Source organism: Microbacterium sp. NPDC008134, from assembly GCF_042957055.1.
Classification (GTDB): domain Bacteria; phylum Actinomycetota; class Actinomycetes; order Actinomycetales; family Microbacteriaceae; genus Microbacterium.
The window spans coordinates 224,676-277,847 of sequence record NZ_JBIBHO010000003.1 but is presented as its reverse complement, the minus strand read 5'-3'; the positions used below and the strand labels follow the sequence as shown (position 1 = coordinate 277,847).

General features: G+C 70.1%; 61 protein-coding genes (2 of these 61 running past the window's edge). 34 read left to right on the top strand and 27 right to left on the bottom strand.

What is annotated here, in order from left to right; all coding sequences use genetic code 11:
• Nucleotides 1–1,362, bottom strand: the 5' portion of a protein-coding gene (locus ACFY9N_RS14880) for an ATP-binding protein (RefSeq protein WP_391479589.1). The gene continues 306 nt to the left of window position 1, outside the view; the window shows 1,362 of its 1,668 coding nt (coding positions 1–1,362); the start codon lies at nt 1,360–1,362; its stop codon lies beyond the left edge, outside the window.
• Between the two features lie 266 nt (nt 1,363–1,628).
• Here ACFY9N_RS14880 and ACFY9N_RS14875 point away from each other — a divergent pair, with 266 nt between their 5' ends.
• Complete coding sequence (locus ACFY9N_RS14875) at nt 1,629–3,053, top strand: CitMHS family transporter (protein ID WP_391479687.1); 1,425 nt, start codon at nt 1,629–1,631, stop codon at nt 3,051–3,053.
• 113 nt (nt 3,054–3,166) lie between these two features.
• Entirely contained in the window at nt 3,167–4,513 is a 1,347-nt protein-coding gene (locus tag ACFY9N_RS14870) for a serine/threonine-protein kinase (RefSeq protein WP_391479588.1), read from the top strand.
• Between the two features lie 2 nt (nt 4,514–4,515).
• Here the strand turns inward: ACFY9N_RS14870 and ACFY9N_RS14865 are convergent, their stop codons facing one another.
• The 3 genes from ACFY9N_RS14865 to ACFY9N_RS14855 all read right to left on the bottom strand — a co-directional run bounded on the left by ACFY9N_RS14865 (nt 4,516) and on the right by ACFY9N_RS14855 (nt 6,228).
• Nucleotides 4,516–5,109: a DUF998 domain-containing protein gene (locus ACFY9N_RS14865; RefSeq protein ID WP_391479587.1), complete on the bottom strand. Its 594-nt coding sequence runs from the start codon at nt 5,107–5,109 to the stop codon at nt 4,516–4,518.
• Nucleotides 5,106–5,531: a DUF5684 domain-containing protein gene (locus ACFY9N_RS14860; protein WP_391479586.1), complete on the bottom strand. Its 426-nt coding sequence runs from the start codon at nt 5,529–5,531 to the stop codon at nt 5,106–5,108. The genes ACFY9N_RS14865 and ACFY9N_RS14860 overlap by 4 nt, the downstream gene beginning before the upstream one ends.
• Nucleotides 5,532–5,613: 82 nt before the next feature.
• Nucleotides 5,614–6,228 carry a TetR/AcrR family transcriptional regulator gene (locus ACFY9N_RS14855; protein WP_391479585.1) on the bottom strand — a complete coding sequence of 205 codons (615 nt, stop codon included), beginning with the start codon at nt 6,226–6,228 and terminating at the stop codon, nt 5,614–5,616.
• A gap of 87 nt (nt 6,229–6,315) precedes the next feature.
• On the opposite strand from ACFY9N_RS14855, the gene ACFY9N_RS14850 reads away from it, so the two are divergent.
• Entirely contained in the window at nt 6,316–6,753 is a 438-nt protein-coding gene (locus ACFY9N_RS14850) for a DUF6069 family protein (RefSeq protein ID WP_391479584.1), read from the top strand.
• Nucleotides 6,754–6,763: 10 nt separating this feature from the next.
• Here the strand turns inward: ACFY9N_RS14850 and ACFY9N_RS14845 are convergent, their stop codons facing one another.
• Nucleotides 6,764–7,354 carry a TetR/AcrR family transcriptional regulator gene (locus ACFY9N_RS14845; RefSeq protein WP_391479583.1) on the bottom strand — a complete coding sequence of 197 codons (591 nt, stop codon included), beginning with the start codon at nt 7,352–7,354 and terminating at the stop codon, nt 6,764–6,766.
• 33 nt (nt 7,355–7,387) lie between these two features.
• Here ACFY9N_RS14845 and ACFY9N_RS14840 point away from each other — a divergent pair, with 33 nt between their 5' ends.
• On the top strand, nt 7,388–8,311 hold the full coding sequence (locus ACFY9N_RS14840; RefSeq protein WP_391479582.1) for a DMT family transporter: 924 nt from the start codon (nt 7,388–7,390) through the stop codon (nt 8,309–8,311).
• A 9-nt stretch (nt 8,312–8,320) separates the two neighbouring features.
• Nucleotides 8,321–8,794: a hypothetical protein gene (locus tag ACFY9N_RS14835; protein WP_391479581.1), complete on the top strand. Its 474-nt coding sequence runs from the start codon at nt 8,321–8,323 to the stop codon at nt 8,792–8,794.
• A gap of 3 nt (nt 8,795–8,797) precedes the next feature.
• Here ACFY9N_RS14835 and ACFY9N_RS14830 read toward each other — a convergent pair whose 3' ends face one another.
• The 5 genes from ACFY9N_RS14830 to ACFY9N_RS14810 all read right to left on the bottom strand — a co-directional run bounded on the left by ACFY9N_RS14830 (nt 8,798) and on the right by ACFY9N_RS14810 (nt 13,428).
• A complete protein-coding gene (locus ACFY9N_RS14830) occupies nt 8,798–9,310 on the bottom strand; it encodes a metallophosphoesterase family protein (protein WP_391479580.1) in 513 nt (170 codons plus the stop codon).
• A gap of 3 nt (nt 9,311–9,313) precedes the next feature.
• Nucleotides 9,314–9,640 carry a sugar ABC transporter ATPase gene (locus tag ACFY9N_RS14825; protein WP_391479579.1) on the bottom strand — a complete coding sequence of 109 codons (327 nt, stop codon included), beginning with the start codon at nt 9,638–9,640 and terminating at the stop codon, nt 9,314–9,316.
• A 275-nt stretch (nt 9,641–9,915) separates the two neighbouring features.
• The gene (locus ACFY9N_RS14820; protein WP_391479578.1) at nt 9,916–10,812 is read right to left on the bottom strand and encodes an SDR family oxidoreductase; all 897 of its coding nucleotides are present in this window, start codon (nt 10,810–10,812) and stop codon (nt 9,916–9,918) included.
• Nucleotides 10,813–10,848: 36 nt separating this feature from the next.
• Nucleotides 10,849–12,657, bottom strand: coding sequence for a glycoside hydrolase family 15 protein (locus ACFY9N_RS14815; protein WP_391479577.1), 1,809 nt, complete (start codon nt 12,655–12,657; stop codon nt 10,849–10,851).
• 417 nt (nt 12,658–13,074) lie between these two features.
• Entirely contained in the window at nt 13,075–13,428 is a 354-nt protein-coding gene (locus ACFY9N_RS14810; RefSeq protein WP_391479576.1) for a hypothetical protein, read from the bottom strand.
• 95 nt (nt 13,429–13,523) lie between these two features.
• On the opposite strand from ACFY9N_RS14810, the gene ACFY9N_RS14805 reads away from it, so the two are divergent.
• Nucleotides 13,524–14,255, top strand: coding sequence for a FadR/GntR family transcriptional regulator (locus ACFY9N_RS14805; RefSeq protein WP_391479575.1), 732 nt, complete (start codon nt 13,524–13,526; stop codon nt 14,253–14,255).
• A gap of 1 nt (nt 14,256) precedes the next feature.
• On the top strand, nt 14,257–14,406 hold the full coding sequence (locus ACFY9N_RS14800; RefSeq protein ID WP_391479574.1) for a hypothetical protein: 150 nt from the start codon (nt 14,257–14,259) through the stop codon (nt 14,404–14,406).
• Between the two features lie 112 nt (nt 14,407–14,518).
• Here the strand turns inward: ACFY9N_RS14800 and ACFY9N_RS14795 are convergent, their stop codons facing one another.
• Nucleotides 14,519–15,079, bottom strand: coding sequence for a hypothetical protein (locus ACFY9N_RS14795; protein ID WP_391479573.1), 561 nt, complete (start codon nt 15,077–15,079; stop codon nt 14,519–14,521).
• A gap of 269 nt (nt 15,080–15,348) precedes the next feature.
• Here ACFY9N_RS14795 and ACFY9N_RS14790 point away from each other — a divergent pair, with 269 nt between their 5' ends.
• The 10 genes from ACFY9N_RS14790 (at nt 15,349) to ACFY9N_RS14745 (ending at nt 25,897) form a co-directional block, all read left to right on the top strand.
• On the top strand, nt 15,349–17,085 hold the full coding sequence (locus ACFY9N_RS14790) for a dihydroxyacetone kinase family protein (protein ID WP_391479572.1): 1,737 nt from the start codon (nt 15,349–15,351) through the stop codon (nt 17,083–17,085).
• A gap of 11 nt (nt 17,086–17,096) precedes the next feature.
• Nucleotides 17,097–17,567, top strand: coding sequence for a ribose-5-phosphate isomerase (locus tag ACFY9N_RS14785; protein WP_391479571.1), 471 nt, complete (start codon nt 17,097–17,099; stop codon nt 17,565–17,567).
• Nucleotides 17,567–18,415, top strand: coding sequence for a triose-phosphate isomerase family protein (locus tag ACFY9N_RS14780; protein ID WP_391479570.1), 849 nt, complete (start codon nt 17,567–17,569; stop codon nt 18,413–18,415). Before ACFY9N_RS14785 ends, ACFY9N_RS14780 begins: the two co-directional genes overlap by 1 nt.
• Complete coding sequence (locus tag ACFY9N_RS14775; RefSeq protein ID WP_391479569.1) at nt 18,412–19,206, top strand: sugar phosphate isomerase/epimerase family protein; 795 nt, start codon at nt 18,412–18,414, stop codon at nt 19,204–19,206. The genes ACFY9N_RS14780 and ACFY9N_RS14775 overlap by 4 nt, the downstream gene beginning before the upstream one ends.
• Nucleotides 19,203–20,057, top strand: coding sequence for a phosphogluconate dehydrogenase C-terminal domain-containing protein (locus tag ACFY9N_RS14770; RefSeq protein WP_391479568.1), 855 nt, complete (start codon nt 19,203–19,205; stop codon nt 20,055–20,057). Before ACFY9N_RS14775 ends, ACFY9N_RS14770 begins: the two co-directional genes overlap by 4 nt.
• A gap of 347 nt (nt 20,058–20,404) precedes the next feature.
• On the top strand, nt 20,405–20,782 hold the full coding sequence (locus ACFY9N_RS14765; protein WP_391479567.1) for a DUF427 domain-containing protein: 378 nt from the start codon (nt 20,405–20,407) through the stop codon (nt 20,780–20,782).
• Nucleotides 20,783–20,811: 29 nt separating this feature from the next.
• Nucleotides 20,812–22,380 carry an ABC transporter substrate-binding protein gene (locus ACFY9N_RS14760; protein WP_391479566.1) on the top strand — a complete coding sequence of 523 codons (1,569 nt, stop codon included), beginning with the start codon at nt 20,812–20,814 and terminating at the stop codon, nt 22,378–22,380.
• A gap of 3 nt (nt 22,381–22,383) precedes the next feature.
• Complete coding sequence (locus ACFY9N_RS14755; RefSeq protein WP_391479565.1) at nt 22,384–23,427, top strand: ABC transporter permease; 1,044 nt, start codon at nt 22,384–22,386, stop codon at nt 23,425–23,427.
• 2 nt (nt 23,428–23,429) lie between these two features.
• Entirely contained in the window at nt 23,430–24,338 is a 909-nt protein-coding gene (locus ACFY9N_RS14750) for an ABC transporter permease (protein ID WP_391479564.1), read from the top strand.
• Nucleotides 24,335–25,897: an ATP-binding cassette domain-containing protein gene (locus ACFY9N_RS14745; RefSeq protein ID WP_391479563.1), complete on the top strand. Its 1,563-nt coding sequence runs from the start codon at nt 24,335–24,337 to the stop codon at nt 25,895–25,897. Before ACFY9N_RS14750 ends, ACFY9N_RS14745 begins: the two co-directional genes overlap by 4 nt.
• Before the next feature lie 291 nt (nt 25,898–26,188).
• Here the strand turns inward: ACFY9N_RS14745 and ACFY9N_RS14740 are convergent, their stop codons facing one another.
• The gene (locus tag ACFY9N_RS14740; RefSeq protein WP_391479562.1) at nt 26,189–27,421 is read right to left on the bottom strand and encodes a catalase; all 1,233 of its coding nucleotides are present in this window, start codon (nt 27,419–27,421) and stop codon (nt 26,189–26,191) included.
• Between the two features lie 4 nt (nt 27,422–27,425).
• A complete protein-coding gene (locus tag ACFY9N_RS14735; protein ID WP_391479561.1) occupies nt 27,426–27,926 on the bottom strand; it encodes a DUF427 domain-containing protein in 501 nt (166 codons plus the stop codon).
• A 181-nt stretch (nt 27,927–28,107) separates the two neighbouring features.
• On the opposite strand from ACFY9N_RS14735, the gene ACFY9N_RS14730 reads away from it, so the two are divergent.
• The 4 genes from ACFY9N_RS14730 (at nt 28,108) to ACFY9N_RS14715 (ending at nt 32,550) form a co-directional block, all read left to right on the top strand.
• Nucleotides 28,108–29,142, top strand: coding sequence for an LLM class flavin-dependent oxidoreductase (locus ACFY9N_RS14730; protein WP_391479560.1), 1,035 nt, complete (start codon nt 28,108–28,110; stop codon nt 29,140–29,142).
• On the top strand, nt 29,139–30,464 hold the full coding sequence (locus ACFY9N_RS14725; protein ID WP_391479559.1) for an LLM class flavin-dependent oxidoreductase: 1,326 nt from the start codon (nt 29,139–29,141) through the stop codon (nt 30,462–30,464). Before ACFY9N_RS14730 ends, ACFY9N_RS14725 begins: the two co-directional genes overlap by 4 nt.
• A complete protein-coding gene (locus tag ACFY9N_RS14720) occupies nt 30,461–31,792 on the top strand; it encodes an NtaA/DmoA family FMN-dependent monooxygenase (protein ID WP_391479558.1) in 1,332 nt (443 codons plus the stop codon). Before ACFY9N_RS14725 ends, ACFY9N_RS14720 begins: the two co-directional genes overlap by 4 nt.
• A 197-nt stretch (nt 31,793–31,989) precedes the next feature.
• Nucleotides 31,990–32,550, top strand: coding sequence for a dihydrofolate reductase family protein (locus ACFY9N_RS14715; protein ID WP_391479557.1), 561 nt, complete (start codon nt 31,990–31,992; stop codon nt 32,548–32,550).
• A gap of 82 nt (nt 32,551–32,632) precedes the next feature.
• On the opposite strand, the gene ACFY9N_RS14710 is transcribed toward ACFY9N_RS14715, so the two are convergent.
• From ACFY9N_RS14710 to ACFY9N_RS14695, 4 genes are all read right to left on the bottom strand, one after another.
• The gene (locus tag ACFY9N_RS14710) at nt 32,633–32,854 is read right to left on the bottom strand and encodes an RNA-binding S4 domain-containing protein (RefSeq protein WP_391479556.1); all 222 of its coding nucleotides are present in this window, start codon (nt 32,852–32,854) and stop codon (nt 32,633–32,635) included.
• Nucleotides 32,855–32,946: 92 nt separating this feature from the next.
• The gene (locus ACFY9N_RS14705; RefSeq protein WP_391479555.1) at nt 32,947–33,771 is read right to left on the bottom strand and encodes a PepSY domain-containing protein; all 825 of its coding nucleotides are present in this window, start codon (nt 33,769–33,771) and stop codon (nt 32,947–32,949) included.
• A gap of 232 nt (nt 33,772–34,003) precedes the next feature.
• Nucleotides 34,004–35,335 (bottom strand): ATP-binding protein, encoded by a 1,332-nt coding sequence (locus tag ACFY9N_RS14700; RefSeq protein ID WP_391479554.1) that lies wholly within the window; start codon nt 35,333–35,335, stop codon nt 34,004–34,006.
• Nucleotides 35,328–36,005 (bottom strand): response regulator transcription factor, encoded by a 678-nt coding sequence (locus tag ACFY9N_RS14695; RefSeq protein ID WP_391479553.1) that lies wholly within the window; start codon nt 36,003–36,005, stop codon nt 35,328–35,330. The genes ACFY9N_RS14700 and ACFY9N_RS14695 overlap by 8 nt, the downstream gene beginning before the upstream one ends.
• Nucleotides 36,006–36,168: 163 nt before the next feature.
• Between ACFY9N_RS14695 and ACFY9N_RS14690 the strand changes: the two genes are divergently transcribed.
• The 4 genes from ACFY9N_RS14690 (at nt 36,169) to ACFY9N_RS14675 (ending at nt 37,752) form a co-directional block, all read left to right on the top strand.
• Complete coding sequence (locus tag ACFY9N_RS14690; protein WP_391479551.1) at nt 36,169–36,588, top strand: MarR family winged helix-turn-helix transcriptional regulator; 420 nt, start codon at nt 36,169–36,171, stop codon at nt 36,586–36,588.
• A gap of 113 nt (nt 36,589–36,701) precedes the next feature.
• Nucleotides 36,702–37,148: a hypothetical protein gene (locus tag ACFY9N_RS14685; RefSeq protein ID WP_391479549.1), complete on the top strand. Its 447-nt coding sequence runs from the start codon at nt 36,702–36,704 to the stop codon at nt 37,146–37,148.
• Nucleotides 37,149–37,162: 14 nt separating this feature from the next.
• Nucleotides 37,163–37,426 (top strand): hypothetical protein, encoded by a 264-nt coding sequence (locus tag ACFY9N_RS14680; RefSeq protein WP_391479548.1) that lies wholly within the window; start codon nt 37,163–37,165, stop codon nt 37,424–37,426.
• Nucleotides 37,423–37,752, top strand: coding sequence for a rhodanese-like domain-containing protein (locus tag ACFY9N_RS14675; RefSeq protein ID WP_391479547.1), 330 nt, complete (start codon nt 37,423–37,425; stop codon nt 37,750–37,752). The genes ACFY9N_RS14680 and ACFY9N_RS14675 overlap by 4 nt, the downstream gene beginning before the upstream one ends.
• A gap of 73 nt (nt 37,753–37,825) precedes the next feature.
• On the opposite strand, the gene ACFY9N_RS14670 is transcribed toward ACFY9N_RS14675, so the two are convergent.
• The 4 genes from ACFY9N_RS14670 to ACFY9N_RS14655 are packed head-to-tail and all read right to left on the bottom strand — an operon-like array spanning nt 37,826 to nt 42,035.
• Nucleotides 37,826–38,791: a serine hydrolase domain-containing protein gene (locus ACFY9N_RS14670; RefSeq protein WP_391479545.1), complete on the bottom strand. Its 966-nt coding sequence runs from the start codon at nt 38,789–38,791 to the stop codon at nt 37,826–37,828.
• 7 nt (nt 38,792–38,798) lie between these two features.
• Nucleotides 38,799–39,719, bottom strand: coding sequence for a carbohydrate ABC transporter permease (locus ACFY9N_RS14665; protein WP_391479544.1), 921 nt, complete (start codon nt 39,717–39,719; stop codon nt 38,799–38,801).
• Nucleotides 39,719–40,693: a carbohydrate ABC transporter permease gene (locus ACFY9N_RS14660; protein WP_391479542.1), complete on the bottom strand. Its 975-nt coding sequence runs from the start codon at nt 40,691–40,693 to the stop codon at nt 39,719–39,721. Before ACFY9N_RS14660 ends, ACFY9N_RS14665 begins: the two co-directional genes overlap by 1 nt.
• A 55-nt stretch (nt 40,694–40,748) precedes the next feature.
• Nucleotides 40,749–42,035, bottom strand: a complete 1,287-nt coding sequence (locus ACFY9N_RS14655) for an ABC transporter substrate-binding protein (protein ID WP_391479541.1) — start codon at nt 42,033–42,035, stop codon at nt 40,749–40,751.
• 151 nt (nt 42,036–42,186) lie between these two features.
• On the opposite strand from ACFY9N_RS14655, the gene ACFY9N_RS14650 reads away from it, so the two are divergent.
• The gene (locus ACFY9N_RS14650) at nt 42,187–43,053 is read left to right on the top strand and encodes a MurR/RpiR family transcriptional regulator (protein ID WP_391479540.1); all 867 of its coding nucleotides are present in this window, start codon (nt 42,187–42,189) and stop codon (nt 43,051–43,053) included.
• Nucleotides 43,054–43,057: 4 nt separating this feature from the next.
• Nucleotides 43,058–44,239 carry an exo-beta-N-acetylmuramidase NamZ domain-containing protein gene (locus ACFY9N_RS14645; protein ID WP_391479538.1) on the top strand — a complete coding sequence of 394 codons (1,182 nt, stop codon included), beginning with the start codon at nt 43,058–43,060 and terminating at the stop codon, nt 44,237–44,239.
• A 240-nt stretch (nt 44,240–44,479) separates the two neighbouring features.
• On the opposite strand, the gene ACFY9N_RS14640 is transcribed toward ACFY9N_RS14645, so the two are convergent.
• The 3 genes from ACFY9N_RS14640 to ACFY9N_RS14630 all read right to left on the bottom strand — a co-directional run bounded on the left by ACFY9N_RS14640 (nt 44,480) and on the right by ACFY9N_RS14630 (nt 46,331).
• Nucleotides 44,480–44,797 (bottom strand): carboxymuconolactone decarboxylase family protein, encoded by a 318-nt coding sequence (locus ACFY9N_RS14640; protein WP_391479537.1) that lies wholly within the window; start codon nt 44,795–44,797, stop codon nt 44,480–44,482.
• Nucleotides 44,794–45,204, bottom strand: coding sequence for a cupin domain-containing protein (locus tag ACFY9N_RS14635; protein WP_391479536.1), 411 nt, complete (start codon nt 45,202–45,204; stop codon nt 44,794–44,796). Before ACFY9N_RS14635 ends, ACFY9N_RS14640 begins: the two co-directional genes overlap by 4 nt.
• A 98-nt stretch (nt 45,205–45,302) precedes the next feature.
• The gene (locus tag ACFY9N_RS14630) at nt 45,303–46,331 is read right to left on the bottom strand and encodes a zinc-dependent alcohol dehydrogenase family protein (RefSeq protein WP_391479534.1); all 1,029 of its coding nucleotides are present in this window, start codon (nt 46,329–46,331) and stop codon (nt 45,303–45,305) included.
• Between the two features lie 136 nt (nt 46,332–46,467).
• Between ACFY9N_RS14630 and ACFY9N_RS14625 the strand changes: the two genes are divergently transcribed.
• Nucleotides 46,468–47,367 (top strand): helix-turn-helix transcriptional regulator, encoded by a 900-nt coding sequence (locus ACFY9N_RS14625; protein WP_391479532.1) that lies wholly within the window; start codon nt 46,468–46,470, stop codon nt 47,365–47,367.
• Between the two features lie 149 nt (nt 47,368–47,516).
• On the opposite strand, the gene ACFY9N_RS14620 is transcribed toward ACFY9N_RS14625, so the two are convergent.
• Both ACFY9N_RS14620 and ACFY9N_RS14615 read right to left on the bottom strand, forming a co-directional pair.
• The gene (locus ACFY9N_RS14620) at nt 47,517–47,972 is read right to left on the bottom strand and encodes a carboxymuconolactone decarboxylase family protein (protein ID WP_391479531.1); all 456 of its coding nucleotides are present in this window, start codon (nt 47,970–47,972) and stop codon (nt 47,517–47,519) included.
• A 194-nt stretch (nt 47,973–48,166) separates the two neighbouring features.
• Nucleotides 48,167–48,913 (bottom strand): DeoR/GlpR family DNA-binding transcription regulator, encoded by a 747-nt coding sequence (locus ACFY9N_RS14615; protein WP_391479530.1) that lies wholly within the window; start codon nt 48,911–48,913, stop codon nt 48,167–48,169.
• Nucleotides 48,914–48,969: 56 nt separating this feature from the next.
• On the opposite strand from ACFY9N_RS14615, the gene ACFY9N_RS14610 reads away from it, so the two are divergent.
• Nucleotides 48,970–49,326, top strand: coding sequence for a DUF4406 domain-containing protein (locus ACFY9N_RS14610; protein WP_391479528.1), 357 nt, complete (start codon nt 48,970–48,972; stop codon nt 49,324–49,326).
• Between the two features lie 104 nt (nt 49,327–49,430).
• Nucleotides 49,431–49,610 (top strand): hypothetical protein, encoded by a 180-nt coding sequence (locus tag ACFY9N_RS14605; RefSeq protein ID WP_391479527.1) that lies wholly within the window; start codon nt 49,431–49,433, stop codon nt 49,608–49,610.
• Here the strand turns inward: ACFY9N_RS14605 and ACFY9N_RS14600 are convergent.
• Nucleotides 49,588–50,556: an SDR family oxidoreductase gene (locus ACFY9N_RS14600; protein WP_391479525.1), complete on the bottom strand. Its 969-nt coding sequence runs from the start codon at nt 50,554–50,556 to the stop codon at nt 49,588–49,590. The genes ACFY9N_RS14605 and ACFY9N_RS14600 overlap by 23 nt on opposite strands.
• A 123-nt stretch (nt 50,557–50,679) precedes the next feature.
• Between ACFY9N_RS14600 and ACFY9N_RS14595 the strand changes: the two genes are divergently transcribed.
• The 4 genes from ACFY9N_RS14595 to ACFY9N_RS14580 form a co-directional block, all read left to right on the top strand.
• The gene (locus ACFY9N_RS14595; RefSeq protein ID WP_391479523.1) at nt 50,680–51,522 is read left to right on the top strand and encodes a helix-turn-helix transcriptional regulator; all 843 of its coding nucleotides are present in this window, start codon (nt 50,680–50,682) and stop codon (nt 51,520–51,522) included.
• 130 nt (nt 51,523–51,652) lie between these two features.
• The gene (locus ACFY9N_RS14590) at nt 51,653–52,249 is read left to right on the top strand and encodes a sugar O-acetyltransferase (RefSeq protein ID WP_391479522.1); all 597 of its coding nucleotides are present in this window, start codon (nt 51,653–51,655) and stop codon (nt 52,247–52,249) included.
• Nucleotides 52,239–52,802: a TetR/AcrR family transcriptional regulator gene (locus tag ACFY9N_RS14585; RefSeq protein WP_391479521.1), complete on the top strand. Its 564-nt coding sequence runs from the start codon at nt 52,239–52,241 to the stop codon at nt 52,800–52,802. The genes ACFY9N_RS14590 and ACFY9N_RS14585 overlap by 11 nt, the downstream gene beginning before the upstream one ends.
• A gap of 13 nt (nt 52,803–52,815) precedes the next feature.
• Nucleotides 52,816–53,172, top strand: the start of a protein-coding gene (locus ACFY9N_RS14580; RefSeq protein WP_391479519.1) for an MFS transporter. 849 nt of this gene lie beyond the right edge of the window; the window shows 357 of its 1,206 coding nt (coding positions 1–357); the start codon lies at nt 52,816–52,818; its stop codon lies beyond the right edge, outside the window.

Sequence of the window (53,172 nt, the reverse complement as noted above, 5' to 3'; positions counted from 1 at the left end):
GGTGAGGAGGGTGATCTCGACCCGTCGCGGTGCGGCGCCCGCGACGGCGGCGCGGATCGCGTTGTCGATCAGGTTGCCCAACACGGCGGCGGTGTCTTCAGCGGCGGTCACCTCGCCGAGCAGCAGCGTGTCGTCGGTGATGACCAGCGCGACGCCGCGCTCTCGAGCCGTGACCGCGGTCGCGCCCAGGAACGACTGCAGGAACGGATCGGGCACGCGCTCGATGCCCTCGAGATCGACGCCCACCGAGCCGCGGTGCGTGAGCTCGTCGAGGAAGGCACGGGCCTCGGTGCCCCGGTCGGCGTCGAGCAACCCCGAGACCACGTGCAGTCTGTTGGCGAACTCGTGCCGCTGCACGCGCAGCGCCTCGGTCGTCGCGCGGACGGTCTCGAGACGACCGGCGAGGGCTTCGATGTCGGTGCGATCGCGCACGACAACGACGACTCCGAGCGGGCGCGAGTCGCGCACGACCGGACGCGCATCGAGATACAGCACCCGGTCGCCGACCACCGTCTCGGCGCTCGTGCCCCGACCGTCGAGCAGGCGATGCAGGGTGTCATCGAGGGGGAGGGAGTCGGCGCTGCGCCCGACGGGGGAGTCGAGCCCCAGCATCCGCTCCGCCGCGCTGTTGCAGACGCGCACGACACCATCCGGGTCGACGGCGAGCACGCCGTCGCCCACCCCCTCGAGCACGGCGGCCTGGTTCTGCACGAGTGCCACGAGGTCTTCGGGCTGCAGGCCGAGCGTGAGGCGCTCGAAGCGGCGCCGCACCAGCAGTGTGGCCAGTGCCGCCAGCGCGAGAGCCGTGACGCCGGCGACCGCGATCGTCGCGATCAGTGCGGGCAGCTCGTCGAACACGCTCGCGCGCTCGAAGCCGACACTGATCTCGCCGACCGGCGGCTCGTCGGGGGCGTCGTAGATCGGCACCTTCGCACGCGCCGATTCGCCGAGCGTGCCCACCTCCCAGTCGACGACCTCGGTTCCGCGCAGCACCTCTTCGAACGGCGTCGAGACGACCTGGCCGAGCAGATCCTGATTGGGGTGGGCGAGGCGGATGCCGTGGTCATCCGTGATCACGACGAACAGCGCGTCGGTGCGGTCGGCGACAGCAATCGCGATCTGCTGCAGCGTGCCGTCGCGCAGTGCGGCGGCCTCGGGAGTGCCGGGATCGGCGGAGAATTCGGCGACGAGCTGACGCACGTCGGGGTCTTCGGCGAGCGTGCGGGCGATGTTGAGCGCCGTGGCCTCGGACTCGGCCCGCAACTGCTGCACACCCAGCCATCCGAAGACCAGGGTGCAGACGGCCACGACCGCGGCGACGGTCGCGAGCTGCACGAGCAGCAGTCGGGTGGCGAATCGCACGGTGGCACCTCCCTCGACTCCGTTGTGAGCACAATGCGCAGAACACACGCTACGCGCACAACGTGCGGCAATGCGACTTAGCGCGCGCGGCATCCGCGGTCGACCTAATCTCTCGGGATGCGCCCCACGCGGCGCCCCGCTCTGATGCACGACGCGACGAAGGAGTCGATGTGAACGTGGAACCCGCAATCCTGCTCTCCGCCGAGGAGGGCTACGCGACCGCATTCCTGCCGCCCGAGGGCGTGCTCGTGGCCCTTGGGTTCACGATGGTGCTGGTCTTCATGGCGCTCATCATGACCCGGCGGCTCACCCCGATGGTCGCCCTGATCCTCGTGCCGACGGTCTTCGGCCTGTTCGCGGGAGCCGGTCTCGGCCTCGGCGAGATGATCATCGACGCGATCTCGGACATGGCCCCGACGGCCGCGCTGCTGATGTTCGCCATCATGTACTTCGGCATCATGATCGACGTCGGCCTCTTCGATCCGCTCATCCGCTTCATCACCCGACTGCTCGGCGACGACCCGGCCAAGATCGTGCTCGGCACGGCGATCCTCGCGGGCGCGGTGTCGCTCGACGGCGACGGCTCGACGACCTTCATCATCACCACCTCGGCGATGCTGCCCATCTATCTGAAGCTCGGCATGAACCCCGTCGTGCTGACCTGCGTCGCCGGCCTCATGAACGGCACGATGAACATCGTTCCCTGGGGTGGCCCGACGGTGCGCGCCGCGACCGCGCTCGGCCTGCAGCCCACCGACGTCTTCGTGCCGATGCTGCCCTCGCTGGGTGCCGGACTCATCGTCGCCCTGCTGTTCGCCTGGTTCCTCGGGCTGGGAGAGCGCAAGCGCCTCGGCAGCATCGATCCCGAGCGCATCGGCGGTGGAGCCGGCGGCGGCTCGAAGATGTTCCGCGGCGGCAACGCCACCCCGGGCGCGCGGGCCACGCTGCGCACCGGCAACATCGTCACCCTCGCGGGCGGCCGCGGAGGCCTGCCGGCGGCGACGGCACTGCTCGACCGGGAGGACACGGCGATGGCCGACACCATGCTCGACCCGAACCGCGCCACGCTGCGACCGAAGCTCATCTGGGTCAACCTCGTGCTCACGGCGGCCGTGATGGTGCTGCTCGTCGCCGACATCTTCCCGCTCGCCTACGTCTTCATGGTCGGCGCGGCGATCGCGCTGGTGATCAACTTCCCCAAGCTCAAGAGCCAGGCCGACGAGATCGTCGCCCACGCCCCGAGCATCGTCGGCGTCGTGTCGATGGTGCTCGCGGCCGGCGTGCTCGTGGGCGTGCTGAACGGCACTGGCATGGTCGACGCGATGGCCGGGTGGATCACGACGGCGATCCCCACCGCACTCGGACCCTTCCTCGCGGTGATCACCGGCATCCTCTCCATTCCGCTCACGTTCTTCATGTCGAATGACGCGTTCTACTACGGCATCCTGCCCGTGCTCGCGCAGAGCGCCGAGCACTTCGGCATCGAGCCGGTCGAGATGGCCCGTGCCTCGATCACCGGCCAGCCCGTGCACCTGCAGAGTCCGCTAGTGCCGGCGATCCTGTTGCTCGTCTCGCTCGCCAGCGTCAACCTCGGCGACCACCACAAGAAGGTGCTGTGGCGCGCGTGCGCGGTATCGCTCGTGATGCTCGCGGTCGGCGTGCTGGTGGGGGCGGTGCCGCTCGCGGCGTGAGGGCGACCCGGCGCCCGCGGCAGGCATTCAGCGATCCGACCCCGCGTCAAGGGTGATCCGTATTCTCTTCCGGCCCACTAGCGTCGACCCATCGATGGGTGGAGGAACGCACGATGGCTTTCGAAGTGGTCTCACCGACCGCCGCGCTGCTCGACGCGCGCTACCTCCTGCAGGACCGCGTCGGGCAGGGCGGCATGGGCACGGTCTACCGTGCGGAGGACACGCGTCTCGAACGTGTCGTCGCGATCAAGATGATCCATCCCGACGACGGCGCGGTCGACGCGATCGAGCGCGCGCACACCGAGAAGGCTCTCCTCGCGTCGCTCAGTCATCCGAATCTCGTCACCCTCTTCGACGCGCAACTCGACCCGGATCGCCCGCAGTATCTCGTGATGGAGTACGTCGACGGGCCGACGCTCGCGGCGCGCATGGCGCACGCTCCATTGCCTGCGCGCGAAGTGGCGTTTCTCGTGCGCGACATCGCCGAGGGACTCGCCGCCGCGCACGCCGCCGGCATCGTGCACCGCGACGTCAAGCCGTCGAACGTGCTCCTGTCGCGACGCACGACGCGAAGCGGAGGGGCGTGGACGGCGAAGCTCGCCGACTTCGGAATCGCCCAGCGCACCGACGATCCGTCGACCACCACACCGGGCATCGTGCTCGGCACGCTCACGTACATGGCGCCGGAACGACTGCGTGACGCCGATCCCGGGACACCGGCAGATGTCTTCTCGCTGGGCCTGGTCGCCATCGAGGCGCTGACCGGCGAGGCGGCCTACACGCCGATCGGCTCGGGTCGCGCGGCGGCGATCGCCCGGCTGGCCGCACCGCCCGAGATCCCCGCGCACATCGAGGGGGAGTGGCGTGATCTGCTCGAGCGGATGACCAGCCTCGACCCCGCCGAGCGCCCCACCGCCGCCGAGGTCGCGCGGTCCGCGCGACGGCTCGTGCGCGGCGAATCGGCGCAGCGCGTCGTAGCTCCGGTGGCCGCTGTCGCGGATGCCGTCGACGAGTCATCGGCGACGAAGACGGCGATCCGCCCGGTGAGCGCCGATCGTCGTCCCCGGCGGCGCGCGCTCGCCGCAGGTGCCGCTGCGCTCGCGATCGGCGGTTTCGCGCTGGTCGGCGCGGCGGCGCTGAACGGTGAGGATGCCGGCGCATCGAGCACGGTGTACGACGCGGTGATCAGCGCGGTCACGCCCGTCGAAGCGGTCGACGACGGCGGTGCCGAACAGCAGACGCCGGATGCCGTCGTCAGCGAGCCCGTCGTCAGCGAGCCCGTCGTCGACGCACCCGTCACCCCCGTCGATCCGGCCGACAGCGTCGGCCACGATCCGGCTCCGGCATCCGACGACACGGCATCTGTGGGCGACGACGGAAACGGCAACAACGGCAACGGGAACAACGGAAACGGTCGTCCCGACCACGCGGGCAAACCCGGCACAGGCGCGAAGGATTGACCTCAGAGGGCGGTCAGCGCGCCGGCACTCACTGCCATCCACGCGAACATTCCGACGTAGATGACGCGTTCGGCCAGACCGAAGACAGGGCGCAACGCCGTGATCGTCCCCGCGAGGATCGTCACCGCGCTCGCCGCCGTCATCACCCAGCCGAGCAGGGTCGCGGTGGTCGCCGCCGTATCGAGTCCGGCCGCCGAGAATGCGATGCCGGTCATGAATCCACCGACGGATGCCGCAGCGAATGCGCCGAAGGCGAGCAGGTTGTGACGGCGGCCCGTCGCCGTGCGGGGTGCGTCCGCGGCATCCATCGGGACCCAGCTGATCGGAGCGCGCGTCAACGCGAGCGCGACCAACGCGATCACCGCGGCAAGTGCTGACGGGATGCCTGCCGTGATGAGCGCGGTCGCGAGGGCGATCGCGGCGATCGCGGTCGCGACGGTCTGCACGCGGTAGAGCGCGCTCCAGCGCGAAATACCGTACGCGCTGACCGGGTCGCGCAGGGGCGAGAGTCCGCTCGGCACTACGTGCAGGGCGATCAGGGCGATGACCGCGACTGCGACGCCGACGAGGGCGAGTACCGCTAGTGCGGTGGTCATGCGGGCGCGGCTGTGGGCGTGGCCGCTGCGTATCCCGACGCAGGCACCAGCGGCGTGTGCTGCGGTCGCCACACCGACGAATCCCAGGCGAGGATGCCGTACCAGACCGGCGTCAGCAGGATCGCGAGGATGTAGAAGGCCCCGGGCTTGCCGAACGCCTGCTGGATCTTGAAGCCGGCGATGATGAGGAACACCAGATAGAGGATCGTGCCGACCACCGGGATCAGTCCGATCAGCACCCACCACCCCTTCTGCCCGCCCAGCTGCAGCACGCGCCAGGTGTTGAGGATCGGCACCCACGCGGGCCACGCCTTCAGTCCGGCTTTGCGGAAGATCGCCATGAGGGCGAATCCGTAGAAGACGTACACGGCCAGCCCGCTCACGAGCGACCAGACATACGCCACGGTCAGATCGACGGTCATCGCAGCATCCATCACGCATCCCCCTCAGTCACCGATATATCACTGCTGTCGCGCAACAGTATGGCGGAAAGAGGGGGCTGCGTCACTCCTTTTCCGGAGACGGCGACGGCACGGCGCGCAGCGCAGGGAGTATCACGGCATCCACCAGCTCGGCGACCGCCGCGGGCTCGAGCGCACGCTGACGCAGACTGACGCTGCCGAACGCCGCGGTCGGCACGATTCCGGCGATGACCCGCACCGGGACATCCCTGGGCACGGCGCCGCGCTCGATCCATCTCTCGATCACGGCGACCAGGGCGGCGACGGGCGGCTCGCCGATCGTGCGGTAGGCGATGTCGCGCAGCTCGGGGTTGCGACCGAGCTGGCTGAGCAAGCTGGCGAGAACCTGCGACGAGCGTTCATCCGCCTGGGCGAAGTGCATCGCCACGGCGATCAGATCGTCGCGCAGGTCTCCGGTGTCGGGGAGGTCGGTCGTGACATGCAGGGCGCGCACCGCGGCGACGACGAGATCGGTCTTCGTCTCCCATCGCCGGTAGATCGCCGACTTGCCGCACTGAGCTCGTGCGGCGACCGCGGCGATCGTGGTGCCGGCGTAGCCGACTTCGATGAGCAGGTCCTGCGTCGCGACGAGGATGCCGCGTTCGACCTCCGGGTCGCGGGGGCGTCCGGTCGTCTTCGGTGCAGCGTCGGTGTCCACGAGAAGTCATTGTACATTTCGGGACTCGTTGGTACCGTAAGCAATAACGGTACCAACCGGAACCGTTATGCCGAACAGGGAGTCCTCATGACCGCCACCGCTCGCCTCGCTCGTTCCTCCCGATCGTCGCGCACGCGTGCGGCTGTGATCGTCGGGGGAGCGGCGCTCATCGCCGTCGCCCTCAATGCCCTCGTCTCGTGGGTGGCCGTGTCCTGGGGGGCACCGGCCACCTACGGGCCGCTCACCCTCCCCGCCCACGGCCTCTTCACTGTTCTGGGCGTGGTCGGGGGCTGGGTGGGATGGATGCTCGTGCGTCGTCGCGCGCAGACCCCGGATCGGATGCTGCGGCTCCTCGTCCCCGTCGTGACGCTCGTGTCGTTCGTGCCCGACGTGCTGCTGCTCGCCTTCGGATTCATTCCCGGCACCACGACGCTCGCCGTGCTCGCCCTGATGGTCATGCACATCGTCGTCGTCGCGGTGGCGGTGCCCGCCTACGTGCTCGCCTCCCGCGGTCCGCGCGGCTGACGGGTGGCGCTCAAGCGCGGGCGAGCAAGGACTCGGCCCATCCGCGCGCAACCACGAACGGCTCCGCGAACGTCGCCATGCCGACCGTGACGATCGCCCCCTCGTAGAGCAGCATCATCGCCTCGGCCATCGCCCGATGATCGCGGATGCCGGCCTCGGCGCAGAGCTCGTCGAAGAGGTCGAGCAACCAGGCCTTCTGGCGCGACACCTCGGGGAAGACCGGGTGGTCGTCGTTGCCCTCGCCGATCTCGGCGCGGGCGTTGATCGCGCTGCACCCCTTCGGGCTGTTCTCGTCGGACCAGGTGATCGCCGCGTCGAAGATCGCGAGTACGCGATCGAGGCCCGGTTCCGGAACCCGGGCGAGGTGCGCGGCGACGTGGTCGCGCCAGCGGGCATCGCGGTGCTGCAGGTAGGAGACGACGAGCGCCTCTTTCGAGCCGAACCGGTCGTAGAGCGTCTTCTTGGTGACACCGGCGACCTCGGCGATCGTGTCGACACCGACCGCATGGATGCCGCGCTCGTAGAACAACAGTGAGGCGGCGTCGAGCACGCGGCGCGCCCCGGGGGTCAGGGGGGCGAGGTCGGGAACGGGCGTGGCCATGCAAAAAGTATACCAACCTGTATAGTCGAACGCATGAGTAAACAGATCGGTGTACTCCGTGCGGGGGTGAGCGTCGCGGCTGCTGTCGCCTTCATCGTCACGTGGAGCTCGGGATTCATCATCCCCGCGTTCGCCACGGTCGACGTCGACGCGCTCACCCTGCTCGTCTGGAGGTTCGTTCCCCTGGCGATCGTGCTCCTGGTCGTCGTGCGCCTCTCGGGCGCGGCGACGGGCATCACCCGCCGCGAGGTGGGGACCCAGGCACTGATCGGGCTCTTCGCGCAGTTCGGATACTGCGCCGCCGTCTACGGGGCAGTCGCGACCGGGATCGCCACGGGCACGGTCGCCCTCATCGATGCGGTCCAGCCTCTCGTCGTCGCCGTGCTGGTCGGGCCGATCCTCGGGCTGCGCGTGCGCGGATCGCAGTGGGCGGGGCTCGCGCTCGGCGCCGTCGGCGTGCTGCTCGTGGTGCGCTCGCAGTTCGGGTCATCCGACGCACCCCTGATCGCCTACCTTCTGCCGGCCACCGCCATGGTGTGCCTCATCGTCGGCACATTCCTGCAGCGGCGGTCGGGGGTGCAGACCGGCGTGCTCGTGACGCTCGCCATCCACGTCACCGTCACCGCCGCACTGCTGCTCGTGATCGCCGCGGCGAGCGGGTCGCTCGTGCCCCCGGCATCCGCCTCGTTCTGGTTCGCCGTCGTGCTCACCGCACTGTTCCCGACGCTCGCCGCCTACGGTCTGTACTGGTGGCTGCTGCGACGCGTCGGCATCACCGCGCTGAACGCCCTGCTCTTCCTCATCGCCCCGGCGACCGCGCTCGCCGGCACCGTCCTCCTGGCCGAACCACTCACGATCGTGACCATCGTCGGCTTCGCGCTCTGCGGCCTGGGCGTCGCGATCGTGCTCCGCGGCGAGGCGGCGACGCGGCGTGAGGAGCCGGCGCTCGCGCCCTAGGCTGGCGGCATGGCCTGGACACTCGAGCAGATCGCCGCCTACCTCCCGCAGCTGAGCAGCCCCGATGAACCGATCCGCTACTCGATGGCCGGTACGCGCATCACGGCGCACTGGGACGTCGCGCACGTCGCCTACGTCGCTCTGCTCGGCGGCGGCACGATCGACGAGCAGTACACGCTCACGGTCGATCTCGACCCCCAGAAGCTCGAGTACTCCTTCGACGAGCACAAGACCACGTTCGAGACCCAGGGCGGCATCGACAGCGGCGGGCTCTCGTTCGGGATGAAGAAGACCACGTTCCGCGGAAAGATGAAGACCTACTCGTACCGGTCTGGTGTCGGCACCCACGTCTCGGGTGGCGACACGAACCACACCTACAACTACGTGTTCGAGGACTCCCGCATCAAGCAACCGCTCTTCGGCCTGCTCGCGCACGCCGGGTACGCGCAGAAGCGCGGGTTCTTCGCGCGCCTCTTCGGCTGAGGGTCAGGCCCGCTCGACGGGCACGAGTGCGACATCGCGCAGCTCGTCGCCGTCGATGACGGCAGTCATCAGGGTGCAGACGGGTTGACGGCGGCGATCCGTGGGCGATCCTGGATTCAACAGGCGGATGCCGCGGGGCGTCCGCGAGTCCCACGGGATGTGGCTGTGGCCGAACACGAGGAGGTCGAGCACGGCATCCGGATAGGTGGCGTCGATCCGGCGCTCGCGGCCGGAGGCGGCACCGGTCTCGTGAACGACGCCCACGTTGAGCCCTTCGATCCGCTCGGCGGCGAACTCCGGCATCCGCTCGCGCAGGTCGTCGCCGTCGTTGTTGCCCCACACGCCGATCAGCCGTTCCGCTCGGGCGTCGAGGGCCTCGAAGGTCGCGAGATCGACCCAGTCGCCCGCGTGGATCACGGCATCGGCTCGGTCGACCTGCCGCCAGACGTCGTCGGAGAGGCGCTTCGCCCGCGCGGGCACGTGCGTGTCGGCGAGCAGCAGCAGTCGCGTGGCCACCGGTCAGAGGTCGTTGGGCGAGAGGTCGCCCTCGCCGTCTTCGCCGATCTCGGCGACGACCGGGTCGCCCTCCTGCGTCTCGGGCTGGAGTCCGCTGGTCGGGAGGTCGGCTGCCGGGATCTCGTCGTCCTCCGAGGGGATCTCGTCGGGGTCTGCTCCGGTCGCAGTGCTCTCCTCGATGTCGGCACCGGCGTCGAGAGCCTCGGTGCGCTCCCACTCGGCCTGCGACGGGTCGTCGGACGGGTCGGCGAACGACGTCGCCTCCTCGTCTCGGAGGGGCTGGACGCTCTCGGGGGTCGAGTCGATGCGGCTGTCGCTGGCGTCGGTCATGGTGTCCTCCGTGGATCGTCGGTGCGAGTGGTTCCAGCCTGTCGGGGCGGATGCCGTAGCGCGACGGGCTTGACCGGTGAGGAGGTGCGGGGTACAGGCCCTTCGTCTCGCTGCGCTCGCTCAGGAACCGAGGTGGTGAACGGTTCCTGAGCGAGGAGCGGAGCGACGAGACGAAGGGCGCTCAGGAACCGGGGTGGTCGGCCCTTCGTCTCGCTCCGCTCGCTCAGGAACCGGGGTGGTCGGCGGAGCGACGAGACGAAGGGCCGGTGCGGCGGTCAGGGGGTCGGCATCCCGCCGTTCACGTTGAGCGTCTCGCCCACGACGTAGCTCGACTCCGCCGACGCGAGGAACACGTAGGCGGGCGCGAGCTCGGCCGGCTGCCCCATGCGCCCGAGCGCGGTCTGCTCGCCGAACTCGTCGATCTTCTCCTGCGGCTGACCGTCGCTCGGCTGCAGCGGCGTCCAGATCGGCCCCGGCGCCACGGCGTTCACGCGGATGCCCTTCGGCGCGAGCTGCTGCGCCAGACCCTTCGTGAAGGCGTTGATCGTGGCCTTGGTCGAGGCGTAGTCCACGAGGATGTCCGACGGCGAGTACGCCTGGATCGACGTGGTGTTGATGATCGCCGACCCTGCGGGCAGGTGCGGGAGCGCCGCCTTGGTGATCCAGAACATCGCGTACACGTTGGTCTTGAACGTGTCGTCGAACTGCTCGTCGGTGATGTCGCCGAGCGTGTCCTGATAGATCTGCTTGCCGCCGTTGTTGACGAGGATGTCGAGGCCGCCGAGCGCGCCCACCGCCTCGGCGACGAGCGTGCGGCAGTACTCTGGGTCGCGCAGATCGCCGGGGATGGTGGCGACCTTCGCGCCCGCTTCGCGCAGGATGCCGGCGATGCGCGACGCGTCCTCCTCTTCCTCTGGAAGGTAGGAGAGTGCGACGTCGGCGCCCTCGCGGGCGAAGGCGATCGCCGTGGCGGCGCCGATGCCGGAGTCGCCACCGGTGACGAGCGCCTTGCGGCCGGTCAGGCGGCCGGTGCCGCGGTAGCTCTCCTCTCCCAGGTCGGCCTTCGGGGCGAGATCGGCGTCGAGGCCCGGCTCGGGCATGTGCTGCTTCTGCGGCTCGATGTCGGCGTACAGCGCAGCGGGGTCGGTGAAGGTGTACTGGTCACGGGACATGGTGTGTCTTCCCTTCTCTGGTTTCCTGTCGGTCGGTCAGGTCTGGTCGCGAAGCAGTTCGTCGGGGACGACGTCGCGGATGGTCATGGCGGAGGTGAGGAATGCGAGGTGGCTGAGCGCCTGCGGGGTGTTGCCCCAGGCCGAGCCGTCGTCGGCGTCGATCATCTCGGCGTAGATGCCGACGTCATTGGCGTGGCCGATGAGGTCGCGCATGAGGGCGAGAGCCTCGTCGTGGCGGCCGACGCACGCGAGTGCCTCGGCTCGCCAGAACGCGCACGCCACGAACGTCTTCTCCTCGGCATCCACCCGGCTGTATCGATAGAGCAGCGGGCCCGCACCGAGCTCGTCGGTGAGGGCGTCGATCGTCGACGACATGCGCTCGCCGCGGTCGAATCCCGACGGGGCATGCAGCAGCACCGAGGCGTCGAGTTCGTCGGAGCCGGCGTAGAACACATACGCCCCGCGTTCAGCCGACCAGCCGTTCTCCTCGATCCACGTGCGGATGCGTTCGCGCTCCGCCCGCCAGCGATCGGCGCTTCCGGGGATCGCTCCGGCATCCGCCAGCGCCACGGCATCGTCGAGCGCCTTCCAACAGCCCATCTTCGACGACGTGTAGTGCCGGATCTCCGGGAGCTCCCACATACCGGAGTCGGGATTGCGCCACAGATCGCATGTGCGGTCGGCGATGCCGGCCAGCATCCGCGCGGTGCCGATGTCGAGCACGTTGCCCGCATCGACGTACGTCCGGCAGATCGAGATCAGGTCGCCGTAGACGCCGAGCTGCAGCTGATCCCCGGCGGGATTCCCGGTGACGACGGGACGGATGCCGCGCCACCCCGCCACGTTGTACTCGTGCGGCTCGGGCACGAGATCTCCGTCGAGCGTGTACATGACGTGCAGGTCGGGACCGTGATCGCGGATCGTGCGCAGCATCCACGACAGCGCCGCCTGGGTCTCTTCGCGCAACCCGAAGCGCACGAGCGCATGCGCCGTGTATGCCAGGTCGCGCACCCACGCGTGGCGGTAGTCCCAGTTCTTGCCGCCGGCGGGGTTCTCGGGCAGCGACGTGGTGGCGGCCGCGGCGATCGCACCGGAGGGGCTGTAGATCAGCAGCTTGAGGGCGAGCGCACTGCGCTGTACGTGCTCGGCCCACGGTCCGTCGTACGAGAACACGGTCGACCAGTGCGTCCAGTTGTCGATGGTGCGATCGATGCCGAGGTCGACGTTGCGCGGGTCAGGAAGATGCAGCGGCTCGTCGTGCGTCGCGGCGAGTGCGAGAAGGTGTCGCGAGCCGGGAGCGGTGGTGAAGGTGCCCTCGAGGCGCGGGCCGGTCGTTCCGTCGGCGTCGGGCTCGGCGGGGCCGTGTGCGAATCCGACCACCGCGAAGGCTGTCGCTCCGCTGCGTACGACGTCGCCGTGCGACGTGCGTTCGATCCACGGCGCGGCCGTCTGCAGCGACGAGCCGGGCTGCACGCACCAGCGCATCGCGACCTCGCCCTCGAGGCCCTCGATGCGGCGGGCGAGCTCCGCCCAGGGCAGGCGTCCCGCCACTCCCGACACCAGCGCGTCGGTCACCCGCACCGCGCCGGCATCCGTCGTGAAAGTCGTCTCGAGCACATTCGTCTCCGGGACGTACCGCCGTTGGGTGCGGAACTCCGCGACCGGACGGAGCTCGAAGCATCCGCCCGTCTCCGCGTCGAGGAGGCGCGCGAACACCGGCAGGTCGGTGAGATCGGGGAGCGGAAGCCAGTCGATGCAGCCATCCGTGCCGATCAGTGCGACGGTGCGGCCGTCGCCGATCGGGGCATAGGTCTCCAGGGGGCGACCGGTGGGGGAGGAGGGCATGTCGCCATCGTGCGCCGAGACGGTCGAAGGGGCAAAAGCCTTGCGCGATTCCCGCGCACTCGCTATCGCGCGGGAGGGGCGGATGCGTCGGCATCCGTCCCGTCGTCCTCCCATAGCAGCACGTGTCGAGGTGCGTCAACGGTCGGGTGCCGATGTGGCCGAATCCGGGCGTGCTCCTAGGCTCGGAACACAACGAGTCGGCCCTGCCGGTTCTGCGTCGGTCGAACCGGAAGGCTCGCCCAGGTGCTCTCTCGGGCCGGGGTGCCCAGGGGAGAGCGTCCCGCTCTGGGATCTCTCATCGGCTTTGCCGGTCCTCCGTCTCGGGCGGCGGAGGACCGGACTGTTCCCCTCCGCCCTCCACCGGGTCCTGAGAAGGACTGGGTCCCTGAGCCTGTCGAAGGGCCCCGCTCCGCTCGATCAGGGCCGAGGCACCCCGGTCTCGAGGTCGAAGTCGACGGTCCACTCCCCGCCGTCGTCGTCGGCATCGCCGTCGGCCGCGGTCCGCTTCGGGTAGAACGGGTGCGAGCGCAGGCGCTCGGCGTGCTCGGAGAAGTCCGGGTCGTCACCCTCGGACGCGTGCGGACCCACGAGCACGTCGTTCCCGACGCCGACGACGAGTTCGGCGAGATCCTCTTCTCCGTCGACGACGATCGGGATCTGCAGTGCCTGCGATCCCCCCTCGTTCGCGATCTCGGCGGCGAGGACGACGAGAGCGTCCGCGACGTCTTCGGTGGTGACGAGCTGTTGACCGGCGTAGGAGACGAGTTTCATGGCGTCAGCCTGTCAGGCATCCGGCCGGAGCGGACCGGGGTTGCGCCGGGCGCTGCCGACCGGGTAGCGCGACGCCGACGGCTATCCTCGAACCCATGCCCGCCTACCCCGAGAACCGCACGCTGAACATCGCGGATTCGCTCGACGCGCTGCCCGCGGGTTCTCCCGTGACCGAGGTGGCTCGGCGGCTACTCGACCTGTTCACCGGGGGAGACATCGCTCCCGGCACGCGGCTGCCCCCGGAGCGGCAGCTCGCCGCGACGCTCGAGGTGGGGCGCTCTGCGGTGCGCGAGGCGCTCGCGGCGCTCGAGATCCTGGGCATCGTCGACGTGCGCCCGGGGTCCGGTACGTACCTGCGCGGTTCGGCGAGCGACCTCTTGCCGCAGACCCTGCGGTGGGGCCTGCTGATCGGCGACCGCAACACGGCGGAACTGATCGAACTGCGGTCGGGGCTCGAGATCTACGTCGCGCGCCTGGCGGCGGCGCGGGCGGATGCCGATGCCGTCGCCGCGCTGACGGCGACTCTAGAGGAGATGCGGTCTACTCAGGACGATTTCACCGCTTTCGCCGCGGCCGACAGCCGCTTCCACCACGCCCTCTCGGAGGCGGCGGACAACGGCACGATCGTCGACATGCTGCACGTCGTGCGCTCGCTGCTGCAGGTCTACTCCGACCGCGCGGTGCACGACACCGAGAGCGTGCTCACCGCGATCGAGGAGCACGCCGCGATCCTGCGGGCGGTCGCGGCATCCGATGAGAATGCGGCCGCCGCCGCCATGGCCGCGCACATGTCGACGGCGCTGCTGCGATTGAGCGGCGACGCTTGAGATGAACGACGAGAAGGGGCAGGGTGTGGATGAGACCGAGTTCTGGCTGTCGCAGCCTGGCATTCGCGAAGACGTGGATGATGCCCGCCTGCTGTTCGTTGCCCGCACGTTGCATAGCGCCGAAGAGACGCTGAGCCGCTACTCACAGTGACCGGTACGGCGCGCGAAAACCCGGACGAAGAGCGGATGCCTCGGCGCGCCGTTCGGTGACACGCCGCCCGAGCGGCGGAGGGTCTAGGTTTTCTCGACGCGGAGGCCCCCGCTCACCATCCGCGCTCTTCGAGGAACGTCAGGCACGTGTCGTCGGCGAGCATCGCGTCGACGACCTTCTGATCCTCGATCTCGGTGAACGGGAAGGTCGCATCGAAGTCGGTGTCCTGGATGCCGTAGAACAACTGCTCGGCGGCCTGGCGCACCTGCTCGTCGAACTCGCCGGTCTCGGTGGAGACTGCGCGGAAGTCGTCGATGAGGCTGTTGGAGGCGTCGATCCGGTAGTCGTAGTAATCGGTGAAGAGGCCCACGACGTCATCTCCGTCTTCGACGGCGGGCTTCGCGTCGGCGACGGTGTCGCGCTGCTGCTCCCACGACGCGATGACGCCCTCGGCGAGTTCGATCGCCTGGTCGCGCTGCTCCTCTCCGGAACCCGTGAGCGAGGCGACGGTCTCCGAGTTGGCGATGTCGTCGGCCGCATCGCCCTCGACCCAGGCACCGCAGGCCGTGGATGCGAACTCGGCCGGTTCGGCGCCCTCGTACGAGGCCGAGCAGCCGGCGAGAACGAGCGCGGACAGCGCAACGACGGGTACAGCAAAGCGAACGCGTGACATGGATCCCCTCCAAAACATGGCACCGCTCGTGGTGCCCTCCGGTATACCAACCCTATCCAGAGCGGGGCGGGAGCCCGGGGCGGCATCGTTCGGCGGGCGCGCGGCAGAAGCGATGTCTCAGTCAGCAGCGCGGCATCCGCCTGCTTGCAATTGGTCAACCGGTTTGTCAAACTAGTAACCGGTTGACCAATTCCGCTCACCCGAGAACTCGCCCGCACCGACAGAGGAGTCACCGTGGACAGCATCCGCACGACGAACGCGAGCGCGCGATGACCCGCCTCTGGAACGAGCCCGCCGACTTCGCCGACGAGATGATCGAGGGCTTCGCCGCCGCCCATCCGCGCCACGTCCGGCGCGCGACCGGGGGAGTCGTGCGCAGCACCGTGATCCCCGACGGGCAGGTCGCGGTCGTGATCGGTGGAGGATCGGGGCACTACCCGGCTTTCGGCGGACTGGTCGGCCAGGGCTTCGCGCACGGCGCCGCGATGGGCAACCTCTTCGCCTCGCCCTCGGCCCAGCAGGTCTACGCGATCGCGAAGGCCGTCGACCGCGGGGCCGGGGTCTTGCTCAGCTACGGCAACTACGCCGGTGACGTGCTCAACTTCGACGCCGCGCAGGAGAAGCTGCGCGCCGAGGGCATCCCCACCCGGACCGTCACCGTCACCGACGACATCTTCAGCGCCCCGGCCGCCGAGAAGCACAAGCGCCGCGGCATCGCCGGTGACCTCACCGTCTTCCGCACCGCAGCGGCCGCCGCCGAGGCGGGCTACGACCTCGACGGCGTCACTCGCGTCGCCGCGCTTGCGAACGAGCGCACCCGCTCCTTCGGCGTCGCGTTCACGGGCTGCACGCTGCCCGGCGCTCCGGCTCCACTGTTCTCGGTGCCGACCGGGCGCATGGCGATCGGCCTCGGCATCCACGGCGAGCCGGGCATCGACGAGACCGACATCCCGACCGCCGACGGTCTGGCGCAGCTGCTCGTCGAACGCCTTCTCGACGAGATTCCCGAGGGTGTCGCGATCGAGGGCGCGCGCGTCGTGCCGATCCTCAACGGCCTCGGGTCGCTCAAGTACGAGGAGATGTTCGTCGTCTACCGGCGCATCGCCCAGCTGCTCGAAGCGGCGGGCCTCGTGCTCGTCGACCCGCACGTCGGCGAGTACTGCACGAGCTTCGACATGTCCGGCACCTCGCTCACGCTCTTCTGGCTCGACGACGAACTCGAACGACTGTGGGACACCCCGGTCGACGCCCCCGCCTACCGCCGCGGGTCGGTCGCCGCGGCCGCGCAAGCCGAGGTCGTCGACACGGCCGCCGACGCACGTGAGATCGCCCAGGGTGACGACGCCTCGCAGCAGGTGGCGCAGACGGTGACCGCGGCGCTGCAGGTCATCGTCGACACGATCGACACCCACGCCGACGAACTCGGACGCATCGACGCGATCGCCGGAGACGGCGACCACGGCATCGGCATGCAGCGCGGATCGCACGCGGCGCTCGCCGCAGGAATCGCCGCAGCGGATGCCGGGGCCGGCGCTCGGGCCACCCTCAGCGCCGCGGCCGACGCCTGGGCCGACAAGGCCGGCGGCACCTCGGGCGCGCTCTGGGGCGTGATCCTGAACGCCGTCGCCCCGCGTCTCGGCGACGCCGGAGAACCGGATGCCGCGGGTGTCGCCGCGGGTGTCGCCGAGGGGCTTCGCGGGGTGCAGGAGTACGGCAAGGCGGAGGTCGGCGACAAGACGCTGGTCGACGCGCTGGTGCCCTTCGCCGCGGCGCTGCAGGCGGGCACGGGGGAGGGGAAGCGACTGCGGGATGCGTGGGCCTCGGCCGCGGCATCCGCCACCGACGCCGCCACCGCGACCGCCGATCTGCTGCCGAGACTCGGCCGCGCGCGCACCCACGGCGAGCACTCCGTCGGCACCCCCGACCCCGGCGCGATCTCGCTCGCGCTGATCGCGACTGCTCTCGGCGAGCTCCTCGCCGCCCCCGAACTCGCCGCACAGGACTGAAGGAAGACGACATGACCGACCAGCTGCGCCTCGTCATCGGCTGCGATGACGCCGGATTCGACTACAAGGAGATCCTCAAGGGGGACCTCGAGAACAACCCCGGCGTCGCCTCGGTGGTGGATGTGGGCGTCGATGCCGACGGGCACACCGCCTACCCGCGCGTCGCGATCGCGGCCGCCGAACTCGTGGCGAAGGGCGAGGCCGACCGCGCCCTGCTCATCTGCGGCACCGGCCTCGGCGTCGCGATCGCCGCCAACAAGGTCGCCGGCATCCGCGCCGTCACCGCTCACGACTCCTTCTCGGTCGAGCGCGCCGTGCTCTCGAACAACGCCCAGGTGCTCACGATGGGCCAGCGCGTCGTCGGCATCGAGCTCGCGCGTCGCCTGGTGCGGGAGTGGCTCGGCTACCGGTTCGACACCACGAGCGCGAGCGCCGAGAAGGTCGCTGTCATCGACGCGTACGAGACCACCGGCGCCTGCTGATGCCGCAGGTCACGGTCGGGGTGAGCCTGAAGACGTACTTCGGGCACGAGCGGGCACGCGCCTGGTTCGAGGACGTCGCCGCGCGCGTGCGCGATCACGACGCCGTGCGATCCGGCGCGGTGTCGTTCTTCGTCACGCCGACGTACCTGCAGGTGCTGCCCGCGATCGACGCGTTCGCGGAGACCCCCGTGCGCGTGGGCGGGCAGGACGTCTCGGCTCACCCGGCCGGCGCGTTCACGGGCGAGGTGACCGCCGCGGAGCTCGCCGAGATCGGCGCGACGATCGCCGAGATCGGTCACGCCGAACGCCGTCGCCTCTTCGGCGAGACCGATGCGGTCGTCGCCGAGAAGGTGAGCGCCGCGCTCGGGGCCGAACTCACCCCGCTGCTCTGCATCGGCGAGACCGAGCGGCAACAACCGGCGGATGCCGCGGACGTCGCTGTCGAACAACTCCGGTCGGCGTTGGCGGATGCTCCCGCCGGAGCCGTGATCGTCGCCTATGAGCCGGTCTGGGCGATCGGCGCCCCCGAACCCGCAGCCCACGAGCACGTTCGGGTCGTCGCGGCGGCTTTGCGCGCGGCGCTCGGGGCGGATGCCGCCCGCTCCGGGTCGTCCGTGATCTACGGCGGCGCGGCGGGACCGGGTCTGCTCACCGCCCTCGGCGATGCCGTCGACGGGGTGTTCCTCGGGCGCTTCGCCCACGACCCCGATGCCCTGATGTCGGTGCTCGACGAGGCATCGGCCCTGGCCGCCCGGCGCGCTTCGCGGTCCCTGAGCGAGGAGCGCAGCGACGCCCTTCGTCTCGCTTCGCTCGCTCAGGAACCGGAGAATGCGGGAGACCCCGCATGATCGGCCTCGGCACCTACGCGTACTTCTGGCAGCACTCCGACCGGGCGCCCGAGCCGCTGAGCCTGATCGGTGCGTTCGACGACACGAAGGCGCAGGGCGTCGACCTCTTCCAGATCTGCGACTACGCCCCGCTCGACACCATGGGCGACGCCGAACTGCGCGATGCGGCGAGGGCGGCGCGTGACCTCGGACTCACGATCGAACTCGGCACCAAGGGCATCGTGCCCGAGCACCTCACCCGCTACCTGCGTCTCGCCGAGATCTTCGACGCCCGGCTCGTGCGCGGCATGCTCTACGGCCCCGACTCGCGGCCGACGCTCGCCGAGGCCGAGACGTCGCTGCGCAGCAGCATGCGGGCGTTCGAGCGGGCCGGCGTCACGCTCGCCCTCGAGACCTACGAGCAGGTCGCGACCGCCGACCTGATCGGCGTGATCGAACGCGTCGGCAGCCCGCGCCTCGGCATCTGCCTCGACCCCGCCAACGTGGTCGCCCGGTTGGAGCATCCGCAGTCCTGCGTCGAGCAGACCGCGCGCCTCACCGCGAACGTGCACGTGAAGGACTTCGCCTTCGCCCGGCAGGACGGCTGGGTCGGGTTCACCTACTCGGGCACCGCCATGGGCACGGGGTTGCACGACTACGCCCATCTGCTGGCGGCCGTGCGTCCGCGCGAGCGCGGCATCAACGAGATCGTCGAGCACTGGCTGCCCTGGCAGGGCGACGCCGAGACCACCATCCGAACCGAGCGGGAATGGACCCGCATCACACTCGAACTGCTGAGGAGCACCCCATGAGTACGACCTACAAGATCGCCGTGATCGGCGCCGGCGGCAAGATGGGCATGCGCGTCTCGAACAACCTCGTGAAGACCGATCACACGGTCTGGTACGTCGAGAACTCGCCTGCCGGCCAGCAGCGCACGACCGACGCCGGGCGCGAACTGACGGATGCCGCGACCGCCGTCGCCGACGCCGACATCGTCGTGCTCGCGGTGCCCGACCTCGCGCTCGGACCGGTCACCGCCGACCTCGTGCCGCAGCTGCGCTCCGGCGCGATCGTGCTCACGCTCGACCCGGCCGCCGCGTACGCCGGACTGCTCACCACGCGCGACGACGTCATCCAGGCCGTCGCGCACCCGTGCCACCCGTCGATCTTCCTGCAGCGCGAGACGCCCGAGCAGTGGGCCGATACCTTCGGCGGGATCGCCGCCCCGCAGGACGCGATCGCCGCGATCGAGAGCGACGACCCCGCCAAGCAGGCCATCGTCGAGGCGACCGTGCGGGCGATCTACGCCCCCGTGATCGACGTGCACTGGGTCACGATCAAGCAGCTCGCGCAGCTCGAGCCCACCCTCGTCGAGACCGTCGCCTGCATGATCGGCGCGCTCCTGAACGAGGCGCTCGACGAGACCGTCAAGACCATGGGCGTGCCCGAGGCGGCGGCGCGCAGCATCCTCTACGGCCACACGCAGGTCGCGCTCGCGAACGGCCTGCGCGGCGACAACCCGTTCTCCGACGCCTGCCTGATCGCCATGGACTACGGCCGCGAGTCGATCATCAAGGACGACTGGAAGAAGATCTTCCGCGACGACGAGCTCGACAAGAACCTCGCCCGCATGCTGCACCTCGACCACATCGAGCGGTAGGGGGTCGGGCGGTTTCGAGGGGCGGATGCTGCGGCATCCGCCCCTTTCTCGTGGGCGCCTGCGACGCTTCGACAGGCTCAGCGACCCAGGCGGGTGGGCTCAGCGCCCAGCCGGCGCGGCACTGGGTCCCTGAGCCTGTCGAAGGGCCCCGCCCCGAGGTACTGGGTGCTGGCCGAAGCTGGGTCCCTGAGTCTGTCGAAGGGCCCCGACCGCGTGACTCGGGCCGAAATGTGACGTCACGGAACGGAATGTCTGTTCACGGTGCGGAACCTCGCTGCGCGATCCGCGGGCGGGGCGGTTTCATGGGCGTACCCACCGCACGCCCGAGCGAACCAGGAGCCGCCGCCATGTCCGACACCACCGCGCAGAAGCCCGCCCACACCGTCACCACCGAGCCCGCCACTCATCGCGTGCGCGTGCTCGCCGGCGACACCGTGCTCGCCGACTCGACGCGCGCCATCGTGCTGCACGAGACGAACCACGCCGACCGCTATTACCTGCCGCGCGAGGACGTGAACTGGGACCTGCTGCAGGAGACCTCCTCGACGAGCCACTGTCCCGTCAAGGGCGACGCCGACGACTACTGGGCGCTGAAGAGCGACCCCGCCACCGACGTCGCCTGGTCGTACCCGACGCCGTTCGACTATCTGCAGCCGATCGCCGGCCACGTGGCCTTCTACTCCGAGCGCGTCCAGGTGGACGCCGCCGAACTCCTTCCGCAGTAACGCCTCACCCGACACCAAGGACTCCGCCCATGACCGTTCTCTCCTCGCTCCCGACGGCATCCGTGCCGGGGCGCCGCAGGCCGCTCGCCCTCGTCGCCGCTCTCAGCGCGACCCTGCTGGCTCTCGCCGGGTGCGCGACCGCATCGCCCTCCGACGACACGACGGCGGATGCCGCGTCCGCGGTGTATCGCATCGGCATCAGCGACCCCGGCGCCGAGCTCGACCCGCTCACCGTGGCCGACGGCGACGCGCAGCTGATCACGGGACTCGTCACGGAGCAGCTCGTGAGCTTCACCGCCGACGGCGAGGCGCTGCCTCGTCTCGCGACCGACTGGGAGGCGTCCGACGACGGTCTCACCTGGACGTTCACGCTCCGGGAGGGGGCGACGTTCAACGACGGCGACCCGGTCACCGCCGACGACGTCGTGGCGACGTTCGACGCCCTCATCGGCGACGACAGCATCTCGCCCGCGAAGAGCGCGTTCACCGGCATCCTCGATTCGGTCGCCGCGACCGACGAGGGCACCGTGACATTCACGCTCGCGCGCCCCTTCTCGGACTTCCCGCGCCTGCTCGCGGGCAACAACACCGGCATCCTGCCCGCCGACTACGAGCCCGGCTCCTGGCTCGAGAACCCGGTCGGGGCGGGCCAGTTCCTGCTCGACGACTACGAGGTCGGCCGCAGTGTCACCTATGTCAAGAACCCCGACTACTGGAACGCCGACGAGATCGCCCTCGACGGCATCGAGCTCAAGGTCTACAAGGATCCGCAGGCGATCGTGCTCGCGTTCCAGGCGGGCGAGATCGACCGCATCACCGTGTCGCCCGAGGTGCTTGCGACCGTGAACGTCGACGAATACGACACGCTCTCGGCCGGATACAGCCACTTCTACGGCATCCACCTCAACGTCACCGAGGCGCCGTTCGACGACGTCACGATCCGGCAGGCACTGGCGTGGGCGATCGACCGCGACGCGATCGTCGACCTCGTGTTCGGAGGCACGGCCACGCCGGGCAACGACTTCCCGGTGCTGCCGGACTACCTGCCCCAGCCGCTCGACATCGAGCAGCGCGCGCAGGATCTCGACCGGGTGGCCGACCTGCTCGACGGACGCACGGTCTCGTTCACGATCACGACGTCGTTCCAGCTCTACGGCGAGGTGCTGCAGCAGCAACTCAACGCGATCGACGGCTTCGACGTGCAGCTCGAGGTGCTCTCCGACGAGCAGTACTACGCCGAGGGCGAGGACTCGCCGTGGCTGAACGCGCCGCTCACGATCACCAGTTGGGGCAAGCGCGTGCCCTCGCAGTACTACGGACTGTTCTACGCGGAGGGCGCGGCATGGAACGCCGCGCACTACGCGAACCCCGACTTGGGGACGCTCGTCACCGACTTCGACGCCACGACCGACGAAGCCGAGCGCGAGCAGCTCATCACCGAGATCTCGCAGACGGAGTGGACGGATGTTCCGACGATCATCCCCGCCCTGGTGCGCTCGGAGGTGCTGCAGAACAAGCGGGTCACGGGCGACTTCATCGCCCCGATCGATTTCTGGTCGGGCTACAACTTCGCCGGCATCTCGATCGCGAGCGAGTGACCCATGACCGTCAGCTTCTCGTCGGGCGGGAACGCCGCGACGGCGTCGTCCGCCCGGCGGGGGCTGGCGGTCCTCCGCTCCCGGCACAGCCAGGTGCCGCGACTGATCGGTCAGCGCCTCATCCAGGTGCCGCTCGTGCTGCTCGTGGTGTCGGTGCTGGTGTTCTGGCTGATCGAGGTCGTGCCCGGTGACCCTGGGCGCAACGCCCTCGGCCAGTACGCGACGTCGGAGCAGGTGCAGGCCTGGAACGAGGCGCACGGGCTGACCGGCTCGCTGGTCTCGCGCTACTTCGCTTGGCTGTTCGGGTTCGTCACGGGCGACTGGGGCACGAGCCTCATCTACGGCGCCCCGGTGCGCGAACTCGTACTCGGGCGCCTCGGCAACTCGCTCTTCCTCGGCGCGGTGGCGTTCGTGATCCTGGTGCCCGTGGCCTTCGCGCTCGGTGCGATCCAGGCCCGCCGCGAGGGATCGCGCACCGACCGCACCCTCACGATCGCCCTGATGTCGCTGGCATCGGTGCCGGAGTTCGTCGTCGGCGTGCTGCTGCTGATCGTGTTCAGCCTGTGGCTGAGGTGGTTCCCGATCCAGTCGTCGATCAGCCTCGACGGCCCCCCGGGCGAGGTGCTGCGGGCGCTCGTGCTGCCGGCGGTCACGCTGGCACTCGGCTACCTGTCGGTGCTGGCGCGCATGACCCGCACAGGCGTGCTCGGCACGCTCGACTCGCAGTACTACCGCACCGCCGTCATCAAGGGGGTGCACGGCCCGCAGCTCGCGGTCGGGCACGTGGCGCGCAACGCGCTCATCCCCACGGTGTCGCTCCTGGGCGTCTACGTCGGCACGCTGCTGGGGGGCAGCGCGATCGTCGAGACGCTGTTCGGCTACCCGGGGCTCGGTGCACTGCTGGTCTCGGCGACGGTCGAGAAGGACATCTTCCTGCTCGAGTCGGGCGTGATGGTCACGGGGGTCGTCGCGCTGCTCGCGCTCCTCCTCACCGACATCGCCCTCATGCTCATCGACCCGCGCGTGCGCTTCGACGAAGGGGACTGACAATGGCACTCACCGAAGCGGTGCGCGGTGCCGACCCGGCCGCGATCGACATCATCGAGACGGATGCCGTCACCACCGGCATCCGTCCTCCTGCCGCGCGGACCCGCCGCTGGGGCGCGCTCCTGCGCCGACCGACGTTCGCGATCAGCGCGCTCATCGTGCTGTTCTGGGTGGCGGCGGCCGTCGGCTGGCGCCTCGTGGGTCTCGAGCCCTTCGCCGACAGCGGCGCGCGCCTGGCCCCGCCGAGCGCCGAGCACTGGTTCGGCACCGACCGCATCGGCCGCGACGTGTTCGCCCGCGTGCTCGCCGGAGCCGAACCGGCGCTGCTCGTCGGACCGATCGGCGCGGCGCTCGCCACCGCCCTCGGATCGACGCTCGGCCTCATCGCCGGCTATCGCCGCGGCTGGGTCGATCAGCTCTTCATGCGCGGCTTCGACGTGTTCCTCACGCTGCCGACGCTGATCTTCCTGCTCGTGATCGTCGGGGCCTTCGGGGGCAGTGCGCCGACGATCATCGTGGCGGTCGGCATCCTCTTCGCACCCGGCATCGCTCGCATCGTGCGTGCCGCCGTACTCGTCGAGATGGGCAAGCAGTACGTCACCAGCGCCCGCGTGCAGGGGGAGAGCGCCGGGCGGATCATCTTCCGCGAGCTGCTGCCCAACGTCTGGCCGCAGATTCTCGTGCAGGCCACGCTGAGCGTCGCCGGCGCGATCTTCATCTCGTCGTCCCTGTCGTTCCTCGGCCTCGCCTCGGCGCCGCCGTCGCCCGACTGGGGGCTCGCGGTCAACGAGAACCGCACCTACCTGCAGGCCGCGTGGTGGACTCTCGCGTTCCCGACCCTGGCGATCGCATCGCTCGTGGTCTCGCTCAACCTGATCGCAGACAACTTCCGAGAGGTGTTCCGACGATGACCGAACCACTGGTGAGCGTGCGCGGACTGACCGTCGATTACGAAGTCGAGGGGCAACCTCGGCGTGCGGTCGACGGCGTCGACTTCGACATCGAGCCCGGCGGATCGCTGGGGCTCGTGGGGGAGTCGGGGTCGGGCAAGAGCACGATCGCCTTCGCCTTGGCGCGCTACCTGCCGGCGGGGGCGCAGGTGCGGGCCGAGCGCATCACGGTCGACGGGCACGACGTGCTCGCGCTCGGAACGCGCGGACTGCGGGAGTATCGGCGAGGATCGATCGGCTTCGTCTATCAGGAGCCGGCGCGGGCACTGAACCCCACGCGGTCGGTCGGCAGCCAGGTCGCCGAGACGTACCGGCTGCAGGGGCTGCGGGCCGCGGCCGCGCGGGCGGCGACCGTCTCGGCGTTCGCCGACGTCGGGCTGCCCGACCCCGCCTCGCTCGTGCACCGCTTTCCGCACGAGCTCTCGGGAGGGCAGCAGCAGCGCGTCGTGATCGCGATGGCGCTCGCCGCCGACCCGCGCCTGCTGATCCTCGACGAACCCACCACCGGCCTCGACAGTCGGGTCGAGGCGGAGGTCATCGCGCTCGTCGACCGACTGCGCCGAGAGCGCGGCTTCGCCACCCTGCTCATCAGCCACGATCTGCCGCTCGTGGCCAGTCACACCGAACGCATCGGCGTGCTCGAGCACGGCATCCTCGTCGAGCACGGCGCCGCGGCCGGAGTCGTCGAGACTCCGCTGCACCCGTACTCACGTCTGCTGGTCGACGCGGTTCCCGCGCTCGACGCCCCCTCACGACCCGTCGCACCCGAGCACGCGCAGCCGCTGCTGTCGGTACGCGGGGTGACGAAACGCTACGGTGCGCAGCTCGCCCTCGACGGCGTCGACCTGTCGATCGGCCGGGGCGAGGTGCTCGGCCTGGTGGGGGAGTCGGGCAGCGGCAAGACCACGCTGGGGCGGGTGATCGCGGGGCTCGCGCGTGCCGAAGGAACGGTGACGGTGGCCGGAGCGGATGCCGCGGATGCCGTTCCCGTGCAGTTCGTGTTCCAGAGCCCCGACGCCTCGCTCAACCCGCGGCGCACCGTGCGGCAAACGCTCACCCGGTCGATCCAGCTGCTGCGCGGTGACACCGATGCCGAAGAACTCGCACGATCGACCGGGCTGCCCGGCGATGTGCTCGACAAGCTCCCCGACGAACTCTCCGGCGGACAGAAGCAGCGCGTCGCCATCGCCCGGGCCTTCGCCGGACGCAGCCCGCTCGTGGTGTGCGACGAACCGACCTCGGCCCTCGACGTGAGCGTGCAGGCGCGGGTGCTCGACCTGCTCGTCGAACTGCAGGAGCGCACCGGGGTGTCGTACCTCTTCATCACGCACGACCTCGCCGTGGTCCGCCGCATCGCACACCGCGTCGCCGTGCTCCACGCCGGACGCATCGTCGAGACCGGCTCGGTCGACGAGGTGCTGGGTGCGCCGCGGCATCCGTACTCGGCATCGCTCGTGGATGCCGCCCGCAGCCTGCGTGGCGAGACCGCCCCGCCGGCGCACGCGGTCGTCGCGGCGTAGGTCGGTCGGGGTCCGGGGGTCGGAGCCTGGCCCTGGGTTGCTGAGCTCGAGCCCTGGGTTGCTGAGCCTGTCGAAGCATCACGGGGCGGGACCCTTCGACAAGCTCAGGGACCCAGTTCAGGGTCTCCGCCGTTCATAACTCCTCAGAAACGGGCCCGCCCAGCCCCGAATCAGCCGAATCCGGCCCCGAATCGCCCGGTTCTCCGGAGTTATGCGCAGCCGTGGTTCGACGAGCGGTTGGCCGGCGTCGCTGCAGAACTCGGCCACCTCGTCGGGTCGGATTGACCCCTTTCAGAGACTGCGGGCGATGGCCTCGCCCTCGGCGGCGTCGATGCGGTGCCAGAACTCCACGGCTCGCGCCCGAATACCCGGGTCGGTGATCTCGGCGAGCTGCGACACCACCACTCCGCGCAGCCGTGCTCGGCCGGCGTCGTCGAGCACCCGGCGCACCAGGTCGCCGGCCTGGCGGAAGTCGTCATCCGGGTCCCACTCGCGCGCGCGGCGGGCGAGGTCGTCGTCCCACCCGGGGGCGGATGCCGTGAACGGCGCGACCGCGCGACTCGCCACCCCCTCCTGAACGCGGTGCCGATGGAAGCGCCAGTAGCTGTCGATGCGCGAGAGCAGCATCGGATCCGGGCTGGGACCGATGCCGGGCACGAAGCTCGACGGGGCGAACGCCGCCTGTTCGATCTCGGCGACCTCGTCGTCGGGGTTGCGGTCGAGCACGAGCCGGCCGACCTCGATCAACGGATACGACGCTTTCGGCCACGTCTTGGTGAGGTCGAAGGCGTTGAACCCCACCGTGCGGGCATCCTCGTACGGCATGACCTGCACCGACAGCGTCCACGACGGATGCTCGCCCCGTGCGATCGCATCGTGCAGGTCGGCGCGCTGGTGATCGACCTCGGTCGCCTCGATCGCGGATGCCTCGGCCTCCGGCAGGTTCGCGATGCCCTGGTCGGTGCGCAGGTGGTACTTCACCCAGAACCTCACGCCGGAGGCGTTCACCCACTGGAAGGTGTGCGATCCGAAGCCGTCTTGGTGCCGCCACGAGCGCGGGATGCCTCGGTCGCTCAGCAGCCAGGCGACCTGGTGCGCCGACTCGGGGTTCCGGGTCCAAAAATCCCAGAGCCGGTCGTAGTCGAAGACCGCGCCGTCGCGGTACATCTTGTGCGCGACGACGAGCGAGGCGAACTTCGCCTCGTCGCGCAGGAAGAACACGGGGGAGTTGTTGCCGACGAGGTCGTACTCGCCCTCGGGAGTGAGGAACTTCACGGCGAAGCCGCGCAGATCGCGCCAGGCCTCGCGGCTGCCCCGGTAGCCGAGCGTCGCCGAGAAGCGCACGACGACGTCGGTGCGGATGCCGGGCTGGAAGAGCCCCGCGTGCGTGAAGGCGCGCACGTCGCCGGTGGTCTCGAAGAAGCCGAGCGCGCCGCCGCCTTTCGAGTGCCGGATGCGCACGGGGACCGGCCCGGGATCGGCGGCCGGGCGATCGGCGCGCCGCGCGGCGGTCCCCGTGCTCACCGGGTCAGGCCTCCGCGTCGGCGGAGCGGTCGTCGGCGGGGCGGATGCCGACGGCGCGGATCTCCAGCGAGTCGTAGAACGCGACGTGACCGCCGATGGGAGTGAAGGCGCTGATGGGGTCGGGATACGACCACGCGACGGGCGAGGCATCCGCGCCGTCGGCGAGAGCCCAGTAGTCGCTGGCCACGCCCTTGAACGGGCAGAACGTCGTGTTCTCCACACGGCGCAGACGGGTGAGGTCGACGTCGCCGCGCGGGAAGTAGAGCCGCGTGGGCACGTCGACCTCGTGCAGTTCGATCACGTTCTCGCTGGCGGCGATTCGCTCGCCGCCGCTCCAGACCTCGAGTCGGCCCTTGTGCGCGGTCAGATGCACGAGGCCGTCGGTGGCGATGCCGGGGGCGTCGAGCACGGCGGAATCGGTCATGGTGTTCCTCCTTCGATGTGGCCGGGCGCCGAAGAGGAAGGTCGCGTGCTGGATCGCGAGCGTCGCGGTGGGTTCGAGCATCGTCTCCTCCTCGGTCGGATGACACGCCCATCCAAACCCCGTCGTCCCGATCGCGCGACGATGGTTCCTTCCGGTGACGACGCATGACCTCGGATGACGCGCGCGGTCTCCGCGTGACCGGCATTGACGCCCGATGAACCGCGCCGTTCCGGTCGACGGAGGGCCGTCCTAACGTGGCGCCATGTCCACCACGCACTCGCCCGTCGGCACCACCGAGTCCCTGCACATCGGCCTGTTCGCGCACCTCGCCGACCACCGCGGCGCGGTCGAGCAGACGTACCTCGACTACCTCGACCTGTTCGTCCATGCCGAGGGGCTGGGCGTCGGGTCGGCGTGGGTGCGTCAGTTCCATCTGGCGAAACCGGATGCCGGGCGGCTGGGGGGCCTGCCGTCGCCGTTCGTGTTCCTGGGTGCGCTCGCCGCGCGCACGTCGACGCTGCGGCTGGGCACGGCAGCGATCACGCTGCCGCTCGAGCAGGTGCTGCGGGTGGCGGAGGATGCCGCGGTGCTCGACGCGCTGAGCGGGGGGCGGGTGGAGCTGGGGCTCGCGAACGGCGGACAGCCGCAGACGGCATCCGCGTTCGGCATCCCGCACATCGGGGATCGAACGCAGAGCCGCCGGGCGTATCTCGAGGCGGTCGATCGGTTGGCCGCCGCGCTGCGCGGCGAGGCCGTGACCGTCGACGGCGAGGTGATCGCCCCGGCACGGCCGGGCCTCGCCGACCGGATCTGGCACGCGACCCTCACCGCGCAGAGCGCGTACGAGACCGGGCAGCGCGGCGAGGGCGTGCTCATCGGCACCACCCAGGTGGTGCCGGGCGAGGTGTCGGCCGAGGCGTACCACCGGGGTCTCGCCGAGGGGGCGGTGCCGCGGCTCGGGCTGTCGACGTGGATCTTCCCGGGCCGCACCCGCGAGGAGGCGCTCGCGCAGGCCGAGGAGGGACTGATCGCGAAGTGGCAGTGGGCGCGGGACTTCCTTCCGCAGGCCGACTCGACCGCGCAGATCGCCGAGCGCCTCAACCTGCACTACGGCACCGCCGACGACATCGCGGCGTCCATCGCCCAGCATCCGGCGTTCGCCCACACGACGCAGATCCAGCTGCAGCTCGACGGTCTGTACCGTTCGCTCGAGCAGCAGAAGGACGCCCTCGAACTCTTCACCTCGGATGTCGCGCCGGCGCTGAACGCCGCGGTCCGCCGGGAGGTGGCGGCATGAGCCGCGCACCGCTCGTCTTCGCGGCCGGGGTGTTCTACCCGGGCGGTGAGCACATCACCGGGTGGCGATCGGGAGCCGACGCGTCGTCGTACCTCGACCTCGACTACTGGATGCGCTTCGCGCAGACCGCCGAGGCCGGGCGCTTCGCCACCCTGTTCCTCGCCGACGAGCTGTACGTGTGGGATCGCTTCCGCTCCGGCATCGAACATGGCACCAACGTGCGCCTCGAACCGTTCACCCTGCTCAGCGCGCTCTCGCAGCTGACGACGAAGATCGGCCTCGCCGCCACGGTCTCGACCACCTACAACGAGCCGTATCACGTGGCCCGCAAGCTCGCCTCGCTCGACCACCTCAGCCACGGCCGCGCGGCGTGGAACCTGGTGACCAGCGCGAGCGACGAGGAGGCCCGCAACTTCGGCCGCGACACGCACCTCGACCACGGCATCCGCTACGAGCGCGGTGCCGAGTTCGTCGACGTCGTGAACGGCCTCTGGGACGGCTGGGACGACGACGCCTTCGTCTTCGACAAGGCATCCGGCCGCTACGCCGACCGCGCGAAAGTGCACGTTCTCGAGCACCGGGGCGAGCACTTCGCCGTGCGCGGGCCCCTCAACATCCCTCGCCCGGTGCAGGGGCATCCGCCGCTCTTCCAGGCCGGCGCCTCGGAAGCCGGCCGCGCGCTGGCAGGCCGAACGGCGGATGCCGTCTTCACCCTCGGCGGTGGATCGCTCACGTCCGGCCAGAGGCTCTACGACGATTACAAGCGGCGCGCGCTCGCCGCAGGCCGAGAGTCCGATGATCTGAAGGTGCTGCCGTGGTTCTCGCCGATCATCGGCGACACCGAAGCGGATGCCGAGGAGCGGTTCCGCGAGCTCGCCGAGCTCACGCCCGAACGGGTGCAGGTCGATCTGCTCGCGCACTATCTGGGCGTCGATCTGGGGGAGCGCGACGTCGACGAGACGTTCACCTTCGACTTCGACCACGAGGGGTTCAACCAGTCGAAGTCGGGGTACAAGGCGATCGCCGACCTGCTCGCGCAGCGCCCCTACACCTTGCGGGAGTTGGCGTGGGAGGTGCTCCGTCGCCGCTTCACCGTCGGCACGCCCGACACTCTCACCGCCCACCTCATCGAGCGGTACGAGAACGGTGCGGCCGACGGGTTCATCCTGATGGCACCGACCCTTCCCGACACCCTCACCCGGTTCGTCGAGCACATCGTGCCCCGCCTGACCGACCACGGAATCTACCCGGGGGAGTACGCAGGCGACACCCTGCGCGAGAACCTCGGCCTCGCCCGCCCCGCCGGAAGGTACGCCGCGTGACCCGTCGACTGCTCCTCGCCGCATTCCTCTTCCACCCGGGAGGGTCGCACGTCTCGGGGTGGCGTCACGACGATGCCGAACCGCACCGGCACGTCGACATCGACTACTACGCCGACTTCGCGCAGACCGCCGAGCGCGGCGTCTTCGATACCCTCTTCCTCGCCGACGGCCTGTACCTCTGGGATCGCTTCCCCTCGGGCGTCGATCACTACGGCCAGACGCGGCTCGAACCGCTCACCCTGCTGTCGGCGCTCGCCGCACGCACGAGTCGGATCGGGCTCGCGGCGACCGTCTCGACCAGCTACAACGAGCCGTACCACGTCGCCCGCGCGCTCGCCTCGCTCGACCACATCAGCCGCGGCCGCGCCGCCTGGAACCTCGTGACCTCGCGCTACCCCGAGGAGGCCCGCAACTTCGGCGGCGACGCGCACCTCGACCACGCGCTGCGATACGAGCGCGGACGGGAGTTCGTCGACGTGGTTCAGTTGCTCTGGGACAGTTGGGCCGACGACGCCATCCTCGCCGACCGCCGCAGCGGACTCTTCGCCGATCCCGACAAGCTGCACGTGACCGACCACCGGGGAGACCACTTCGCGGTGCGCGGGCCCCTCAACATCGCGCGACCCCCGCAGGGGCATCCGCTGCTCTTCCAGGCCGGCGGGTCGGAAGCCGGACAGGAGCTGGCGGCGGCGACCGCGGATGCCGTGTTCGCCCGCTCGCTGCCGCTCGCCGAAGCCCGCGCGTTCTACGCCGAGCTCAAGGCGCGCGTGGTCGCGCACGGGCGCGATCCCGGCGACGTGGCGATCCTGCCGCAGTACCGGCCGGTCGTGGGCGACACGACGGCGGATGCCCGGGCCGCGGCCGCCCGAATCCTCGCCTCCACACCCGACACGTTGATCGTCGAAGACGTCGCGCACTCGATCGGGCAGGCGCTGGGTCCGGATCCGGATGCCGTGATCGCGGTGGAGTCGGATGCCGCGACGGCGATCGCCAACGAGTCGAAGTCGCCGAACCGCCGACTGGCGCGGTTGCAGGCGGGGGAGCGGCTGACCGCGCGCGAGCTGTACGCCGAGTCGTTCTGGGAGTCGGTGGCGGTCGGGAGTGCGTTCGAGATCGCCGACGACATCCAGGAGCGTTTCGAGTCCGGTGCCGCCGACGGCTTCGTGGTGCAGGCGCTCACGCAGCCGTCAGGGTTCCGCGAGTTCGTCGACCGGGTGGTGCCCGAACTCCAGCTGCGGGGCCTCACCCGCCGCGCCTACGAGGAGAGCACGCTCGGTGAGCGGTTCGGTCGTGCCCGCCCCGAGCGGCGCGTGCCCGAGCCGGTGTGACCGAGGCGGGACCTCCTTCTCGGGCCTGCGACGCTTCGACAAGCTCAGCGACCCAGGCAGAGTCGTTCACTGAAACCGGGTCCCTGACCGGAACGGGGGCCCTGACCGAAACTGGGTCCCTGAGCCCGTCGAAGGGCCCCGCCCCGCAGAACCCGCACCCCCTGTCGCACGTGCCCGGCGCGGGGTACCGTCGCCCCATGGGACGCCTCATCTACTCCATGATCACGTCGCTCGACGGTTACGCGAGCGGTCCGGACGGCGGTTTCGACTGGGCGCTCGATCCGGGCGTGCACGCCTTCATCACCGAGAAGTTCGATGACGTCGGCACGTACCTCTACGGTCGGCGCATGTACGAGACGATGGTCTATTGGGAGACCGCGCACCTCGAGCCCGACCAGCCGCAGGAGGGCATCGACTACGCGCTGAGCTGGCAGAAGGCCGACAAGATCGTCTTCTCGCGCACACTCGCCGAGCCGTCGAGCACCCGCACGCACATCGAGCGCGAGTTCGATGCGGCGACGGTCGCGCGCTGGAAGGAAGAGCTGCCGCACGACCTCACGATCGACGGGCCGACGATCGCGGCCGAGGCGATCCGCGCGGGGCTGGTCGACGAGTTCCAGATGTTCGTCGGCCCGGGCATCGTAGGTGGGGGCTTGCGGTTCTTCCCCGACGGGGTGCACCTCGACCTGGAACTGATTGACGACCACCGCTTCGACGGCGGGCTGATGTACCTGCGCTATCAGGTGGCGCGACCCTGACAGCTTTCGAATCGCTCACCTTGTCGTTCTCCGGCCCGGAAATCGACGAAGTGAGCTATTCGAAACCGGCGCCGCTCCCGGCTCAGGGCCGAACGCGCACCGTGCGGGCCTCGAACGACACGAGGTCTCCGTCGTGCAGCTGGCGTCCGCGGCGCCGGTCGACCTCGCCGTTGACCTTCACGAATCCGTCGATGATGGCTTCCTTGGCGTCGCCGCCCGAGTCGATGAGCCCCGAGAACTTCAGGAACTGGCCGAGGCGGATCATCTCTCCACCGATGGAGACGTCGTCGATGGCGCTGCTCATGTCTGAAATCGTATCCGCTGCGGCTTTCGAATCGCTCACCTTGCCGCCTTCCGGGGCGGAAGACGACGAAGTGAGCGATTCGAAACCGGGGGTCAGTCGTCGAGATCGGTGCCGACGACGGCGAAGGAGCTGTCGAGATCGATGTCGATCGAGCGGTTGTCGTTCGTGAGCACCGACACGTCGTACGGGCGCGACGCGTCGTCGTCGACGTCGAGGTCGGTGATCAGTCCCTCGGCCTCGTCGAGCGCCGCCGCGACGAGCGAGCGGATCGTCGCCTCGTCGAGGGTCAGCGTCGGGCCGGTGTCGTCGCCGTCGGCGGTGTCGGTGCCGACGACCGTCGCGTTCAGGTCGGCGTCGACGCGCACCTCGGTCTCGTCGCCCGCCGCGGTCTCGAGCTTCACCTCCCACGTGCCGTCGCGCTTGGCGTCGATCGAGGTGACCTCGCCGTCGGCGGCACTGCGGGCAGCGTCGGCGATCTCGACGATCTCGTCAGCGGATGCCGTGCCGATGCCGGTCACCGGTCCGCCACCCTGCTGCGGGGCGTCGTCGTCGCGGTCGCCGCGGCCATCCTGATCGCGGTCACCGCCGCGGTCGTCGTCCTCATCGTGACGGGGGCCGTCCGAGACGCCCGGGCGGTCGTCATCGTCGCCCAGCTCGTCGGCGATCGCCGCGCCGACCGCAACGCCGCCGCCGGCCAACAGCACGGCGGCGACTGCACCGCCGCCGATCAGCAGGGCGCGCTTGCGGCCCTTCGGAGCGGATGCCGGAGCGGCTGTCGCGGTCGCGGGTGCGGATGCCTCGGGCTGAGGGGCCGTCGCGGCGTGAGCGGAAGCATCCGTCGCGGGCGTGACGGGAACCGTCGGAGCGTCGGGCGTGGACTCGGGCGTCTGGTCGGGGTTCGGGGTCTTGTCGTTCATGGCTTCATGGTGTCGCGGCACCGCTGAAGCCACCCTGAAGCGTGCTGAAGCCGTCTTCAGGAACCGCCTTTCGTGGGGTGGGGCCCTTCGACAGGCTCAGGGACCCAGCTTCACGGCCGCCCACGCAACTGGGTCGCCGAGCCTGTCGAAGCATCCCGGCGAAGGAACCGAAGCCCGCACGCAACTGGGTCGCCGAGCCTGTCGAAGCGTCCCACCCCGAGAAACCACCCGCCTACCGTGCGAGCGGCAGGGTCACGACGAATCGCGCACCACCCCAGCGGGAGTCGTCGACGACGACCGTCCCGCCCGAGGCCGTGGCGATGCCCCGCACGATCGCGAGGCCGAGTCCGCTGCCGCCGGCGTCGCGGCTGCGGGCCTCGTCGAGCCGTACGAAGCGCTCGAACACCCGCTCCCGCTCGTCGACGGGCACACCCGCGCCGTCGTCCTCCACGGTCACGAACACGAAACCGTCCGACGGCGCGATGCCGATCGCCACCCGCCCCTGCGCATGCCGAGCCGCGTTGTCGGCGAGGTTGCGCAGCAGCTGTCCGAGCAGCCGTGGATCGCCCGAGACCCGCGCCGCGCGAATGCCGGACCCATCGACCTCGACCCCTGACGCGCGCAGCCGCCGCACCTCACCGAGCGCGATGTCGTCGAGGTCGACCGGTTCGTGCACGCTCCCGGCGCCCTCGTCGAGACGGGCGAGCAGCAGCAGCGATTCCACGATGCCCTGCAGCCGAAGCCCTTCGTCCGACACGACGTCGGCCAGCTCGCCGATGCTCGTGGTCGCCGGGTGCGCCTGGGCGAGCTCCGCGTGCTGGCGGATCACGGCGAGGGGCGATCGCAGTTCGTGCGAAGCATCCGACACGAACCGTCGCTGGGCCGTCGCCGACGCGTCGAGCCGGTCGAGCATGCCGTTCATGGTCGTCGCGAGGGCGGCGATCTCGTCGGCGGAATCGGGAACCGCCACGCGCTGGTGCAGGCGTTCGGCGGTGATGCCGTCGACCTCCTCGCGGATGCGCGTGACCGGACGCAGCGCGCGCCCGGTCACGAGCCAGGTCGTCACGGCGACGAGCAGCAGCAGCAGCGGAACGGCGACCCCGAGCAGCACCGCCACGGTCGACAGGGTCTCGGCGTCGTTCTCGACCGACACCGCGAGCACGAGCGTCTGGTCGTCGTCGAGATCGTCGGAGAGCACGAGCATCGGCTCGTCGTCGATCGTCATGGTGAACACGTCGTCGGTGATCGGCAGTGCCGTCGACCCCAGGGCGTCGCGCGCATCCTCGCTCGCGGCGCGCACCTCGCCGCCGGAGCCGATGATCTGCACGATCTCGTCGTCGAGGCCGCCCATGTCGGCGCCGCCTCCGCCCGGGCCGCCCCGCTGGTCGAGGCGCTCGGCGAGTTCGTCGAGGCGCTGCTCGGCCGAACGTTCGGTGGCCGAATGGATGCTCCCGCTCAGGATGCCGTAGAACGACACCGCCCCGATGGCCAGTGCGACGGCCACGACGACCGTCGCGCCGAGGGTCGTGCGGCCGCGCACCGACCGCCAGCCGCGCCTAGCCACCGTCGGCCGCCAGCCGATAGCCGGCTCCGCGGATCGTCTCGATCGCCTCGCGTCCGAAGGGCTTGTCGACCTTGCGGCGCAGGTGGCCGACGTACACCTCGACGATGTTCGGGTCGCCGTCGAAATCGTCGTCCCACACGCCCTCGATGAGCGTGCGCTTCGAGATCACCTGTCCGCGGTGGCGCATCAGATACTCGAGCACTGAGAACTCGCGTGCGGCGAGGGCGATCGGCGTCTCGCCGCGCCGGACGTCGTGGGCGGCGGGGTCGAGGCGCAGGTCGCCGGCTTCGAGGACGGCGGGGCGCGCGACGGCGCCTCGGCGCACGAGGGCGCGGATACGGGCGACGAGGATCGCGAACGAGAACGGCTTGGTGACGTAGTCGTCGGCGCCGGTCTCGAGGGCTTCGACCTGGTCCCACTCGCCGTCCTTGGCGGTGAGCATGAGCACGGGGGTCCAGTTCTCCTCGGCTCGCAGCGCCTCGCACACCTTCCATCCGCTCATGCCCGGCATCATCAGGTCGAGCACGATCGCGTCGTACCGCGTCTCGCGCGCACGCCAGAGTCCGTCGACCCCGTTGTGCGCGACGTCGACGGCGAACCCCTCGGCTTCGAGCCCGCGGCGCACGGCGTCGGCGAGACGCACCTCGTCGTCGACCACCAGAATCCGCATGATCCCAGTGTGGCGGCTTTCTGCTGAAGCGCGGCTGAAGCGGGTCCCCCCGGTGTTCGAATCGCTCACTTTGCGGTTTTCGACGGGTGAACTCGGCAAGGTGAGCGATTCGAAACAGGGAGGCGACGGCGGATGCCGGAGGCGACCCGGGTAGCCTGAGCAGATGCCCGAGACGCCCCCGTTCAGCCCCACGGTCGCGCTGTTGACCGTGACGGCGGCGTGGCAGGCGGCGTTCGCGGAGGCGCTGAAGCCGATCGGCCTCACCTCGCGCACCTACGCGCTGCTCGGGCACATCCGGGCGATGCCGGGGCTCTCGTTCAGCGAGCTCGCCCGCCGCTCGCGCATCACGGCGCCGAGTGCGCACGTCGCCGTCGCGGGTCTCAAGAAGGACGGGCTCGTCGAAGACGCCACCGAGCGCGCCGGCGCGGCCTCCCACCTGCGCGTGACGCCCGCGGGCGATCGGTTGCTGGCGGATGCCGGGGCGTGCATCGCCGCCCTCGATGCGGAGTTCGCGGCGAAGCATCCGGAGCTCACCGAGGCGCTGCGCGCCCACGTCGCCGAGCTCATGCGCGCCCCGCGCTGAGCCGCGCCCGCCGACCGAGACGCCACTTCTGCCGTGAGGCATCACGCGTGCCGTGGTGTCTCGCGACGAAAGCGATGTCTCGCCACACTGCAACCTTTAGCTAAACTAAAGCTATGGAGAACATCCTGCTCGCCGCGCACGTGCTCGCCGGCATCCTCTTCGTCGGTCCCGTGGCCGTCACCACCAGCTTGTTCCCGCGCTTCGCGCAGCCCGCCACCGGCGGAGGAGCGGATGCCGTCGCCACCGCACCCGCCGTCGCGACGCTGCTGCATCGGATCACGCGGGTGTACGGCATCCTGGCCCTCGTCGTCCCCGTGATCGGACTCGTACTCGCGGCGGTGCAGGGGCGCCTCGGTGAGATCTGGATCACGATCGCCATGGTGCTCACCGCGGTCGCCGGCGCGCTGCTCGCCCTGCGGATCGTGCCCGCCCAGCGCGATGCGCTCACCGGCGCTCTCGACGCGGGCGGGCTGCGCACGATGCGCGTGCTCACCGGCGTCTTCAACCTGCTCTGGGCCGCGGTCGTCGTGCTCATGATCGTGCGACCCGGTGCCGCATGAGAGCCGGGCAGAGTATGAGGCCCGTGCTGCGGGTGCTCGAGGTGCTGTCGGTGCTCGAGTTGCTGAGCATCGCGGTGCTGCTGATCAACCTCGCGACCGTGCACATCGACGGGGTGGCGTCCGTGCTCGGGCCGGTTCACGGCGCACTGTTCCTGGCGGTCGCGGTCACGGCGCTGTTCGCACGCGACCTGCTGCTGCGCACGCGGTTGATGGCGCTGATCCCGGTCGCCGGGGGCGTGCTCACGCTCGTGAACGTGCGCCGCGAGGCGCGTCGGTGAGCGTGCGGCACTTCTTCCGTCGGCCGCCCGCCGTCACCGCCGCGGAGGCGCAGCGGCTGATTGCCGACGGGGCCGTCGTGGTCGACGTGCGGCGGGTGCAGGACTGGCATCGCGCCCACATCCCGGGCGCGATCCACATCCCCCTGGGCGAGCTCGAGGATCGCGCCGACGAACTCCCCGAAGATCGCATGCTCGTCACCTTCTGCACCGGAGGTCTGCTGTCGAGCGGTGCTGCGAACCTGCTCACCGAGCTGGGTTTCGAGGCGACGAACATGGCGCGCGGCCTGATCGACTGGCGCGCCGCTGGAGGAGAGCTGGTCTCCTGACGGCTTTCGAATCGCTCACTTCGTTGATCTCCGGCTTCAGAAACGGCGAAGTGAGCGATTCGAATGCCGCTGGTCACCCGAGGAACGAGAAGAACTCCCGGCGCACGGCGCTCACGTCGGTGCCCTCCCGAGTCGGGTGCACGCGGTTCAGCAGCAGAACCCCGTATGCACCGGAGCGCGACACGGCAAACGCGGTGCCGGTGAAGCCGGTGTGGCCGACGGCATCCGCGTCGCCCATCCAGGCGGCATCGCGCACGCGCAGGCCGACCGCCTGGCCGTACCCGGCCCCGGCGGTCGCCACGGGTGTCGTGATCAGACGGATGCCGTCCGCCGAGAGCACCCGTCCCGCGGCCCCGACCCCGTCGTCACGGATCATCCTCGCGAGGGCCGCGACGTCGTCGACCGTTCCGAACAGTCCGGCGTGCCCCGCGGGCCGACCGAGCGCGTGCGCGAGTTCGTCGTGCACCTCACCGCGCACGAGCCCGCGATGCGGCTGCACCTCCGTCGCGACCGCGAGCTCGTCGGAAGGTCGCCAGGTCAGCGACGACGCCCCGAGCAACTCGGCCACATCCGCCACGTGCGCGTCCAACGGCCGACCGGAGGCTCGCTCCACGATCTCGCCGACGGCGATGAACCCGACGTCCGAATACCGATGCACCGCCCCCGGCGGCGAGGCCAGGCCGGACCGCAGCACCGCCGACCGCAACTCCTCGCCGACCAGTCCCGACCGCCACGGCCCCTCGGCCGGCAACCCCGAGGTGTGCGTGAGCAGCTGCCGCAGGGTGATGCCATCGGCATCCGACCCGACGGGTCCGATGGGCACGACCGACCGCACCGGCTCGTCCAGCGCCAGGACTCCGACGTCGACGAGCCGCAGCGCGGCGACCGTCGTGAACGTCTTCGTGAGAGACGCGAGGTCGAACAGGTGTGCCGGCGTCACCGGCATCCGCTCGTCGTCGGCGGCTGTGCCGCGCAGAACCGGCCCGTCGTCGATCGACCGAAGCGATGCCCATGCCGACCCCGGCGCTCCGTTCACCACGCGCGACTCACTTGCTCATGCCGGAGGTGAGGCCGTTGATGATCTGTTTCGTCGCCAGCAGGAACAGCACGACCAGCGGAATCGTCGCGATCGTGAGTCCGGCGAACAGCTGCGGCCAGTCGGTGGAGTACTCGCCGAAGAATCGGGTGAGACCGACCGGCAGCGTGTACGAGTCGCGGTCGCGCAGCAGGATCAGCGGGTAGAAGAAGTCGTTCCACACCGGCACGAAACGGAAGACGATCACCGTCGCGAGCGCCGGGCGCACGAGCGGCAGCAGGATCTGCACGAAGGTGCGGAACGGTCCCGCCCCGTCGATGCGGGCCGCCTCTTCGAGCTCGATCGGCAGAGCGCGGAAGAACACGGTCAGCACGAAGGTCGTGAACGGGATGCCGAGGGCGCCGTAGACGAGGATCAGGCTGAACACGTTGCTGGTCATCTTGAGCGAGTCGAGCAGGTAGAACAGCGGCAGGATCGCGAGGTGCACCGGGAGCATGAGTCCCGAGAGGAACACCGCCTCGATGCCGCGGAAGAACTTCGCCCGAGCACGCGCGAACGCGTACGCGGCGAGCACCGACACGACGGTGGTCACGATGACCGAGCCGACGGTGACGGTGATCGAGTTGACGAAGTAGGTGTCGAAGGATGCCGTGATCCACGCGCTCTGGAAGCTGGTGAACGTCGGCGGCACGGGCAGTCCGAGCGGCTCGGTGGCGATCTGCTGCTGGGTGCGCAGCGAGTTGTTGACCATGAGCAGCAGGGGGCCGATCGCGACGAGTGCATAGCCCCAGAGGAACACGTTCGCGAACAGGCGCCCGATGAACGGGGTGTCGTTCGTGCGGCCGGATCGGCGGCGGGGCGCGTCGGGGCGACGTCCCGAGACGATGGCCTCGGTGGTCTGCTCCGGACGGGTTTCGGTGGCGGTGCTCATCAGAACAGCTTTCGTTCGGCGCGACGCATCGTCGAGGTGATCACGACCGAGATCACCATGATGAAGATGAACAGGACCGTCGCGAGCGCGGAGGACACCCCGATCGAGTTCGGGTTCCCCGACTCGAAGGCGGTGCGGTAGAAGAGCAGCATCATCACGTCGGTCGACCCGGCGGGGGCGCCGTTGGATCCGGCGAGGGCGAACGGGATCGCCATCGCCTCCATGCTGCCGATGAAGGTGAGCACGGTGATGATGCCGATCGTCGGGGTGAGCATCGGCAGGGTGATGTAGCGGAAGCGCTTGGCGGCGGTCGCACCGTCGAGCGAGGCGGCCTCCTCGATCTCCTCGGGGATGCCGCCGAGGGCTGCGCCGTAGAGCAGGATCGGGAAGCCGATCCACTGCCAGGCGCTGACGAGCACGATCACCCAGATCGCGAGCTGCGGGTCGCCGAGCCAGGGGAGGGCGAGGCTCTCGAGTCCGACGCCGCGCAGGATCGCGTTCACCGGGCCGAAGAGCGGCGAGAGCATCAGCGACCACAGGTAGCCGATGACCATCGGGCTCACGAGGTAGGGGAGCGCGAAGATCGTCTGGAAGAAGCGCTTGGTGCGCTTGCGGCGGTGCAGCAGCGTGGCGATGCCGAGGCCGAGCGAGTTCTGGAAGACGAGGGCACCGGCGAACAGCAGCAGGTTGTGCCCGAACGCGTTCCACAGCTCGGAGGCGTAGGGCTCCTTCGTGAGGAGCGTGATGTAGTTCGCGACGCCCGCGAAACCGCCCTGCTTGGTGCCCTGCCAGTCGAAGAACGAGTAGCTGAGGGCGGCGAGCATCGGGTACAGGATGAGCACCGCGAAGAGCACGGCAGCCGGCAGCACGAAGAGCGCCGCGGTGGGGGTGCTCAGGGCGATGCCGGCGCGGGTGCGGCGCTTGGCGGTGCCGGGCGCGGCGGGGTCGCGCCGGAGGGGGAGGGTCAGGGCCATGGTGTGTCTTTCGCTCCGCGAGGGGGCGCCGGATCGACGCCCCCTCGTGTTCGGATCAGGAACCCGGGGTGAACCAGGTGGAGACCCCGGACTGCAGGTCGGCGCCCAGCTGCTCGGGTGTCTTGTCGCCGAGGAACATCGCCTGGATGTCCGGGCCGAGCACGGCGGTGCCGGTCGGGTCGCCGTAGCGGAAGTCGACGAGCAGCAGGTACGGCGCCGGGTTGGCGGTGTACGCCTCGTTCATCTCCTGCATGAGCGGGTCGGAGTAGGTCACGCCGGGGAGAGCCGAGAACTGGTCGACCTCGTCGGCGACGAGCTGGCCGAACTCCGTCGTGGTCATCCAGTTGAGCAGCTCGGTGGCGGCATCCTGGTTCTCGCTCGCGGCGTTGATGCCGAAGCTGCCGTCGGCGTAGCCCGGGGTGACCGCGTGGTCGAGGGCGCTGCCGGGTGCCGGAGGCACTTCGTAGACGCCCCACTCGGTGTCGGGCGCGGAGTTCTGGAACGTCGGCAGGTCGAACGAGCCGCCGGGCCACTGCGCGGCCTGGCCCGACGTGAACTGCAGCACTGCGTCGGCGACGGCGATCGCGTTGACGTTCTTGTCGAGGTACTTCTGCATGTCCTGCACGATCTGCAGCGACGAGACGTAGGCCGGGTCGGTGAAGTCGGCGTCTCCTGCGAGCACCTTCTCCTCGAAGTCGGCCCCGCCGTAGTTCGCCGAGCCGACGATGTCGTGGAACATCGGCAGCACCCAGTCTTCGCGGGCGCCGAGCGCCATCGGGGTCACGCCCTCGTCGAGCAGGGTCTCCTGCAGCTCGATGAACTCGTCCCAGTCGGTGGGCTCCTCGAGGCCCATCTCGTCGAACATCGTCTTGTTGTAGAACATCTGCATGGTCTGGTACGCGAAGGGCACCCCGTAGGTGGCCCCGTCGTCCTTGCCCTGAGCGGCGCGCAGCACGGTCGGGTCGAACTGGTCGAGACCGTCGACGATGTCATCGATCGGCACGATCTGCTCCGACTGGATCGCGGGCTGCACCCCGCCGTAGGCGCGGAGCATCGCGATGTCCGGACCGTCGCTGCCCTCGAGGCCGGTGGCGAGGATCTGGTTGTACTCGGTGGGCTGGAAGCCCTCGAATTCGATGGTCACACCGGGATGCGATTCCTCGTAGACGTCGAAGACGGCCTCCCACTTCGGCGAGGAGGATGCCTGCCATGACCAGATCTTGAGGGTGACGTCCTCGCCGTCACCCTCGCCGCTGGATGCGGCCGGAGCGCAGCCCGCGACGGCGAGCCCGGTGGCGAGAAGGCCCGCGGTGAACGCGAGTCGGGTAGTGCGGTGTCGCATGGGAATCCTCTCGGTTGATGAGAGCCGTCGGACGGACCGGGGCGCTCTGCTGTGAATGCCTCTGCCCTACTTTGGGCAATCAGTTACAGAAGATCAAGGGGTTTCTGAAAATTCCTTTCACTTATTGATTCGAATCTGCAATCCTTTCAGCGTGACCACCAGCGCGATGACCGCCATCCACCAGAGGCTCTCCGTGCTCACGCCCACCGAACGCCGGATCGCCTCCCACGTGCTCGCCGATCCGCAGAGCGCGGTCGACAACTCGATCACCCAACTCGCCCTCGCCGTGGGCACCTCGGTCGCCAGCATCGCCCGGTTCACGCAGAGCCTCGGCTTCTCGGGCTACCCCGATCTGCGCCTCGCCCTCGCCACCGAACTCGACCGCACGGCATCCGATCATGAGCGCTTCCAGGTGTCCGAGAGCGACGTCAGCCGACACGACGACGCCCTCACCACCGTGCGCAAGATCGCCTTCGCCGAGGCATCCGCCATCGAGCGCACCGCGCGCCAGATCGACATCGACGTGCTCGAGGAGTGCGTCGGCGCCGTGCGCGGCGCTCGCCGCATCGACATCTACGGAGCCGCATCGAGCGGACTCGCAGCTCAAGACCTCGAGCAGAAGCTGCACCGCGCCGGACTCGTCGCGCAGGCCCGCACCGATCTGCACCTCGCCCTCACCGGCGCCGCCCTGCTCGACGAGCGCGACGTCGCCATCGCGATCTCGCACTCCGGCCGCACGCTCGAGATCGTGCAGTCGGCCGAGGTCGCCGCGCGAGCGGGCGCCATCACCATCGCCATCACGAACAATCCGCGCTCGCCGCTGGCGCGCGTCTGCGACCTCGTGCTGTTCACCGCCGTCTCCGAATCGACCTTCCGCTCAGGCGCGATGGCCAGCCGCATCGCGCAGCTCGCGGTGCTCGACTTCCTCTTCACTCGCATCGCACAGGCCGATTACGACACCATCGCCGACAACCTCCAGCGCACCTACAACGCCGTCACCGACCACAGAATCGATTGAGCACATGCCCTCCCTGCACCTCGGCATCGACCGTCTGGTCCGCCGCGACATCCGCCCCGACCTGCGCGCCCGCCTCGAATCGGGACGCATCGGAATGCTGACGAACGACCTCGCGCTCACCTCCGAGCTGGTGCGTGGCCGGGAGGTGCTCGCCGCCACGGGCTTCTCGTTCTCCCGGTTGTTCGGCCCCGAGCACGGGCTCAGCGGGCGGGCACGGGAGGGGGAGCACGTCGGGGACCTGCGCGATCCCGTCACGGGAGTCGAGGTGCGCAGCCTCTACGGCGACGCGGTGCGCCCGGCGGCATCCGATCTGGCCGATCTCGATGCTGTCCTCGTCGATCTCCCCGACGTCGGCGCGCGCTTCTACACATACATCTGGACCATGAGCCACCTGCTCGAAGCCTGCGCGGATGCGGGCGTCGCGGTCGTCGTGCTCGATCGACCGAACCCGCTCGGCGGACGGCTCGACCGGGCCGAGGGGCCCATGCTCGATGAGGGAGCGCAGTCGCTCGTCGGGCGCTGGACGATGCCGATCCGCCACGGCCTCACGATCGGCGAACTCGCCCGGCACTGGGTGCGCACGCGCGGGATCGACGTCGACCTCGAGGTCGTCGAGGTGGCCGGGCTCACGCGCGATGCGCCGATCGGCGGGGGAGAGGGCACGTGGATGCCGCCGTCGCCGAACCTGCCGTCGCCGACGACCACCCTGCTATACCCGGGCACCTGTCTCGCCGAGGGTGTCAACGTGTCGGAGGGGCGCAGCACCGCGGTGCCGTTCCGCGTGATCGCAGCGCCGTTCATCGACGGGGAGCGGTACGCATCCGCCGTCAACGCCGCGGGCCTTCCCGGCCTGGCGGCTGTGCCCTACGGGTTCACGCCGCTCGTGCGCGACCACGCGGGGGAGGCGTGCGAGGGCGTGATCCTGCACGTGACGGATGCCGAAGCGCTGCGCCCCGTCGCGGCGGGCGTGCGGTTGCTGTCGCTGATCGAGGAGCTGCACCCCGAGGCACTCGTCGAGCGGTCGCTCGTGCCGATGCCGGGGGAGTCGGACTGGAGTCCCCTCGAGAAGCTCTTCGGCGTGCGCGGCGCATTCGCGCAGATCGTCGCGCGCGAGTGGGACGACCCCGCCCGCCTGGCGGTGCCGGACTGGCCGGATGCCGTCGCCCCCGACCTGCTGTACCGCTGAGCCCCCCTCCGGCGCGCTGAGCCCGCCGCCCCACTGGGTCGCTGAGCCCTCGCCCCACTGGGTCGCTGAGGCTCGCCCCACTGGGTCGCTGAGGCTCGCCCCACTGGGTCGCTGAGCCTGTCGAAGCGCCCCGCACAACCTCGGAGATCCGACGAGACACGCCGCGCGGCGGCATCCGTCCCCCGGCGTTTCGCCCGAGAACTCCGAAGTCGTGCCGGGCACGGACGGATGCCGCCGCGCTCAGGACGCCGCGAACGCCTTCCGCGCCGCGGCGATCGCGCCCATCGCCCGCGGCCAGCCGACGTAGAAGGCCAGGTGGGTGATGGCCTCGATCAGCTCCTCTTCGGTCACGCCGTTGTCGCGGGCGAAGCCGAGATGGAACTCCAACTGATCGACGGCGCCGAGCGTCACGAGTCCTGAGACGGTGACCAGGCTGCGGTCGCGCGGCGAGAGCTCGGGCCGCGCCCAGACCTCGTCGAACAGCACGGCATCCGTGTAGTGCGCCAGCGCCGGGGCGATGTCGCCGATGGAGCGCTGCCCGCCGGTCCAGCCGGTCATGCGCCGACCGTCCCGTCGTATTCGGCATCCGTCACGTGCTCTTTCCACGTCGTGGTCGCCGCCGGGTCGTCGCCCGCTTCGAGGATCGCGATGTGCTCCATGAAGCATCCGGGCGCCGCGGCATGCCAGTGGTCCTGGCCGGGCGGCGTGTAGAGCGTCTGCCCCGGATGCACCTCGATGATGTTGCCGTCGCGGTCGCCGAACCGGGCGACCCCCGAGGTCACGCGCAGGTACTGACCGCGCGCGTGCGAGTGCCAGGCGGTGCGGGCGCCGGGGGCGAAGCGCACGAGGGCGACGGTTGCGCGTTCCCCGGCCTCGTGGGGCGCGGCGATCACGTCGAGCCAGACGTCGCCGGCGAACTGCTCCGGCGGGTTCTTCGTGGTGGGAACGGTGGGTTCGATGTTCATGGTGGGTCCTCTCAGAGGGATTCGAATCGCTCACTTCGTCGTTTCGGGGGCCGGAGAAGCGGAAAGTGAGCGATTCGAAAGCCGGGCCGGCCGGGCCGTCAGTCGGTCGTCAGCAGCACCTTGGTCGCGCGGCGCTCGTCCATGGCCTTGTAGCCCTCGGATGCCTCGTCGAGCGGCAGCGTGAGATCGAAGACCACGCCGGGGTCGATCTCGCGGTCCCAGATGAGCTGGATCAGCTCAGGCAGGTAGGCGCGCACGGGCGCGGGTCCGCCGTGCAGGTGCACGCTCGAGAAGAACAGCTCGAACCCGTCGAGCGACACCTCGTGCGAGACGCCGACGTAGCCGACGTGCCCGCCGGCGCGCGTCGCACGGATCGCCTGCTCCATCGACTCCTGCGTACCGACGGCTTCGATCGTGCTGTGCGCGCCGAGTCCGCCGGTCAGCTCCTTGATCGCGGCGACTCCGGCATCCCCGCGCTCCTCGACGATGTCGGTGGCTCCGAAGCGGCGGGCGAGCGCCTGCCGGTCGGCGTGCCGCGACATCGCGATGATGCGGTCGGCACCCAACTGCTTCGCGGCCAGGATGCCGAGCAGCCCGACGGCGCCGTCACCCACGACCGCGACCGTCTTGCCGGGGCCGGCTTCGGCGGCGATGGCGGCGTACCAGCCGGTTCCGAGCACATCGGATGCCGCGAGCAGCGACGGCACGAGGTCCGCCGTCGGCTCGCCCGGAGTCTTGACGAGGGTGCCGTCGGCGAGCGGAATTCGGGCGTACTGCGCCTGGGTGCCGACCGAGCCCATCATCACCTGGTGTACGCAGCGCGACTGGTAGCCCGCCTGGCAGATCTCGCAGGTGTTGTCGGAGGCGACGAACGAGCCGACGACGTAGTCGCCGGGAACGACGGAGGTCACGGACTCCCCGACGGTCTCGACGACGCCGATGTACTCGTGGCCCATGCGCTGGCCGTGCGGGGCGAGGGGCTCGAGGCCGCGGTACGGCCAGAGGTCCGACCCGCAGATGCAGGTCGCGGTGACGCGGATGATCGCGTCGGTCGGCTCGACGATGACGGGCATCTCGAGTTCTTCGGTCCGGACATCGCCGGGGGCGTGCATGACGACTCCACGCATGGTGGTTCTCCTTCTTCGAACGGATGCTTCCACTGTGCGCCTCGTGTCGCGCGCGCGGGAGTCCCGGCGAAGGGGTGTACCGGCAGGGCACCCTTCGCGCCTCCCGCCGGCGCCACCCGCGACCTACCCTGATGTCATGGACAACCGATCCGAGGTGCGCGAGTTCCTCATGACCCGCCGCGCGCGACTCACCCCCGAAGAGGTCGGACTCACCGCCGGCGCCAACCGCCGGGTCGCGGGCCTGCGACGCAGCGAGGTCGCCACGCTCGCCGGGGTGAGCGTGGAGTACTACGCGAAACTCGAACGGGGCGCGCTCGCCGGGGCGTCGGCATCCGTTCTCGATGCACTGTCGCGGGCGCTGCTGCTCGACGAGGCCGAGCGCGCGCATCTGCTCGACCTGGCGCGCGCCGCCGACGGCGTGCCCACCAGCGGCCGGGCTCGCCGTCGGGCGACGAAGCCCGGCGAGCCGCGTCCGAGTCTCGCGTGGGCGCTCGCCGCGATGACGGATGCCGTGGCCTTCGTGCGCGACGCGAACCAGAACCTGCTCGCGACCAACGAGCTCGGTCGCGCGTTCTACTCGCCCGTGATCGGCGACGGCGGACGCACGCCGAATCTCGCTCGCTTCCAGTTCCTCGACGCGGCCGCCCGCGACTTCTACCCGGACTGGGACCTCTTCGCGAGCATGTGCGTCGGCATCATGCGCGCCGAGGCCGGGCGCGACCCGCACGACAAGGGAATGCAGGATCTCGTGGGCGAGCTGTCGACCCGTAGCGAGGTCTTCCGCGCGTTGTGGGCGGCGCACGACGTGCGGATCCACGGCACCGGCACGAAGCGGTTCCGGCACCCGGTCGTCGGCGAGCTGATCCTCGCGTACGAGGAGCTCGCGATCACCGCCGAGCCCGGCAACGTGCTCATGGTCTACACGGCTGAACCCGGCTCGCCGTCGGCCGAGCGGCTGGGTCTTCTGGCCTCGTGGGCGGCGGAGCATCCGCAGTCCGACGGCACGCCCGTCGGGACATCCACCGAAACCGCGTAAGAAAACCGGGCCCCGCTCGTCGTACTCTGTGGCGCCGTTCCCTCATCGCGCGCCACGTCTTCGGACCCGTCCTCCCCGGCGGGCCGAGGCATCAGGGAGGGGAGGAGGCTGGGGAGCATCCTCCCCTCCCTCTCCGTTCCCGCCCGCCGTCAGGGCGCGACGGGGTAATGGCTGGTGATCGCGATCCGGTTCCAGCTGTTGATCACCACGGCGAGCCAGGTGACGGCCGCGATCTGCTTCTCGTCCAGCACGTCTTCGGGCGTGATGCCGCGGTCGGGCAGATGCCCGTGGTCGCCGATCATCGTCACCCGTTCGGCGATGACGAGGGCGGCCTGCTCCTCGGGCGTGAAGTACTGCGATTCCCACCACCCGGCGAGCACGGCCAGGCGATCGGCGGTCTCGCCGTGCTTCACGGCATCCGCCGCGTGCATGCGCAGGCAGAACGCGCACCCGTTGAGCTGCGATGCGCGCACCTTCACCAGTTCGACGAGCAGGGGCGAGAGTCCGGCATCCGTCCCGGCCTCGGCGGCCGTGCCCGCGAACGCGAGCATCGCCTGATAGGGCGCGGGGTAGGTCTTGCCGATGTTGACGTGCGCGTGCGACACGGTGTCTCCTTCGTCGGCGCGATCTGCGCCGTCGAAGTGTTGACGCCGTAGCCGGGTGAAGTGTGACGGGCGATAACTCCTCCCGCGTGCCTAACTCAGGAAGATCGGGGGTCGGGCGGGGCGAATCGAGTTTTTTCGGCGCGGTTTCGCCCGTTGTTCCTGAGTTGGGTACAGCTCAGGCACCGGCCGAGGAGTCATGAACGCCCGGCCGCCGAGACCAGCCCGGCGATCAACGGATTCCGGTCGAGCGGGTCGGTGATCACGGCCGTGACCGCCGCGAGGTCGAGCACGGGGAACCGCGAGACCGCCCCGATCTTCTCCTCGCTCGCGAGCACGATGGTCTCGGCGCAGCGTTCGGCGATGGCGCGCTTGGTGACGGCGTCGTCGAGCTCTCCGGTGGTGAGTCCGTGCTCGGGGTGGATGCCGGTGGCGCCGACGTAGAACGTGTCGGCGGCGAGGTGGCGGATCGACTCCATCGCGAGGGCGCCGCCGGTGACCATCGAGTGCCGCGAGAGTTCGCCGCCGATCATCACGACCTTCGCGTCGGAGTGCGCGGCGACGGCGAGGGCGATAGCGGGGCTCGGTGTGATGACGGTGAGGTCGGCAGCGCTCGGCAGCAGGCGCGCGAGGGCGAGGGTGGTCGTGCCGGCGTCGAGCACGATCGTCGACGCGGGGCGGATGCCGTCGGCCGCGCGTCGCGCGACCCGCTCCTTGCTCGCGGTCGCGAGGTCGGATCGCTCGTCGACGGGGCGATCTGCGGCGGGCACCGGGAGGGCGCCACCGTAGACGCGAATGACTTTGCCCTCGTCGGCGAGTTCGCGCAGGTCTCGGCGGATGGAGTCCTCCGAGAGCGCGAGTTCGGCGGCGACGTCCTTCGCGACGATCCGCCCGTCGCGGGCGAGGGTCTCGAGCAGATGGGCTTTGCGCTGGGCACCGAGCATTTGCGTTCCTTCACGAAGTTGCACGTTCTTGCACGGTTAACGTTACAGTGTTCGGCATGACGAATCCACTCCTCATCCTGATCGCCGGCCCCTACCGTTCCGGAACCGACGGCGACCCCGCGCGCATCGCCGCCAACCTCGAACGTCTCGAAGAGGCATCCGCCCCGATCTTCCGGCTCGGACACGTCCCGATGATCGGCGAGTGGGTCGCGCTGCCGATCCTGCGCACGCTCGAGAGTGCCGACGAGACCGTCGGCGACGTCATGTACGAGACCGCGCATCGGCTGCTGCAGCACTGCGATGCCGTCCTGCGTCTGCCCGGGGCATCCGCCGGCGCCGATAAGGACGTCGAGATCGCCCGCGAGCGCGGCCTGCCGGTGTACTTCTCGATCGACGAGCTCCCGGCGGCCTGACCCCCTCTCGGGCTTTCGAATCGCTCACTTTTCAGTCGTCGGCGCCGGAAAACCGCGAAGTGAGCGATTCGAAAGCGGCCCGGCCGGGAATCTAGGCTGGAGGCATGACCAAGAACCTCTGGACCATCCTCGGCGTCATCGTGGCGATCGTGATCGCCTGGTGGATCGTGAGCGCACTGTTCTCGCTCCTGTGGTTCTTCGCCAAGCTCGGCATCGTGGCGGTCGTCGCCGTCGTGGTCTTCCTCGTCCTGCGCGGACTGTTCAGCTCGAAGTCGACCGACTGACCGAAGCATCCGGGAACACGACGCCGGTCAGTTCCTCCGAAAGACTCCAGATCCGCGCGGCATCCGTCTCGCTGCGCAGCCGCGAGTACATCGGCTGCTCCGCGGGAGCGCCGCCAAGATGCCCGGGCCCCTTCGGGCCGTAGAAGCGGCGGGCCCGGGCATCCGCTGATGTCGCTGCGTACAGTGCCGGTAGCGCGGCCGTCTCCGGCGTGCCGACCAGGATGCCGCGCGCCGACGCCCACCGGATCATACGCACGCCGACCGTGTCCTGCGCCCGCCCCAGCTCGGGGCGGGCCGCGAGCAGGCTCGTCGGGGCGATGCCCGGGTGCGACAGGTTGCTCGTGATCCCCCAGCCGTGCGCCTCGCTGCGGCGGTCGAGTTCGAGGCCGAACATCCCGAACGCGATCTTCGACTGGCTGTACGCGCGCCCACCGTTGTACGCGCGCTCCCAGTTCGGGTCGGCCCAGTTGATGGCGCCCTGATTCGCGGCGACGCTCACCTGCGACGTGATGCGTGCCCGCCCGGCGCGTAGCAGCGGCAGCAGATGGCCGACGAGTGCGAAGTGGCCGAGGTGATTGGTGCCGAACTGCAGCTCGAAACCGTCGGCGGTGGTCTGGCGATCGGGCGGGGTCATCACCCCGGCGTTGTTCACGAGCAGATGGATCGGCCGTCCGTCGGCTCGTAGGCTCTCGCCGAGCGCAGCGACGGATGCCAGCGAAGAGAGGTCGAGCGCGGCGACCTGCACGCGCGCATCGGGGGTGATGGCGCGAATGGCGGATGCCGCGGCCTCGCCCTTCGTCGGATTGCGCACGGGCAGCACGATCTCGGCGCCGGCGGCGGCCAGGCGGGTCGCGATGCGCAGCCCGATGCCGTCGCTGCCTCCCGTGACGACGGCGCGGCGGCCGGAGAGGTCGGGGATCTCGATGTCGATCGGTGTGCGGGTCATGATGCTCCTTCGTGGTCTGTCTCCAGCGTGCGACCTCGGCCGCGGCGCATCCAGGACTCCTCATGCAGTGGATACGCGCCGATCGCGGATGCGAGGATCGGTGCGGCGAAAGGACGGTGCCGGATGGCGATCGACAGAGAGGCGTTGGCGGGCTTTCTGCGACTGCGCCGAGACAGTCTGCAGCCGGAGGACGTCGGCCTGCACCGCGGTCAGCGCCGCCGCACCGAGGGGCTGCGGCGGGAGGAGGTCGCGGCGCTCAGCCACATGTCGGCCGACTACTACGCGCGGCTCGAGCGGGGTGATGGGCCGTTGCCGTCCGAGCAGATGCTCGCGTCGATCGCGCAGGGGTTGCACCTCACGATCGACGAGCGCGACCACCTGTTCCGGCTCGCGGGGCATCAGCCGCCGCCGCGCGGAGGAGCGAGCGATCACATCGGGCCCGGCATGCTGCGCATCTTCGACCGCTTGGGTGACACCCCGGCCGAGATCGTCAGTGAACTCGGCGAGACCCTGCGGCAGACGCCGCTCGGGATCGCGCTGACGGGCGACGCGTCGGCGCTGCGCGGACCCGAGCGCAGTCTCGGCTACCGCTGGTTCAGCGACCCGCGCACCCGTGATCTGTACGCGGCGGAGGAGCACGACCACCTTTCGCGGCTCTGGGTATCTGGCCTGCGCGAGGTGATCGCGCGGCGGGGTCCGGAGTCGCGGGCCGCGGCGCTCGCCGATGCGCTGCACGCGCAGAGCGCGGAGTTCCGGGCGCTGTGGGAGACGCACGAGGTGGGGGTGCGTCCGCGCGAGATGAAGCACTTCGTGCACCCGGAGCTCGGGGCGCTCGAGCTCACCTGCCAGAGCCTGCTCGATCCCGAGCAGTCCCAGGCGCTGCTGGTGTACACGGCGATCCCGGGCAGCGAGAGCCACGAGAAGCTTCGGATGCTGTCGGCCCTGGCGCCTCGCATCGCCGTCTGAGCATCCCCGCCCCCGGCGTTCGAATCGCTCACTTGGCGGTTTTCTGCGGGAGACCTCTGCAAAGTGAGCGATTCGAAAGCCGTGTCACCATGTGCGTACGAACGTACGCACATGGTGCTACCCTCGATCCATGACCGATTACTTCGCGGGCGACCCCCGCACGCATCGGGAGCGGATGCTCGCCGGCGACCTGTACCTCGGCGACGACCCCGAGCTCGCCGCCCGTACGGCCCGCGCCGCGCGCCTCGCCGACCTCTACCATCGGCAGACGATCTCCGGAGATCCAGCCGCCCGCGGCTGGCTCGAAGACCTCATCGGCGACCTCGGCGAAGACGTCGCGATCCGCCCGCCCCTGCACGTCGACTACGGCGACCACATCTCGATCGGCGCCCGCACCTTCGTGAACTTCAACCTCACCGCGCTCGACGTCGCGACGATCACGATCGGCGCCGACTGCCAGATCGGTCCGAACGTGCAGCTGCTCACGCCCACGCATCCGATCGATCCGACGATGCGCCGCGACAAGCTCGAGGCCGCCGAGCCCATCGTCATCGGCGACAACGTGTGGCTCGGCGGGGGAGTGATCGTCTGCCCCGGGGTGACCATCGGCGAGAACTCCGTGATCGGCGCAGGCGCCGTCGTCACCCGTGACATCCCGGCGAACGTCATCGCGGTCGGCAACCCGGCGCGCGTGATCCGCGAGATCGAGGCATCCGATGGTGCCTGAACCGGGCAGCCGGCGGGGGCGCCAGAACGACCCCGAGCGCCGCGACCGCATCATCGACGCGTGCCTCGACGTGATCGCCGAGTCGGGCGTCGCGGGCGCTTCGCACCGCCGCATCGCCGCGGCCGCCGACGTGCCGCTCGGCTCGATGACCTACTATTTCGACGGCATCGACGAACTGCTGCGCGAGGCGTTCACCCGCTTCGGCACCGAGATCAGCGAGCGGTTCGAGAAGCGGATGGCGGCGGCATCCGACCTCGAGTCCGCACGCGAGGCCGTCGTCGCCATCATCCTGAGGGACGTCTTCGGCAACCCCCGCGAGCACGTGCTCTCGCACGAGCTCTACACGCTCGCGGCCCGCGAACCGGCCTACCGCGCCCTGACGACCGCGTGGATGCAGCGCAGCCGCGACGCCCTCGAGCGCTGGTTCGATCCCGAGACCGCGCGCATCCTCGACGCCCTGATCGAAGGCCTCTCGATCCACCGCGCCCTCGATGACCAGCGCCGCGACCCCGCCGAGGTCGCTCTCGCTGTCGCCCGCATCACCACGCGCTGAGCCCAGGAACGACATGACCACCACCACCGCACCCACGCGCGCAGATCGTCGCGCCCGTGGCGCCGTCGCCGCACTCTTCCTCACCAACGGCGCGCTGTTCGCCAACATCCTGCCGCGCTACCCCGAGATCAAGGAACAGCTCGGCCTCGACAACACCGTCTACGGTCTCGCCGTCGCCTCGTTCCCGGTGGGAGCGATCGTGGCGGGCCTCGCCGCCGCCGCTCTGATCCGGCGCTTCGGTTCGGCCAAGGTCGCCGTCATCGGCACGGTGCTCACGAGCGGCGGCGTGCTCGCCGCCGGACTCGCACCCAGCGTGCTGCTGTTCGCGCTCGGGCTCTTCGTCGGCGGCGCGATGGATGCCATCACCGAT

What these genes read in the sequence shown, in the direction of transcription:
- ACFY9N_RS14875 (WP_391479687.1), top strand. Translation starts at nt 1,629, where the DNA reads ATGGTGCTGGTCTTCATGGCGCTCATCATGACCCGGCGGCTCACCCCG.
- ACFY9N_RS14870 (WP_391479588.1), top strand. Translation starts at nt 3,167, where the DNA reads ATGGCTTTCGAAGTGGTCTCACCGACCGCCGCGCTGCTCGACGCGCGC.
- ACFY9N_RS14865 (WP_391479587.1), bottom strand. Translation starts at nt 5,109, where the DNA reads ATGACCACCGCACTAGCGGTACTCGCCCTCGTCGGCGTCGCAGTCGCG.
- ACFY9N_RS14860 (WP_391479586.1), bottom strand. Translation starts at nt 5,531, where the DNA reads ATGACCGTCGATCTGACCGTGGCGTATGTCTGGTCGCTCGTGAGCGGG.
- ACFY9N_RS14850 (WP_391479584.1), top strand. Translation starts at nt 6,316, where the DNA reads ATGACCGCCACCGCTCGCCTCGCTCGTTCCTCCCGATCGTCGCGCACG.
- ACFY9N_RS14845 (WP_391479583.1), bottom strand. Translation starts at nt 7,354, where the DNA reads ATGGCCACGCCCGTTCCCGACCTCGCCCCCCTGACCCCCGGGGCGCGC.
- ACFY9N_RS14840 (WP_391479582.1), top strand. Translation starts at nt 7,388, where the DNA reads ATGAGTAAACAGATCGGTGTACTCCGTGCGGGGGTGAGCGTCGCGGCT.
- ACFY9N_RS14835 (WP_391479581.1), top strand. Translation starts at nt 8,321, where the DNA reads ATGGCCTGGACACTCGAGCAGATCGCCGCCTACCTCCCGCAGCTGAGC.
- ACFY9N_RS14825 (WP_391479579.1), bottom strand. Translation starts at nt 9,640, where the DNA reads ATGACCGACGCCAGCGACAGCCGCATCGACTCGACCCCCGAGAGCGTC.
- ACFY9N_RS14820 (WP_391479578.1), bottom strand. Translation starts at nt 10,812, where the DNA reads ATGTCCCGTGACCAGTACACCTTCACCGACCCCGCTGCGCTGTACGCC.
- ACFY9N_RS14815 (WP_391479577.1), bottom strand. Translation starts at nt 12,657, where the DNA reads ATGCCCTCCTCCCCCACCGGTCGCCCCCTGGAGACCTATGCCCCGATC.
- ACFY9N_RS14810 (WP_391479576.1), bottom strand. Translation starts at nt 13,428, where the DNA reads ATGAAACTCGTCTCCTACGCCGGTCAACAGCTCGTCACCACCGAAGAC.
- ACFY9N_RS14805 (WP_391479575.1), top strand. Translation starts at nt 13,524, where the DNA reads ATGCCCGCCTACCCCGAGAACCGCACGCTGAACATCGCGGATTCGCTC.
- ACFY9N_RS14800 (WP_391479574.1), top strand. Translation starts at nt 14,257, where the DNA reads ATGAACGACGAGAAGGGGCAGGGTGTGGATGAGACCGAGTTCTGGCTG.
- ACFY9N_RS14795 (WP_391479573.1), bottom strand. Translation starts at nt 15,079, where the DNA reads ATGTCACGCGTTCGCTTTGCTGTACCCGTCGTTGCGCTGTCCGCGCTC.
- ACFY9N_RS14790 (WP_391479572.1), top strand. Translation starts at nt 15,349, where the DNA reads ATGACCCGCCTCTGGAACGAGCCCGCCGACTTCGCCGACGAGATGATC.
- ACFY9N_RS14785 (WP_391479571.1), top strand. Translation starts at nt 17,097, where the DNA reads ATGACCGACCAGCTGCGCCTCGTCATCGGCTGCGATGACGCCGGATTC.
- ACFY9N_RS14780 (WP_391479570.1), top strand. Translation starts at nt 17,567, where the DNA reads ATGCCGCAGGTCACGGTCGGGGTGAGCCTGAAGACGTACTTCGGGCAC.
- ACFY9N_RS14775 (WP_391479569.1), top strand. Translation starts at nt 18,412, where the DNA reads ATGATCGGCCTCGGCACCTACGCGTACTTCTGGCAGCACTCCGACCGG.
- ACFY9N_RS14770 (WP_391479568.1), top strand. Translation starts at nt 19,203, where the DNA reads ATGAGTACGACCTACAAGATCGCCGTGATCGGCGCCGGCGGCAAGATG.
- ACFY9N_RS14765 (WP_391479567.1), top strand. Translation starts at nt 20,405, where the DNA reads ATGTCCGACACCACCGCGCAGAAGCCCGCCCACACCGTCACCACCGAG.
- ACFY9N_RS14760 (WP_391479566.1), top strand. Translation starts at nt 20,812, where the DNA reads ATGACCGTTCTCTCCTCGCTCCCGACGGCATCCGTGCCGGGGCGCCGC.
- ACFY9N_RS14755 (WP_391479565.1), top strand. Translation starts at nt 22,384, where the DNA reads ATGACCGTCAGCTTCTCGTCGGGCGGGAACGCCGCGACGGCGTCGTCC.
- ACFY9N_RS14750 (WP_391479564.1), top strand. Translation starts at nt 23,430, where the DNA reads ATGGCACTCACCGAAGCGGTGCGCGGTGCCGACCCGGCCGCGATCGAC.
- ACFY9N_RS14745 (WP_391479563.1), top strand. Translation starts at nt 24,335, where the DNA reads ATGACCGAACCACTGGTGAGCGTGCGCGGACTGACCGTCGATTACGAA.
- ACFY9N_RS14735 (WP_391479561.1), bottom strand. Translation starts at nt 27,926, where the DNA reads ATGCTCGAACCCACCGCGACGCTCGCGATCCAGCACGCGACCTTCCTC.
- ACFY9N_RS14730 (WP_391479560.1), top strand. Translation starts at nt 28,108, where the DNA reads ATGTCCACCACGCACTCGCCCGTCGGCACCACCGAGTCCCTGCACATC.
- ACFY9N_RS14725 (WP_391479559.1), top strand. Translation starts at nt 29,139, where the DNA reads ATGAGCCGCGCACCGCTCGTCTTCGCGGCCGGGGTGTTCTACCCGGGC.
- ACFY9N_RS14715 (WP_391479557.1), top strand. Translation starts at nt 31,990, where the DNA reads ATGGGACGCCTCATCTACTCCATGATCACGTCGCTCGACGGTTACGCG.
- ACFY9N_RS14710 (WP_391479556.1), bottom strand. Translation starts at nt 32,854, where the DNA reads ATGAGCAGCGCCATCGACGACGTCTCCATCGGTGGAGAGATGATCCGC.
- ACFY9N_RS14705 (WP_391479555.1), bottom strand. Translation starts at nt 33,771, where the DNA reads ATGAACGACAAGACCCCGAACCCCGACCAGACGCCCGAGTCCACGCCC.
- ACFY9N_RS14695 (WP_391479553.1), bottom strand. Translation starts at nt 36,005, where the DNA reads ATGCGGATTCTGGTGGTCGACGACGAGGTGCGTCTCGCCGACGCCGTG.
- ACFY9N_RS14690 (WP_391479551.1), top strand. Translation starts at nt 36,169, where the DNA reads ATGCCCGAGACGCCCCCGTTCAGCCCCACGGTCGCGCTGTTGACCGTG.
- ACFY9N_RS14685 (WP_391479549.1), top strand. Translation starts at nt 36,702, where the DNA reads ATGGAGAACATCCTGCTCGCCGCGCACGTGCTCGCCGGCATCCTCTTC.
- ACFY9N_RS14680 (WP_391479548.1), top strand. Translation starts at nt 37,163, where the DNA reads ATGAGGCCCGTGCTGCGGGTGCTCGAGGTGCTGTCGGTGCTCGAGTTG.
- ACFY9N_RS14665 (WP_391479544.1), bottom strand. Translation starts at nt 39,719, where the DNA reads ATGAGCACCGCCACCGAAACCCGTCCGGAGCAGACCACCGAGGCCATC.
- ACFY9N_RS14660 (WP_391479542.1), bottom strand. Translation starts at nt 40,693, where the DNA reads ATGGCCCTGACCCTCCCCCTCCGGCGCGACCCCGCCGCGCCCGGCACC.
- ACFY9N_RS14655 (WP_391479541.1), bottom strand. Translation starts at nt 42,035, where the DNA reads ATGCGACACCGCACTACCCGACTCGCGTTCACCGCGGGCCTTCTCGCC.
- ACFY9N_RS14645 (WP_391479538.1), top strand. Translation starts at nt 43,058, where the DNA reads ATGCCCTCCCTGCACCTCGGCATCGACCGTCTGGTCCGCCGCGACATC.
- ACFY9N_RS14640 (WP_391479537.1), bottom strand. Translation starts at nt 44,797, where the DNA reads ATGACCGGCTGGACCGGCGGGCAGCGCTCCATCGGCGACATCGCCCCG.
- ACFY9N_RS14635 (WP_391479536.1), bottom strand. Translation starts at nt 45,204, where the DNA reads ATGAACATCGAACCCACCGTTCCCACCACGAAGAACCCGCCGGAGCAG.
- ACFY9N_RS14630 (WP_391479534.1), bottom strand. Translation starts at nt 46,331, where the DNA reads ATGCGTGGAGTCGTCATGCACGCCCCCGGCGATGTCCGGACCGAAGAA.
- ACFY9N_RS14625 (WP_391479532.1), top strand. Translation starts at nt 46,468, where the DNA reads ATGGACAACCGATCCGAGGTGCGCGAGTTCCTCATGACCCGCCGCGCG.
- ACFY9N_RS14615 (WP_391479530.1), bottom strand. Translation starts at nt 48,913, where the DNA reads ATGCTCGGTGCCCAGCGCAAAGCCCATCTGCTCGAGACCCTCGCCCGC.
- ACFY9N_RS14610 (WP_391479528.1), top strand. Translation starts at nt 48,970, where the DNA reads ATGACGAATCCACTCCTCATCCTGATCGCCGGCCCCTACCGTTCCGGA.
- ACFY9N_RS14605 (WP_391479527.1), top strand. Translation starts at nt 49,431, where the DNA reads ATGACCAAGAACCTCTGGACCATCCTCGGCGTCATCGTGGCGATCGTG.
- ACFY9N_RS14600 (WP_391479525.1), bottom strand. Translation starts at nt 50,556, where the DNA reads ATGACCCGCACACCGATCGACATCGAGATCCCCGACCTCTCCGGCCGC.
- ACFY9N_RS14595 (WP_391479523.1), top strand. Translation starts at nt 50,680, where the DNA reads ATGGCGATCGACAGAGAGGCGTTGGCGGGCTTTCTGCGACTGCGCCGA.
- ACFY9N_RS14590 (WP_391479522.1), top strand. Translation starts at nt 51,653, where the DNA reads ATGACCGATTACTTCGCGGGCGACCCCCGCACGCATCGGGAGCGGATG.
- ACFY9N_RS14585 (WP_391479521.1), top strand. Translation starts at nt 52,239, where the DNA reads ATGGTGCCTGAACCGGGCAGCCGGCGGGGGCGCCAGAACGACCCCGAG.